At 70.7% G+C, this 50014-nt stretch carries 45 protein-coding genes; 28 read left to right on the forward strand and 17 right to left on the reverse strand.

The window, feature by feature from the left end:
* From BKE38_RS06035 to BKE38_RS06060, 6 genes are all read left to right on the forward strand, one after another.
* The coding region (locus BKE38_RS06035) for an ATP-binding cassette domain-containing protein (RefSeq protein WP_165694122.1) at positions 1 to 649 on the forward strand (649 nt) is incomplete at its 5' end.
* The gene (locus BKE38_RS06040) at positions 646 to 2325 is read left to right on the forward strand and encodes an amino acid ABC transporter ATP-binding/permease protein (RefSeq protein ID WP_076956461.1); all 1680 of its coding nucleotides are present in this window, start codon (positions 646 to 648) and stop codon (positions 2323 to 2325) included. The genes BKE38_RS06035 and BKE38_RS06040, both read left to right, overlap by 4 nt.
* 85 nt (positions 2326 to 2410) lie before the next feature.
* The gene (locus BKE38_RS06045) at positions 2411 to 3997 is read left to right on the forward strand and encodes a cytochrome ubiquinol oxidase subunit I (RefSeq protein ID WP_076956462.1); all 1587 of its coding nucleotides are present in this window, start codon (positions 2411 to 2413) and stop codon (positions 3995 to 3997) included.
* Between the two features lie 7 nt (positions 3998 to 4004).
* Entirely contained in the window at positions 4005 to 5156 is a 1152-nt protein-coding gene (gene cydB / locus BKE38_RS06050) for a cytochrome d ubiquinol oxidase subunit II (protein WP_076956463.1), read from the forward strand.
* A 14-nt stretch (positions 5157 to 5170) separates the two neighbouring features.
* A complete protein-coding gene (cydX, locus tag BKE38_RS06055; protein ID WP_076956464.1) occupies positions 5171 to 5281 on the forward strand; it encodes a cytochrome bd-I oxidase subunit CydX in 111 nt (36 codons plus the stop codon).
* Between the two features lie 6 nt (positions 5282 to 5287).
* A complete protein-coding gene (locus BKE38_RS06060) occupies positions 5288 to 5638 on the forward strand; it encodes an ArsR/SmtB family transcription factor (RefSeq protein ID WP_076956465.1) in 351 nt (116 codons plus the stop codon).
* 280 nt (positions 5639 to 5918) lie between these two features.
* On the opposite strand, the gene BKE38_RS06065 is transcribed toward BKE38_RS06060, so the two are convergent.
* Positions 5919 to 6656: a 3-oxoacyl-ACP reductase family protein gene (locus BKE38_RS06065; protein WP_076956466.1), complete on the reverse strand. Its 738-nt coding sequence runs from the start codon at positions 6654 to 6656 to the stop codon at positions 5919 to 5921.
* Positions 6657 to 6755: 99 nt separating this feature from the next.
* Here BKE38_RS06065 and BKE38_RS06070 point away from each other — a divergent pair, with 99 nt between their 5' ends.
* Positions 6756 to 7343 carry a TetR/AcrR family transcriptional regulator gene (locus BKE38_RS06070; RefSeq protein WP_076956467.1) on the forward strand — a complete coding sequence of 196 codons (588 nt, stop codon included), beginning with the start codon at positions 6756 to 6758 and terminating at the stop codon, positions 7341 to 7343.
* On the opposite strand, the gene BKE38_RS06075 is transcribed toward BKE38_RS06070, so the two are convergent.
* Positions 7340 to 8137 carry a hypothetical protein gene (locus BKE38_RS06075; protein WP_076956468.1) on the reverse strand — a complete coding sequence of 266 codons (798 nt, stop codon included), beginning with the start codon at positions 8135 to 8137 and terminating at the stop codon, positions 7340 to 7342. The two genes, BKE38_RS06070 and BKE38_RS06075, sit on opposite strands and share 4 nt — an antisense overlap.
* 131 nt (positions 8138 to 8268) lie before the next feature.
* On the opposite strand from BKE38_RS06075, the gene BKE38_RS06080 reads away from it, so the two are divergent.
* From BKE38_RS06080 to BKE38_RS06100, 5 genes are all read left to right on the forward strand, one after another.
* Positions 8269 to 9438, forward strand: a complete 1170-nt coding sequence (locus BKE38_RS06080) for an amidohydrolase/deacetylase family metallohydrolase (protein WP_076956469.1) — start codon at positions 8269 to 8271, stop codon at positions 9436 to 9438.
* Between the two features lie 196 nt (positions 9439 to 9634).
* Complete coding sequence (locus tag BKE38_RS06085) at positions 9635 to 10555, forward strand: metal ABC transporter substrate-binding protein (protein ID WP_076956470.1); 921 nt, start codon at positions 9635 to 9637, stop codon at positions 10553 to 10555.
* A gap of 2 nt (positions 10556 to 10557) precedes the next feature.
* The gene (locus tag BKE38_RS06090; protein WP_278247607.1) at positions 10558 to 11526 is read left to right on the forward strand and encodes a metal ABC transporter ATP-binding protein; all 969 of its coding nucleotides are present in this window, start codon (positions 10558 to 10560) and stop codon (positions 11524 to 11526) included.
* Positions 11523 to 12383: a metal ABC transporter permease gene (locus BKE38_RS06095; protein WP_076956471.1), complete on the forward strand. Its 861-nt coding sequence runs from the start codon at positions 11523 to 11525 to the stop codon at positions 12381 to 12383. The genes BKE38_RS06090 and BKE38_RS06095 overlap by 4 nt, the downstream gene beginning before the upstream one ends.
* Positions 12380 to 13228 (forward strand): metal ABC transporter permease, encoded by an 849-nt coding sequence (locus tag BKE38_RS06100; protein WP_242662234.1) that lies wholly within the window; start codon positions 12380 to 12382, stop codon positions 13226 to 13228. Before BKE38_RS06095 ends, BKE38_RS06100 begins: the two co-directional genes overlap by 4 nt.
* On the opposite strand, the gene BKE38_RS06105 is transcribed toward BKE38_RS06100, so the two are convergent.
* Positions 13229 to 14638 (reverse strand): amidase, encoded by a 1410-nt coding sequence (locus BKE38_RS06105; protein WP_076956472.1) that lies wholly within the window; start codon positions 14636 to 14638, stop codon positions 13229 to 13231.
* A 135-nt stretch (positions 14639 to 14773) separates the two neighbouring features.
* Here BKE38_RS06105 and otnK point away from each other — a divergent pair, with 135 nt between their 5' ends.
* Together otnK and BKE38_RS06115 are read left to right on the forward strand one after the other, a co-directional pair.
* Positions 14774 to 16051: a 3-oxo-tetronate kinase gene (otnK, locus tag BKE38_RS06110; protein ID WP_076956473.1), complete on the forward strand. Its 1278-nt coding sequence runs from the start codon at positions 14774 to 14776 to the stop codon at positions 16049 to 16051.
* Positions 16048 to 16689: a class II aldolase/adducin family protein gene (locus BKE38_RS06115; protein WP_076956474.1), complete on the forward strand. Its 642-nt coding sequence runs from the start codon at positions 16048 to 16050 to the stop codon at positions 16687 to 16689. Before otnK ends, BKE38_RS06115 begins: the two co-directional genes overlap by 4 nt.
* Here the strand turns inward: BKE38_RS06115 and BKE38_RS06120 are convergent.
* Entirely contained in the window at positions 16686 to 17891 is a 1206-nt protein-coding gene (locus BKE38_RS06120) for an MFS transporter (protein ID WP_076956475.1), read from the reverse strand. The genes BKE38_RS06115 and BKE38_RS06120 overlap by 4 nt on opposite strands.
* Positions 17892 to 18137: 246 nt before the next feature.
* Here BKE38_RS06120 and BKE38_RS06125 point away from each other — a divergent pair, with 246 nt between their 5' ends.
* The 3 genes from BKE38_RS06125 (at position 18138) to BKE38_RS06135 (ending at position 20388) form a co-directional block, all read left to right on the forward strand.
* Entirely contained in the window at positions 18138 to 18839 is a 702-nt protein-coding gene (locus BKE38_RS06125) for an ArsR/SmtB family transcription factor (protein WP_076956476.1), read from the forward strand.
* Positions 18840 to 19006: 167 nt separating this feature from the next.
* Positions 19007 to 19681 carry a ParA family protein gene (locus BKE38_RS06130; protein ID WP_076956477.1) on the forward strand — a complete coding sequence of 225 codons (675 nt, stop codon included), beginning with the start codon at positions 19007 to 19009 and terminating at the stop codon, positions 19679 to 19681.
* Positions 19678 to 20388, forward strand: a complete 711-nt coding sequence (locus BKE38_RS06135) for a hypothetical protein (protein WP_076956478.1) — start codon at positions 19678 to 19680, stop codon at positions 20386 to 20388. Before BKE38_RS06130 ends, BKE38_RS06135 begins: the two co-directional genes overlap by 4 nt.
* A 188-nt stretch (positions 20389 to 20576) precedes the next feature.
* Here the strand turns inward: BKE38_RS06135 and BKE38_RS06140 are convergent, their stop codons facing one another.
* The 8 genes from BKE38_RS06140 to BKE38_RS06175 form a co-directional block, all read right to left on the reverse strand.
* Positions 20577 to 21476 (reverse strand): replication protein RepA, encoded by a 900-nt coding sequence (locus BKE38_RS06140; RefSeq protein ID WP_076956479.1) that lies wholly within the window; start codon positions 21474 to 21476, stop codon positions 20577 to 20579.
* Positions 21477 to 21750: 274 nt separating this feature from the next.
* A complete protein-coding gene (locus tag BKE38_RS06145) occupies positions 21751 to 23130 on the reverse strand; it encodes an aldehyde dehydrogenase family protein (protein ID WP_076956480.1) in 1380 nt (459 codons plus the stop codon).
* Positions 23131 to 23168: 38 nt separating this feature from the next.
* A complete protein-coding gene (locus BKE38_RS06150; RefSeq protein ID WP_076956481.1) occupies positions 23169 to 24806 on the reverse strand; it encodes a hydantoinase B/oxoprolinase family protein in 1638 nt (545 codons plus the stop codon).
* Positions 24803 to 26878: a hydantoinase/oxoprolinase family protein gene (locus BKE38_RS06155; RefSeq protein WP_076956482.1), complete on the reverse strand. Its 2076-nt coding sequence runs from the start codon at positions 26876 to 26878 to the stop codon at positions 24803 to 24805. The genes BKE38_RS06150 and BKE38_RS06155 overlap by 4 nt, the downstream gene beginning before the upstream one ends.
* A gap of 51 nt (positions 26879 to 26929) precedes the next feature.
* A complete protein-coding gene (locus BKE38_RS06160) occupies positions 26930 to 28294 on the reverse strand; it encodes a TRAP transporter large permease (protein WP_083747328.1) in 1365 nt (454 codons plus the stop codon).
* Positions 28291 to 28926 (reverse strand): TRAP transporter small permease subunit, encoded by a 636-nt coding sequence (locus tag BKE38_RS06165; protein WP_076956483.1) that lies wholly within the window; start codon positions 28924 to 28926, stop codon positions 28291 to 28293. Before BKE38_RS06165 ends, BKE38_RS06160 begins: the two co-directional genes overlap by 4 nt.
* Complete coding sequence (locus tag BKE38_RS06170) at positions 28923 to 29999, reverse strand: TRAP transporter substrate-binding protein (protein WP_076956484.1); 1077 nt, start codon at positions 29997 to 29999, stop codon at positions 28923 to 28925. The genes BKE38_RS06165 and BKE38_RS06170 overlap by 4 nt, the downstream gene beginning before the upstream one ends.
* Before the next feature lie 264 nt (positions 30000 to 30263).
* Positions 30264 to 31151, reverse strand: a complete 888-nt coding sequence (locus BKE38_RS06175; RefSeq protein ID WP_076956485.1) for a LysR family transcriptional regulator — start codon at positions 31149 to 31151, stop codon at positions 30264 to 30266.
* A 192-nt stretch (positions 31152 to 31343) separates the two neighbouring features.
* On the opposite strand from BKE38_RS06175, the gene zwf reads away from it, so the two are divergent.
* Positions 31344 to 32819 carry a glucose-6-phosphate dehydrogenase gene (zwf, locus tag BKE38_RS06180; protein ID WP_076956486.1) on the forward strand — a complete coding sequence of 492 codons (1476 nt, stop codon included), beginning with the start codon at positions 31344 to 31346 and terminating at the stop codon, positions 32817 to 32819.
* A 50-nt stretch (positions 32820 to 32869) separates the two neighbouring features.
* Here the strand turns inward: zwf and olsC are convergent, their stop codons facing one another.
* A complete protein-coding gene (olsC, locus tag BKE38_RS06185; protein WP_076956487.1) occupies positions 32870 to 33697 on the reverse strand; it encodes an ornithine lipid ester-linked acyl 2-hydroxylase OlsC in 828 nt (275 codons plus the stop codon).
* Positions 33698 to 33966: 269 nt separating this feature from the next.
* On the opposite strand from olsC, the gene BKE38_RS06190 reads away from it, so the two are divergent.
* Positions 33967 to 34887 carry a dihydrodipicolinate synthase family protein gene (locus tag BKE38_RS06190; protein ID WP_076956488.1) on the forward strand — a complete coding sequence of 307 codons (921 nt, stop codon included), beginning with the start codon at positions 33967 to 33969 and terminating at the stop codon, positions 34885 to 34887.
* Positions 34888 to 34930: 43 nt separating this feature from the next.
* Here the strand turns inward: BKE38_RS06190 and BKE38_RS06195 are convergent, their stop codons facing one another.
* Both BKE38_RS06195 and BKE38_RS06200 read right to left on the reverse strand, forming a co-directional pair.
* A complete protein-coding gene (locus BKE38_RS06195) occupies positions 34931 to 36556 on the reverse strand; it encodes an FGGY-family carbohydrate kinase (protein WP_076956489.1) in 1626 nt (541 codons plus the stop codon).
* Between the two features lie 33 nt (positions 36557 to 36589).
* The gene (locus BKE38_RS06200) at positions 36590 to 37384 is read right to left on the reverse strand and encodes a DeoR/GlpR family DNA-binding transcription regulator (RefSeq protein WP_076956490.1); all 795 of its coding nucleotides are present in this window, start codon (positions 37382 to 37384) and stop codon (positions 36590 to 36592) included.
* A 151-nt stretch (positions 37385 to 37535) separates the two neighbouring features.
* Here BKE38_RS06200 and deoC point away from each other — a divergent pair, with 151 nt between their 5' ends.
* The 7 genes from deoC (at position 37536) to rbsK (ending at position 44930) form a co-directional block, all read left to right on the forward strand.
* Entirely contained in the window at positions 37536 to 38231 is a 696-nt protein-coding gene (gene deoC, locus BKE38_RS06205; RefSeq protein ID WP_083747329.1) for a deoxyribose-phosphate aldolase, read from the forward strand.
* Positions 38232 to 38292: 61 nt separating this feature from the next.
* Positions 38293 to 39360 carry an autoinducer 2 ABC transporter substrate-binding protein gene (locus BKE38_RS06210; RefSeq protein WP_242662235.1) on the forward strand — a complete coding sequence of 356 codons (1068 nt, stop codon included), beginning with the start codon at positions 38293 to 38295 and terminating at the stop codon, positions 39358 to 39360.
* Positions 39361 to 39433: 73 nt separating this feature from the next.
* Complete coding sequence (locus tag BKE38_RS06215) at positions 39434 to 40930, forward strand: sugar ABC transporter ATP-binding protein (protein ID WP_076956491.1); 1497 nt, start codon at positions 39434 to 39436, stop codon at positions 40928 to 40930.
* Positions 40927 to 41919, forward strand: coding sequence for an ABC transporter permease (locus tag BKE38_RS06220; protein ID WP_076956492.1), 993 nt, complete (start codon positions 40927 to 40929; stop codon positions 41917 to 41919). The genes BKE38_RS06215 and BKE38_RS06220 overlap by 4 nt, the downstream gene beginning before the upstream one ends.
* A gap of 13 nt (positions 41920 to 41932) precedes the next feature.
* Positions 41933 to 42925, forward strand: coding sequence for an ABC transporter permease (locus BKE38_RS06225; protein WP_076956493.1), 993 nt, complete (start codon positions 41933 to 41935; stop codon positions 42923 to 42925).
* Between the two features lie 4 nt (positions 42926 to 42929).
* Positions 42930 to 44012: an aldose 1-epimerase family protein gene (locus BKE38_RS06230; protein WP_076956494.1), complete on the forward strand. Its 1083-nt coding sequence runs from the start codon at positions 42930 to 42932 to the stop codon at positions 44010 to 44012.
* A gap of 9 nt (positions 44013 to 44021) precedes the next feature.
* Positions 44022 to 44930, forward strand: coding sequence for a ribokinase (gene rbsK, locus BKE38_RS06235; protein ID WP_076956495.1), 909 nt, complete (start codon positions 44022 to 44024; stop codon positions 44928 to 44930).
* Between the two features lie 162 nt (positions 44931 to 45092).
* On the opposite strand, the gene BKE38_RS06240 is transcribed toward rbsK, so the two are convergent.
* On the reverse strand, positions 45093 to 46271 hold the full coding sequence (locus BKE38_RS06240; protein WP_076956496.1) for an MFS transporter: 1179 nt from the start codon (positions 46269 to 46271) through the stop codon (positions 45093 to 45095).
* Between the two features lie 117 nt (positions 46272 to 46388).
* Here BKE38_RS06240 and BKE38_RS06245 point away from each other — a divergent pair, with 117 nt between their 5' ends.
* Entirely contained in the window at positions 46389 to 47258 is an 870-nt protein-coding gene (locus BKE38_RS06245) for a LysR family transcriptional regulator (RefSeq protein ID WP_076956497.1), read from the forward strand.
* Here BKE38_RS06245 and BKE38_RS06250 read toward each other — a convergent pair whose 3' ends face one another.
* The gene (locus BKE38_RS06250; RefSeq protein WP_076956498.1) at positions 47259 to 48758 is read right to left on the reverse strand and encodes an amidohydrolase family protein; all 1500 of its coding nucleotides are present in this window, start codon (positions 48756 to 48758) and stop codon (positions 47259 to 47261) included.
* A gap of 138 nt (positions 48759 to 48896) precedes the next feature.
* Here BKE38_RS06250 and BKE38_RS06255 point away from each other — a divergent pair, with 138 nt between their 5' ends.
* The gene (locus tag BKE38_RS06255; protein WP_076956499.1) at positions 48897 to 49976 is read left to right on the forward strand and encodes an alpha/beta hydrolase; all 1080 of its coding nucleotides are present in this window, start codon (positions 48897 to 48899) and stop codon (positions 49974 to 49976) included.
* Positions 49977 to 50014 lie beyond the last annotated feature (38 nt).

Here is a 50014-nt window from a genome sequence, read left to right on the forward strand (position 1 = left end):
CATCGCCACCCCCGGCCTGCCGCCGGCGGTGACCGTCGAAAAACTGCGCTTCCGCCATGCCGGCGCCTCGGCCGCCGTCTTCACCGATCTCAGCCTGGCGATCGCGCCCGGCGAGCATGTCGCGCTGCTCGGCCCCAGCGGCATCGGCAAGTCCAGCCTGCTGGCGGTGATCGCCGGCCTGGCCCGGCCCGAGGCCGGCCGCGTGCTGATCGACGGCCGCGACATGGCGGCGGCGCCCGCGGAGCTCCGCGCCCAGATCGCCTGGGTCGGCCAGAAGCCCTTCTTCTTCAATGCCTCGCTGTCCCGCAACGTGACACTGCAGCGCGCCGCCCTGGACGAGGCCGCCGCGCAACGCGCGCTGCGCCTGGCGGGGCTCGCCCATGTGGCACGGCGCCACGGCCCCCAAGGCATCGGCGAGGCCGGCCTCGGCCTGTCCGGCGGCGAGGCGCTGCGCCTGTCCCTGGCCCGCGCCTTGGTCGACCCGGCCGCGACCCTGGTCCTGGCCGACGAGCCCACCGCCCATCTGGACGCGGCCACCGCGGCCTTCACCACCGAGACGCTGCTGGCGCTGTGCCAGGGACGCAGCCTGCTGCTGGCGACGCACGACCCCGTGCTGGCCGCCCGCATGGACAGGATTGTCGTGCTGTGAACACGCTTCTCCCGGTTCTCTCGATCTTCTGGCAGGCGCAGCGGCGCGCGCTACTGGTGGGCGCTGCGCTGGCGGCGGCGACCATGCTGGCCGGCGTCGCCCTGCTCGGCCTGTCGGGCTGGTTTATTACCGCGACCGCGCTGGCCGGGCTATCGGCCAGCGCCGCCATCGGCTTCGACGTCTTCCGCCCCGGCGCCGGCATCCGCTTCCTAGCCATCGCCCGCACCGCCGGCCGCTATGGCGAGCGGCTGGTCACCCATGACGCGACCCTGGCCGTCCTGGCGGCCTTGCGGGAAAGGCTGTTTCGCGGCTGGGCGGCGCCGATGGCGGCGCGGCAGCTGATGGCGCGCCCGGCCCGGCTGCTGTTCCGCCTGACCGCCGATGTCGACGCGCTGGACGGGCTGTATCTGCGGCTGCTGATGCCGCTGGGCGCGGCGCTGAGCGTGGCGCTCGGCGCCGGGGTGTCGCTGGGCCTGCTGCATCCGGCGCTGGGGCTCGGGCTGGCGGCGCTGCTGCTGGCCGCGGGGCTCGGCCTGCCCGTCGCCGCGGCGCGCGCCGGCCGCCGCCCGGCCCGCCGCCGCGCCCATGCCGCCGAGGCGCTCCGCGCCCGCACCACCGACCTGCTGGGCGGCCAGGCGGAGCTGCTGCTGGCCGGCCGCCTGCCGGCCCAGCGCGACGCCGTGCTCGCCGCCGAAACCCGGCTGGCCGATGCCGAGGACGCGCTGCACCGCATCGAGACTGGCGCGGGGTTGGGCTTCGGCCTGGCCGGCAGCCTGGCCCTGGCCGGCACGCTGCTGGCGGTGGGCGCCCTGGTCGAGGACGGCGCCATCACCACCCCCCAGGCGGCGATGGCGCTGCTGGTCGCCTTCGCCGCGCTGGAGCCTTTCGGGCTGCTGCGCCGCGGCGCGGTGGAACTCGGCCGCATCCTGCTGGCCGCCCGCCGCCTGGCGCCGCGCCTGCAAGCCGCGCCGCCGCCGGCCGCCCTGCCCCTGCCGCCGATGGGCGAGGCGCTGCGGCTGGACGCCGTCACCGCCGGCCATCCCGGCGCCGCGGCCCCGGTCCTGCAGCGGATTTCCTTCAGCCTGCGCGCCGGCGAGCGGGTCGCGGTGATCGGCGCCAGCGGCGCCGGCAAGTCGAGCCTGCTGGCGCTGGCGGCCGGCGAGCTCGCCCCCTGGCAGGGCCGGGTCGCGGCGCTGCCGGCCTGCCTGATGACCCAGCGCAGCGAGCTGTTCCAGGACAGCCTGGCCGACAATCTGCGCCTGGCCGACCCGGCAGCACCCGACGCCGTGCTGTGGCAGGCGCTGGCCGATGCCGGGCTGGACACCGCCGTCGCCGCGCTGCCGGGCGGGCTGGCTGCCCGGCTGGGCGAGGGCGGCGCGGGGCTCTCCGCCGGCCAGTCGCGGCGGCTGGCGCTGGCCCGGCTGCTGCTGCGCGGCGCGCCGCTCTGGCTGCTGGACGAGCCGACCGAAGGCCTCGACCCGCTGCTGGCGCGCGAGGTGCTGGCACGGATTTCCGCGCGGGCCGAGGCAGCGACGCTGCTGCTGGCCACGCATATCCGGCGGGAGGCTGAGCTCGCCGACCGCCTGCTGCTGCTGGAGGACGGCCGCCTGGTCGCCGAGCATCGCCGCGGGGAGGCGGGCTACGCCGCCACCCTGGCGATGCTCCGCCCGGACTGAGGCCGCCCCTTGCTGAATCACCGGCGCCGTGCTCCCGCGGCGCCGCAACCGAGAGGACACCGGGGCCCTCCCCCGGCGGCATCGGATGGAACTGGACGTCGTATCCCTATCGCGGCTGCAATTCGCGCTGACCGCCCTCTACCACTTCCTCTTCGTGCCCCTGACGATCGGATTGTCGATCCTGCTGGCCATCATGGAAACGGTCTATGTGATGACCGGCCGCACCGTGTGGCGGGAGATGACCCGTTTCTGGGGCACGCTCTTCGGCATCAACTTCGTGCTCGGCGTGGCCACGGGGCTGACCATGGAATTCCAGTTCGGCATGAACTGGAGCTACTACAGCCATTATGTCGGCGACATCTTCGGCGCGCCGCTGGCGATCGAAGGGCTGATGGCCTTCTTCCTGGAAGCCACCTTCGTCGGGCTGTTCTTCTTCGGCTGGGACAAGCTGTCGCGGCTGGGGCATCTGGCGGCGACCTGGGCGGTGGCCATCGGCTCCAACTTCTCGGCGCTGTGGATCCTGATCGCCAATGGCTGGATGCAGAACCCGGTCGGCGCCGCCTTCAACCCGGCGACCATGCGGATGGAGGTCACCGACTTCTGGGCCGTGGTCTTCAACCCCGTGGCCCAGGCGAAGTTCGTCCACACCGTCTCGGCCGGCTATGTCACCGCCGCGCTCTTCGTGCTGGGCGTCTCCGCCTGGTACGTCCTGAAGGGCCGCCACCTGGCGTTGGCCCGCCGCTCGATGACGGTCGCCGCCTCCTTCGGCCTGGCGGCGTCGCTGTCGGTCGTCGTGCTCGGTGACGAGAGCGGCTATCTGGCGACCGAGCACCAGCAGATGAAGCTCGCCGCCGTCGAGGCCATGTGGGAGACCGAGCCGGCCCCCGCCGCCTTCACCGCCTTCGGCTTCCCCGACCAGCAGGCGCGCGAGACGCATTACGCCATCCATATCCCGGCGGTGATGGGGCTGATCGCGACTCGCTCGCTGACCACCGAGGTGCCGGGCATCAAGGACCTCGTGGTCCGCGCCGAATCCCGCATCCGCCAGGGTATTCTGGCATATGACGCCCTGCAGCAGATCCGGGCCGCGCGCGGCGCCGGCGTGCCATCGGAAGTGACCGCGTCGTTTGAAGAGAACGGCCGGCTGCTCGGCTACGCCTATCTGCTGCGCCGCTATGTCGACGACCCGCGCCAGGCGACGGAAGAACAAATTGCCAAGGCGGCCTGGGACACGGTGCCGCATGTGCCCTCGCTGTTCTGGGCCTTCCGCATCATGGTCGGCATCGGCATGTACATGATCCTGCTGACCGCGGTGTTCTTCTTCCTGTCCGCGCGCAGAAGGCTGGATCGGTATCGCTGGCTGCTCTGGGTCGCCGTCTGGTCGATCCCGCTGCCCTGGATCGCCGCCGAGATGGGCTGGATCGTCGCCGAGTTCGGCCGGCAGCCCTGGATCATCGAAGGCGTGCTGCCCACCGCCATGGCCGTCTCCCATGTCGGCATCACCGAGCTGCTGATCACCATCGCCGGCTTCACCCTGTTCTACAGCGTCCTCGCCGTCGTCGAGATGGGGCTGATGCTGAAGGCGATCCGCAAGGGCCCGCAGCCGGCCCCCGCCCCCGCTCCAATGCTGTCAGCCGGACAGGCGCCGCCGCGCGCCATCCCGGCGGAGTGACCGTGTCATGATCCTGCATGAGCTCCTCGACTACCCGACCCTCCGGCTGATTTGGTGGGTGCTGCTCGGCGTGCTGCTGATCGGCTTCGCCGCAACGGACGGCTTCGACCTCGGCGTCGGCGCGCTGCTGCCCTTCGTCGGCCGCACCGACCTCGAGCGCCGCGTCGCCATCAACACCATCGGCCCGGTCTGGGAAGGCAACCAGGTCTGGCTGATCCTCGGCGGCGGCGCCATCTTCGCCGCCTGGCCGCAGCTCTACGCCGTGTCCTTCTCGGGTTTCTATCTCGCGATGTTCGTGGTCCTCGCCGCCCTCATCCTGCGCCCCGTCGGCTTCAAGTATCGCGGCAAGCGCGACGACCCGCGCTGGCGCGCCGCCTGGGACTGGGCGCTGTTCACCGGCGGCTTCGTCCCCGCGCTGATCTTCGGCGTCGCCGTCGGCAACGTGCTGCAGGGCGTGCCCTTCCGGCTGACCGATGAATACGGCATCCGCTACGAAGGCTCGTTCTTCGGCCTGCTCAACCCCTTCGCCCTGCTTTGCGGGCTGCTGTCGCTGTCGATGATGGTGATGCATGGCGGCGCCTGGCTGTCGCTGAAGGCCACCGGCCCCGTCGCCGCGCGCGGCCGCCGCTACGGTAGCATCGCGGCCCTCGCGGCGCTCGGCCTCTTCGCCTTCTGCGGGCTGCTGACCTGGCTCTGGCTCGGCGGCTACCGCATCACCAGCCCGATCGACCCGGCCGGCCCCTCCGCGCCCCTGCTGAAGGAAGTGACCCGCGACGGCGCCAGCTGGCTCGCCAACTACGCGACGTACCCCTGGATGCTGATCGCCCCCGTCGCCGGCTTCCTCGGCATCCTCGGCGCCTTCCTCGGCCTGCGCGCCGGGCGGGAGGTGAGCACCTTGCTCTGCAGCAAGCTTGCCACCTTCGGCATCATCTCGACCGCCGGCCTGTCGATGTTCCCCTTCCTGCTGCCCTCCTCGCTCGACCCGCGCTCGAGCCTGACGGTCTGGGACAGCTCCTCCTCCCACCTCACCCTGTTCATCATGCTGGTCGCGACCGCCATCTTCCTGCCCCTGATCCTGGCCTACACCGCCTGGGTCTACCGGGTCCTCTGGGGGAAGGTCAGCGAGGCCAGCGTGCGCGACAGCTCCGACGCCTACTGAAAGGAACGACGACCATGTGGTACTTTGCCTGGCTGCTCGGCCTGCCCCTGGCCGCCGCCTTTGCGGTGCTGAACGCGATGTGGTTCGAACTGATGGAACAGGGCGAAATCGCCCCGCAGGAATGACGCGCCATGGACATGCTTGACTTCCACAACCCCCTCGCCGACGTCGAAACCCACGCCGCCGAGGCCGCCAACCTGCTGCGCATGCTGGCCAACGAACGCCGCCTGCTGCTGCTGTGCCACCTGATCGGCGAAGGCGAGGTCACCGTCGGCCGCCTGGCCGAGCTCGTCGGCCTGTCCCAGCCGGCGCTGTCCCAGCACCTGGCCCGCCTGCGCGAGGACGGCCTGGTCGCCACCCGCCGCGCCGGGACGACCATCCACTACCGCGTCGCCGATCCGCGGGTCGCACGGCTGCTGGGGGTGCTGCACGACATCTATCAAGATGAAGAAGAAAGCTCTGAAGCTGTCGTGGTGAACTGAAGAGAAGCATTTGGGCAGGCCAGGGGAATGAATTCCCCTGGACCCCTTCTTCTTTCTGTCAGATTGCCATGTCCACGTGACGACAGTACGTGGCCCGGCCCAGCCAAAGCGCGACCTGTAAGGGCGCGCTTTTTTTATGAAATGGCGTCCCGCCGTGACACCCGGGGGCGGGCGCCATCGAAGCGCAGGTCTGCAAAAGGCCGGTGATCAGAAAAAAGATGGGGGTTCGGGGGAATTCATTCCCCCGACCTGTCCCTGCCTTCTCTGCCCCTGTCTTCCCTTACGCGTTCAGCCCCCCATCCACGACGATCCCCGTCCCCGTCACCTGGGCGGCGCCCGGCCCGGCGAGGTAGGCCACGGCGCCGGCGATGTCTTCCGGCTTGCCGTAGTGGCCGAGGGCGATGCCCGCGCGCTGGGCTTCGGCCTGGGGGCCGGCGGCGGGGTTCATGTCGGTGTCGGTCGGGCCCGGGTGGACCAGGTTCACCGTGATGCCGCGGGGGCCCAGGTCGCGGGCCAGGCCGCGGGTCAGCGAGATCAGCGCCGACTTGCTCATCGAATAGACGCTGATGCCGGGCATGGCCACGCGCTCGGCCAGGCAGGAGCCGATGCTGATGATGCGGCCGCCTTGCGACAGGTGCGGGATGGCGGCCTGGATCGACAGGACCACGCCGCGGATGTTGACGTCGATGATGGCGTCGATGTCGTCCAGGCTCATCGACTCCAGCGGGCCGCCGCGGGCGACGCCGGCATTGTTCACCAGGATGTCGAGGCCGCCGAGGCCGGCCACCGCCTCCTCCACCGAGTGCTTGATAGCGGCGGGATCGGCGCTGTCCGCGGCGATGGCCAGGGCGCGGCGGCCGAGGCCTTCGATCTCCTTCGCCACGCCCGCGGCGCGCTCGGGGGAGCTGACATAGGTGATGGCGACGTCGGCGCCGCGGCGCGCCAGCTCGCGGGCGATGGCGGCGCCGATGCCGCGGGAGCCGCCGGTGACCAGGGCGCGCTTGCCGAGAAGATCCATGGTGAGCGTCTTTCTGTGGTGTTCGATACATAAATCCTGGCGCCGGTTGAAGCCCCGCGTCAAGTGAATTATATATCGATCGACAGAGAATTAGGTGCCATGGCGGAACGCGGACGTCCCCGGAGCTTCGATCGCGAGCGCGCGCTGGCCTCGGCCATGCTGCTGTTCTGGCGGCGCGGCTACAGCGCGACGTCGGTGGCCGAGCTGTGCCAGGCGATGGGGATTGGCTCGCCCAGCCTCTATGCCGCCTTCGGCAGCAAGGAGGCGCTCTATGCCGAGGCGCTGAAGCTCTATGGCGAGCGCTTCGGCCCGCGCATCTGGACCGGCTTCGACGCGGCGCCCACGGCGCGCGAGGCGATCCGGTCACTGCTGCTGGATTCGGCCGGGACCCTGGCCGAGGATTCCTGCGGCTGCATGGTGACGCTGGCCAATATCGGCGAGCCGGGGGCCTGCCAGGCCCAGGCGCTGCTGGCCGAGATGCGCGCCGCCATCCTGGAGAAGGTCACCGGCCGGCTGGCGGCGGCGCAGAGGTCGGGGGAATTGCCCGGAACGGTCGATGTCGCGGCGCTGGGGCGGTTCTATCTCGGCGTGCAGCAGGGCATGTCGGTGCAGGCGCGCGACGGCGCCGCGCAGCCGGCTTTGGCGGCGATGGCGGAGGTCGCCATGGCCGCCTGGCCCGCGGCCTAGTTGTCGCCGAGCTCGCGATAGGCGCCGCGCTCGGGGTCGTAGCCGTAGCGCTTCATCTCGGCGCCGGAGAGGGTGACGGGGCGGCCGTCGCGCTCCTCGCTGCGGTCGAGGGACATGACGATCACCGGCCAGCCGGGGCGCGCCATGGCGACGCGGGCGTCGAAGACGGGCGCACCTTCCAGCGTCACGCAGGGGCTTTGCGGCGGCATGCATGCAGCGCCGTTGTCGCTGCCGCCGGGGATGGTGCCGGCGTAGCGCCATTGGCTGCGCGCGGCCTCCAGCTTGAAGATCTCGAAGCCGTAGATCGAGCTGCCCTGGAAGCTGCTGATGGTGCGCAGCGCCAGGATCAGGTCGCCGCCCGGCAGGGCGTGCTGCCGCAGCGGCGCCTTCTCGTCGACCTGCGGCGCGTCGCCGCCGGCGCCGCCCGTGCCGATGCGCCCCATGCCGGCCTGCAGGCTGGCGGGGATCCAGCGGCTGCCCTCGCGGCGGAAACTCGCCTGGTAGAGCGGCAGGGTGGCGTCGGGGGCGGTGAAGACGACACCGCCCGTCGGCGCCGGCTGCGCCGTGGCCAGGCCCAGATACAGTTCGCCGCCGGCCGGCAGGGTCACCCGGCTGCCCCACCAGAAGGACAGCACCTGGCCATCCGCCAGCCGGCAGGCACCCTCGGCGTCGCGGCGGGCGCAGAAGGAATCCTCCACCTGCCGGGGCGAGGGGGGCGCGGGGTCGGCGGCCCAAGCGGCGAGCGGCAGGGTCAGGAAGGCGGCGGCGAGGGCAGCGGTTTTCATGCCGCGCAAGATAGGAAGCGGTTCCGCCAGGGTCGCATCATTCCCCCGTGACGGGGCCTGCGGCACCAGACTCCACGCATCTTGGAAGGCGGTCCGGGGGGTGGCAGGCTCCCGGCCAGCAAGCTTTGGGAGACGAGCGGATGGCCTATGACCTGATCCTGGCCGGCGGCCGGGTGGTCGACCCGTCGCAGAAGATCGACGCGGTGATGGATGTCGCCTTCGAGGGCGGCAAGGTGGCGAAGCTGGCGCCCTCGATCGAGGCGCCGCCGGGCTGCGAGCGGCGCGATGTCAGCGGGCTGATCGTTACCCCCGGCCTGATCGACCTGCACACCCATGTCTATGACGGCGGCACCTCGCTGGGCGTCAACGCGGAAGAGTTCGCGCGGATCTCGGCGGTGACCACGGCGGTCGATACCGGCAGCGCCGGCCCGGGCAATTTCGCCGGCTTCCGCAAGCACGTCATCGAGCGCAGCCAGGTCCGCATCCTGGCCTATCTGCACGTCTCCCATGCCGGCATCTTCGGCTTCTCCAAGCGCGTCATGGTGGGCGAGAGCGAGGAGCTGCGCCTGATGAACCCGATCGAGGCGGTGCAGGTGGCGGACGCCAACCGCGACGTCGTGGTCGGCATCAAGGTGCGGGTGGGGCGGCATTCCTCCGGCACCTCGGGGGCGGTGCCGCTGAACATCGCGCTGCAGGTGGCCGACGAGGTCGGCATGCCGCTGATGGTGCATATCGACCACCCGCCGCCCTCCTATGAGGAGGTGATCGCCCAGATGCGGCCGGGCGACGTGCTGACCCATGCCTTCCGCCCCTTCCCCAATTCGCCGGTGAACGCCCAGGGCAAGGTCAAGCAGGCGGTGCTGGCGGCGCGCGACCGCGGCGTGCTGTTCGACATCGGCCATGGCCAGGGGTCTTTCTCGTTCAAGACCGCCCGCGCCATGCTGGCCAACGGCTTCATGCCCGACACCATTTCGTCGGATGTTCATTCGCTCTGCATCACCGGGCCGGCCTTCGACCAGGTGACCACCCTGTCGAAGTTCCTGTGCCTCGGCGTGCCGCTGTCCGACGTCATCGCCGCCTCGACCAACCTGGCGGCGGCGGCGCTGCAGCGGCGGGAGCTGGGGACGCTGAAGCCGGGCAGCATCGGCGACGCCTCCATCCTGTCGCTGCGCGAGGGCCGCTTCGACTATGTCGACGTGGTCGGCGAGCGGCTGGAAGGCAGCCAGCGCCTGGTGGCCGAGGGCGTGGTGATCAATGGCCGCTGGTGGCATGGCCGGTCCGCCGACGAACCGATCCACGGCACCATCTGACCCTTCTTCCAGTGCCGAGCTTGGACGGGGCCCTTGCGGCCCCGTTTTCGTTTCAGCCCACCCGCCCCTCACCGCAAAATGTGGCGATCTGACGAAACCTCAACCAGGCCTCTTGATTGTAGCCTCGGCTACATGCTCAATGGCGGGCCTCAAATGCCTGCCGTGACCACAGCTCGACCTTCAAGAGGAAGCCTGGATGCGCCTGACGCGACGGATTGCCGCCAAGACCGCTGGCCTGGCCCTGCTGGCCGGGCTGCTGGCCCTGCCCTCCCTCGCCGAGGCGCGCGACCGCCCGCTGCGGGTGGTGACCACCTTCACGATCCTGCAGGACATGGCGCAGAACGTGGCCGGCGACGCCGCGGTGGTGGACTCCATCACCCGCCCCGGCGCCGAGATCCATGACTACGAGCCCACCCCCCAGGACATCGTGAAGGCCCAGGCCGCCGACCTGGTGCTGTGGAACGGCATGGGGCTGGAGCGCTGGTTCGAGCGCTTCTTCCAGCGCGTGAAGGACGTGCCTTCCGCCGTGCTGACCGACGGCATCACGGGCATCGCCATCACCGAGGGCCCCTACAAGGGCCGTGCCAACCCGCATGCCTGGATGTCGCCGGCCAATGCGGTGGTCTATGTCGAGAATATCCGCAAGGCGCTGGCCGCGGCCGACCCGGCCAATGCGGCGGTCTATGCCGCCAATGCGGCGCGCTACACCGCCGAGATCCGCGCCCTCGACGCGCCGATCCGCGCCCAGCTGTCGCGCATCCCCGAGGCGCAGCGCTGGCTGGTGACCTGCGAGGGCGCCTTCTCCTACCTGACCGCCAATTACGGCCTGCAGGAGCTGTATCTCTGGCCGATCAATGCCGAGGAAGAGGGCACGCCGCGGCAGATCCGGAAAGTGGTCGACACCGTCCGCCGCCAGAAGATTCCTGTTCTTTTCTGCGAAAGCACCGTCAGCGACCGGGCGATGCAGCAGGTGGCGCGGGAGGCGCGGTCGCGCTTCGCCGGCGTCCTCCATGTCGACAGCCTGACCGGGCCGGAAGGCGACGCGCCGAGCTTCCTGCGCCTGCTGGATTTCAACGCGAAGGCGATCCTGGCCGCCTTCCAGGACCGGAGGAGCTGAGCATGCTGATGGGCGCCGCCTCTGGCCCGCCTCCCCTGGTCTTCCCGCGCTCGCCCCTGCGCGGCTTCGGCGGCTGGCTGATCGAGCGCATCGCGCCCTTCGCTGAACGGACGGCAACCGAGACCCCCGCCGCGGCCGCCGCCCCCCGCATGGAGCTGCGGGTCGAGGGCGCGACCGTCGCCTATGCCAATGGCCATGTGGCGCTGCGCGATGCTTCTCTCGTCCTCGACCGGCCGACCATCTGCGGCCTGCTGGGCGTCAACGGCGCCGGCAAGTCGTCGCTGTTCAAGGCGGTGATGGGGCTGGTGACGCCCGCCGCCGGCACCGTCCGCATCGCCGGCGAAAGCGTGGCCACCGCCCAGCGCCGCAACTGGCTGGCCTATGTGCCCCAGGCCGAGGAGGTCGACTGGGCCTTCCCGGTCAGCGTGCGCGACGTGGTCATGATGGGCCGCTACGGCTACATGAACAGCCTGCGCATCCCCTCGGCCGCCGATCGCCGCGCGGTGGAGCAGGGGCTGGCGCGCGTCGGCATGCTCGACTTCGCCGACCGGCAGATCGGCCAGCTGTCGGGCGGGCAGAAGAAGCGCGTCTTCCTGGCCCGCGCGCTCGCCCAGGACGGCCGCATCATCCTTCTGGACGAGCCCTTCGGCGGCGTCGACGTCACCACCCAGGAGCAGATTGTCTCCCTGTTGCGGGAGCTGCGGGCCGAGGGGCGGATCATTCTCGTCTCCACCCATGACCTGGCCAGCGTCCCGGGCTTCTGCGACCAGGTCGCCCTGGTGAAGGGCACCGTGCTCGCCGCCGGCCCCACGGAGAAAGTCTTCACGCCCGCGAACCTGGCGCGCGCCTTCGGCGGCACCGCCGCCACCCAGGCCGCCGGCGCCAGCGTCACCCTGGTGCCCGGCCCGGACGGGGCGCAGCTGGTGATGGATGCCGAGGGCCGCCTGCTGGGGCAGCTGCGACCCGAATGATCGAGGCCCTGCTGATCCCCTTCGACTACGAGTATATGCGCAACGCCATGCTGGTCTCGGCGGCGATCGGCGCCATCTGCGGGCTGCTCTCCTGCTTCGTCGCGCTGAAGGGCTGGTCGCTGCTGGGCGACGCCCTGTCGCATGCAGTGGTGCCGGGGGTGGCGCTGGCCTGGATCCTGGGGCTGCCCTTCGCGCTGGGCGCCTTCGCCTCCGGCCTGCTGGCGGCCTGGGTCATGGGCTTCATCCGCCGCAACAGCCGCATCCGCGAGGATGCCGCCATCGGCGTGGTCTTCACCGCTTTCTTCGGCGCCGGCCTGGTGCTGCTGACCCTGTTCCCCAGCAATATCCGGCTGCAGACCATCATCTTCGGCAATGTGCTGGGCATCGCGCCGGAAGACACGCTGCAGCTGCTGATCGTCACGGGCGGCGTGCTGGCGGTGATGCTGCTGCGCGGGCGCGACCTGATGCTGTGGTGCTTCGATGCCGGCCATGCCCGGGCCATCGGCCTGAACACGTCTCTTCTCCAGATCCTGCTGTTGGGCAGCGTCGCCGCCGTCGCCGTCGCCGCCATGGTCGCCGTCGGCGCCGTGCTGGTCATCGCCATGCTGGTGGCGCCCGGGGCCACCGCCTACCTCCTGACCGACCGCTTCGGTCGCATGCTGCAGCTGGCGACGGCGATCGGCGCCGGCACCGCCTTGCTCGGCGCCTATGCCAGCTACTTCCTCGACGGCTCCACCGGCGGCGTCATCGTCAGCCTCCAGGCGCTGCTCTTCACCGTCGTGCTGGTCGTGGCGCCCCGGCACGGGCTGCTGGCCGGCCGCCGTGCCCGCCGCGCGGCGATGGAGGCCAGCCTGTGATCGAGGCCCTGCTCGCCCCCTTCGCCCATGACTTCATGCGCGAGGCCCTGCTGATCGGCAGCCTGGTGGCCACCGCCTGCGCCCTGCTGTCCTGCTACATCGTGCTGAAGGGCTGGTCGCTGCTGGGCGACGCCATCGCCCATGCGGTGCTGCCGGGGGTGGTGATCGCCTCGGCGCTGGGCTTTCCCATCGCCATCGGCGCCTTCGCTGCCGGCATGGCCTGCGCGCTCTCGGCCGGCTTCGTCCAGTCGCACAGCCGGGTGAAGGAGGATGCGGCGCTGGGCGTCGTCTTCACCGGCATGTTCGCCGCCGGGCTGGTGATGCTGGCCTTCCTGACCACCGAGGCCCACATCACCCATATCCTCTTCGGCAATATCCTGGGCATCGAGGCCGAAGACTTCTGGCAGACCCTGGCCGTTGGCGGCGCGGTTCTGGCGGTGCTGGCGGTGAAGGGCCGTGACCTGGTGCTGTTCTGCTTCGATGCCGGCCATGCCCGCAGCATCGGCCTGAATGTTTCTGCCCTGCGCTACCTTTTCCTGGCGCTGCTCTCCGCGGCGGTGGTCGCCGGGGTGCAGGCCGTGGGCGTGATCCTGGTCGTCGCCCTGCTGATCACCCCGGGCTGCATCGGCTATCTGCTGAGCGACCGCTTCGGCCGCATGGCCGCCATCGCCGCCGGCAGCGCCCTTCTGTCGAACGCCGCCGGCATCGTGCTGAGCTTCCATTTCAACGTCTCGCCGGCCGGCAGCATCGTGCTGGTGCTGTCCGGCCTCTTCGCCCTGGCCCTGGTCTTCGCGCCGCAGCACGGGCTGCTGGCGGCGCGTCGCCGGATTTCGTCCGCCGGCTGATCAGACGGGGGGGCGGTGCTGCGCCCAGGGCCGCACCGCCTCGAAGGCCGCGGCCATCTGCAGCACGCCCAGATCGTCGAAGCGCCGGCCGACGATCTGCATTCCGACCGGCAGCCCGTCGCTGGTGAAGCCGCAGGGAATGCTGGCCGCCGGGTTCTGCGACAGGTTGAACGGGTAGGAGAACTCCGCCCAGCTCATCCAGTCCCAGGGGTGCTGCGGCCAATGCGGCGGCTGCAGCAGTTCTGCGGGGAAGGCGGCGGTGGAGACCGCGGGGGTGATCAGGAAATCCCAATCCTCGAAGAAGCGGTGGATCTCGGCGCAATAGGCATACTTCACGATCCGCATCTTCTGGTAGTCGCTGAGGGAGATGTGCAGCCCGGCCTCCAGGCAGGCGACGAAGCCGGGGTCCATGCGGTCGCGGAATTCCTCCACCCGGTCGGCATGGCGGCTGAAATGCGCCGGCCAGAAGAAGCGCGCCAGCTCCGGCCCGCGCGGGCCCCAGGGGGTGGAGGCTGGTTCCACCGCCAAGCCGAGTTCGGATTCAAACGCCTTCGCCGCCTTTTCCACCAGCGCCGCGACCTCCGGATCGACCCGGGCATGGCCGAGGTCGGCGCTGAAGGCGATGCGCGGGCGGCGCGGGCGGTCGCCCAGGCGGCGCGGATAATCGGCCGGCTGCGCCTCCAGGCTGGACTGGTCCTCGGAATGCGGCCCGGCCATGACCTTCAGCATCAGCGCGGAATCGGCCACCGTCCGGGTCAGCGGCCCCAGATGCACGGTGTAGTCGCTGGCCGCCATCGGCGATTGCGGGATACGGCCATAGCTGGGCTTCAGCCCGAAGACGCCGCAGAAATGCGCCGGCATGCGGATCGATCCCGCCCCGTCGCTGCCCTGGTGCAGCGGGCCATAGCCGGCCGCCGCCCCCACCCCTGCCCCGGCCGAGGAGGCGCCGGCGTTGAAGCCCTGCTTCCAGGGATTGTGGGTGATGCCGGTCAGCGGCGAATGGCTGACGCCGGTCCAGCCGAATTCCGGCGTCGTCGTCTTGCCCAGGATGATGGCGCCGGCCGCGCGCAGCCGGGCGACCATGACGTTGTCGGCCGTGGCCACGTCGCCGCGGCGCAGATGCGTGCCGTATTCGACCGGCAGGCCGGCCACCGCCTCATGGTCCTTGATGGTCACCGGGATGCCGTGCAGCGGGCCCAGCGGCGCGCCCCTGGCGATCGCCGCGTCGGCGGCCTGGGCGGCCTCCATCGCCTGCTCGGCGGCCAGGTGGGCGAAGGCGTTCAGCTTCGGCTCCAGCGCCTCGATCCGCTTCAGCACGGCGGCGGTGACCTCGCTGGGCGCGACCTGCTTGGCGCGGATCGCATCGCCCAGCGCCGTCGCCGGGGTGAAGCACAGATCGGTCTCGTTCATGCCTGGAACCTCTTGCTGTCCGATGGCCGGAAGAGGGGGCGGAAGCAGACTCCACGCCCGGATCAACGGGCGGGCTTCCCTCGGGGCCATTTGGATATATCATATTTGATCTGAGCGTCGCGCAAGGAGCGATCCATGGCCCCTCCCCTGCTTCTCGGCGCCTTGGCCGATGACCTGACCGGCGCGGTGGAGCTGGCCGGCATGCTGGTCGCCGGCGGCGCCGCCACCCTGCTGGCCGTCGGGCCCGAGGCGGTGCCCGACACGGCGGAAGGACGTCACGCCATCGTCGTCGCCTTGAAAAGCCGTGTCGCGCCGCCGCGCGAGGCCGAGGCCCTGGCCGATGCCTGCGTCGCGCGTTTCTCTGGCCTGAACGCACGCCAGCTTTTCTTCAAATACTGCGCCACCTTCGACAGCACCGCCGAGGGCAATATCGGCAACATGGCCGAGCGGCTCTGCGCCGGCGCGCCGTCGGGCCCGGTGATCTTTTGCCCGGCCTATCCGGAAGCGAAGCGCACCGTGTTCCGCAGCCATCTGTTCGTGGCCGACCAGTTGCTGGCCGAATCGCCCAAGCGGCACGACCCGCTGACGCCGATGACGCAATCCGACCTGCGCCGGGTGCTGGCGCCGCAGACGCGCCTGGGCATCGGCAGCCTCTTCCTGGAAGGCATCACCGCCGGCCCCGACTCTATCCGCCGCCACGCGGAGGCCGAGTTCGCCGCCGGCCGCCCCTTCCTGATCGCCGACACCGTCGTCGAGACCGACCTGCAGGCCCTGGCCGCCGCCAGCCTGGATTGGAAGCTGGCGACCGGCGGCGCCTCGATCGCGGCCCATTACCCGCCGCTGTGGCGGCAGCGCGGCTGGCTGGAGGGTGCCACGCCCCCTGCCCTGCCCGCGGTGCACGGCCATGGCGCCGTCCTGGCCGGCAGCTGCGCCGAGCAGACCCGCGCCCAGTTTTTCGCGTTCCGCGACGCCGGCCATCCGGTGCGGCTGCTCGATCCCCTGGCGCCGCTGGATCAGACCGTGGCGGCGGCGCTGGACTGGGCGACGCCGCGGCTGAGCGCCGGGCCCGTGGCGCTGTCGCCCTCGATCGAGCCGGAGGCCGTCGCCCGCGCCCAGGCCGCCCTCGGGCCGATCGAAGCCGGGCGGCGGGCCGAGGCGCTGCTGGGCGCGCTGGCCCAGGGCCTTGTCGCGCGCGGCGTGCGGCGGCTGGTGGTGGCAGGCGGCGAGAGCTCCGGCGCCGTGGTGCAGGCGCTGGGCATCACCCGCCTGCAGGTGGCGCCGTTTGCCGCGCTCGGCGTCGGGCGGTGCCTGGCCGAACAGCCCGAACCCCTGGCGCTGGTGCTGAAATCCGGGAAGCTGGGCGCCATCGACCTCTTCGCCAGCAGCCTGGCCGCCCTGGAGACCGCAGCATGACCGACAGCCTCGCCGCCTCCCTGGTCGAGACCTACAAGGCGCTGGCCCGGCATGGGCTGAACCATGGCAGCAGCGGCAATGTCAGTGCCCGGGTCGGCGCCGAGATGCTGGTGACGCCCACCGGCGCCACGGCAGAAAGCCTGACGCCGGCGCAGATGGTGCGCATGCCGATCCTGGGCCCGGCCGCCGCCGGCAGCGCGCCTTCCAGCGAATGGCCGATGCATGCCGCAGTCTATGCCGCCTGTCCTGAAGCCGGCTGCGTCATCCACAGCCATGCCGATGCCTGCACCGCGCTGGCCTGCCTGGGCGAGCCGCTGCCCGCCTTCCACTACATGGTGGTGGGCTTCGGCGGCGCCACGGTGCCCATCGCCCGCTATGCCGCCTTCGGCACGCCGGCGCTGGCCGAAGCCGCCGGCCACGCCATCATCGGCCACAAGGCCTGCCTGCTGGAAAACCACGGCATGATCGTGCAGGGGCCGGATGCGGCGACGGCGCTGGCCACCGCGCTGCGCCTGGAAACCCTGGCGCGCCAATTCCTTCTCGCGCGCGGCGCCGGGACGCCCCGCATCCTGTCGGCCGAAGAAGTCGCCGCGGCGAAGGAGCGCTACAAGACCTACGGCAAGCCGGTTCCGCGCTAGCGCCGCGCCAGGATCAGGGCTGCAGCGACCAGCTGCAGCGCTCCCGCCGCCAGGAACAGCAGGGCAGAATCGAAGCGCAGCAGGCCGAAGGTCACCGGCGCGAAGGCATAGGCCGCCTGTCCGGTCGCGGTGACCAGGGCCACGGCGCGTGGCAGGTCCTCGGCGCGGAAGTCGCGCTGGGCGATCAGCGGCGGCAGCGAGGTGGCATTGCCGATGCCCAGGCCAAACAGCGCGCAGCCTGCCAGCATTACCGGCACCGAGCCGAAGGACCCGGCCAGCATCAGCGCCGAGCCCGCCGCCTGCACCACCCCGTTAAGCGCCGCCGCCTGCCGCCGGCTGGCCCCGGGCCGCAGCAACCGCCCCACCACCATCCGCCCCAGGATGGCGCAGCCCGTGGCACCCCCCATGGCCAGCCCGGCAGCGCCCGCGCCCAGCATTGGCACCAGGATGGAAAAGAGATGCGCCACCAGCCCGATCTGGGCGAAGAGCGCCAGGCTGGCCGCCGCCGTCAGCGTCGCGAAGCGCGCATCCCGCCAGGGATTCCCTGTCAGGGGCGCCGCCTCGATGGGCGGCGCGGCCGGACCCGCTGACAGTGCCTCGCCATCCGGCTGCTGGCCCATCGCAGCCGGCGTCGGCGCGAAGAACCGCCCGGCCATCCACCACAGCAGCACAGCGAAGATGGCGCCGACCAGCCCGGCGGCGGCGGAAAAGCCCAGCGCACCGATCAGCGCCACCCAGAGCGGCGACATGATCAGCCCGCCGAAGCTGGCGCCGTTGTAGGCCATGCCCAGCGCCATCGGCCGGCGGTGGATGAACCAGGGCGCGACGGCCGCGTTCAGCGCTGCGCCGCTGGTCACCGCCCAGCCGGCGGCGCTGAGCGGCACCGCCAGGAACAGCTGCCAAGGCTGCTGCGCCGTCGCCCAGCCGAGCAGCCCGATGGCCGTCAGCGCAGCACCGGCCCGCAGCACCGCAACCTGGCCGAAACGCCGGTGCAGCCCGGCAAGCTGCGACACGACCGCCGCCCCGGTCAGAAACTGCACGGTGATCGCCGCCGAGAGCAGCCCGATCGGCCAGCCATGCTGCTGCGACAGGCTCTGCAGGAAGATGGGCGGGCCGTAGAAGCCGATGCCCCAGGCGAAGAAGGCGGTGACAAAGCCCGCCTGCACCACCTTCCAGCCAAAGAACCTCGTTTCGGTCTTCATCGCGTCAGGCCCGTCCGGTGGGATGGCGGCAGCATGGCAAGGCCGTGCGGTGACGTCTGCCCCCCGGCGCGTGGATTCTGGTTCCGCCCGGGCGGAGGAAGATCCTGAATTGTCGGTGAAGGCCATGGCGCGGCTCCTTCTGCAGCCGACCTTGTCGCGACTGCGGGGCGCGGGATGCTACGGCGCCGGTCGAAGCATGACGCAGCCCGCCGTGATAGAAAGAAGGCCGCACTGGGAAGGAAGCGCATGCTGAGCACCGCAGGCTTCGCCGGCATCGCCGCGCTGATCGGCGACCCGGCCCGCGCGACCATGCTGGCCTTGCTGCTGGACGGCCGGGCGCTGACGGCCAGCGAGCTCGCCGCCGCGGCCGGCATCACGCCGCAGACCGCCAGCGCCCATCTGGCCCGCCTGACCGAGGCCGGACTGCTGGCGATGGAGCGGCAGGGGCGGCATCGCTACCACCGACTGGCCTCGGCGGCGGTCGCGCAGATGCTGGAGAGCATCATGGCCGTCGCCGCAGGACAGGTGGCAGTTGCCCCGGTCCGGCCGCGCACCGGCCCGCGGGATGCGGCGATGCGGCTGCTGCGCAGCTGCTACGATCATCTGGCCGGCCAGGTCGCCGTCGCCCTGGCCGACCGGCTGGCGGCGCGTGGCCAGATCGAGCTGTCGCCCGATGGTGGCGCGCTGACCGAGGCCGGGCGGGGCTTCTTCGCCGAGATGGGCTTGGCCCTGCCGGAGGCGCGCGGCGGCCGCCTCATCTGCCGGCCTTGCCTGGATTGGAGCGAGCGGCGCCCGCATCTGGCCGGCCGGCTGGGCACGGCGCTCTGCGGCTTCTGCCTGGAGCAGGGCTGGATGCGCCGGGTGGGCGACAGCCGGGCCATCACGGTGACGCCGCTCGGCTGGCAGGCGCTGCATCAACGTTTCGCCCTGTCGCCGCAGGACTTCTGAAGCGCCGCGGTTTTCCCTTGTAAAACTGCCGGGGTGAGACGCCGTGGCGCCGCCATCTAGCAGCGCCACGACGAAGAGAAATTTTCCCTTGTAGAACTGGTGAGGGAAACTGGTCGGGCAGGGGAGGGACGTGTAGAGGATTCCTCGACAGCTACGACGAGGTCGCCATGCCAGCCCGCACCGTCAAGAAACCCGAGCGATGCCGGACCATCCTGGTCTCGAGCCCCAAGGGCGGCGTGGGGAAATCGTCTCTGGTCCGCAACATTTTGGTCGCGGCCGCCAAGCGCGGGCTGCGGGCCGAGGGCGTCGACTTTGACCCCCAGGGCACGCTGCACAAATGGGCGATCCGCCGCGAGCGGGTGCGCGAAAGCTTTCCCGAATGCCCCGAGGTGCCGGTGCGCGAGGCCGAGCTTGGCAATTGGCGCAATGCGCTGAAGCCGGGGGAGGGGACGCAGCTGCTGGTGTTGGACACGCCGCCCAGCATCGAGGTGCATTACAGCGCTGCCATCAGCCTCTGCACCTCGGCGGATTTCGTGCTGGTGCCGACGGGGGCGACGCAGGACGATGTCGACAGCGTCATGCCCTGGATGGCGACCCTGGCCTCGGCCGAGGTCAAGGCGGCCTTCATCCTGAACAAGGCCAATCGCCGCACCAAGAGCTATGAAAGCATCCGCGCCAAGCTGCTGCAGGGCGGCGCGCTGTGCCCGATCGAGATCCCGCTGCTGGAGGATATCCATGTCAGCGCCGGCAAGGGGCTTGGCGTGCTGGACTTCAACCGTGGGCGCGCCAACGACACCTTCGAGGCGCTCTGGTCCTATGTCGCGCGGGAGGTCGGCCTGTGAAGCGCCCTGGATTGTCGCGCAACGCGCTGAAGTCGCTGGATGTCGACCAGAGCGCCGCGGGCGCACCGCCGGATCGCCGCGCCAAGGACATCGCCGAGCTGATCACGGTGGACGAGGAGGCGATGCGCACCATCGCCAAGGTCTTCGCCGGCACCAGCCTGCCGAAGGACCCTCGCAAGGTGCGCTCGCTGCTGAAGCTGCGCGGCGAGGTGAACGAGGCCTGGAGTCAGGCGCGCAACGCCTTCGTGCAGATCGGCCGGGCGTTGAACGACCTGGACAGCGAGCTGACGCGGGATGAGCGTGACCGGCTGCGGCTGGGCTTCCAGCAGCTGTTCCCCTTCAGCGAGACGGTGGCCAGCCAGTTCCGCCAGATCGCACTCGCCGTCGATGAGGGGCGGCTGCCGCTCGAGGTGCTGCCGGGCTCCTACGGCACGGCCTACCAGCTTGCGCTGCTGAAGCCGGCCGAGCTGGAGGAGGCACAACTGCGCGGGCTGCTGCGCGCCGATGTCACCCGCAACGCCGTCATCCAGTTCCGCCGAGAGGTCCTGGCTGTCGCCCGGCATCGCCCGGCGGGCCTGGACCGCAACCGCCTGCTGGCCGAGCTGCGCCGCATCGAGGCCGACCGCCGTCGCCTGGTGGAGCAGCTGGCCAGGCTGCGGGTCCGCCGCCGGCAGATCAGCGCCATCCTGTCCGGCGAGGAAGGATAGCTGCGTGGAGTCTGCTGCCGGGCTTGGAGTCTGGTGCCGGCCGCTCCCTTGACGCTCCGGCCGTGGAGTCTGGTTCCGCCCTGTGGAGTCTGGTTCCGCGTGGAGTCTGGTGCCCGCCGGGGCTGAGTCCATGAAAAAAGGCGCCCGGCGAGGGGCGCCTTCCGGCAGGGTAGGGCAGGGAGAACCCCTTAGAGCTTGGCGATCGCCGGCCGGGAAGGGGACAGCGTGATGCCCCGCTCGGTGACCGAGACACGGGCATCCGGATAGGCGGCCAGCGCCAGTTCCAGGCATTCGATGAAATGCGCGCGGAACTTGCGGATCAGCTTGAAGCCGCCGCCGAACTGCGCGTGCAGCGCCATCCAGCTGACCTCGACATCCCGCGTCAGCACGTGCAGGCGATAGGCCAGCCAGATATAGACGTCGATCACCATGGAGCGCGGCCCGATGGCGCGCAGCGCGTTCTCCGAAACGGGGACGGGATGGTCCTTCAGTGCGCGGTAGAATTCCTCGTTCAGCAGCACCCGGTCCTGCCACAGCGCCGGCTGGTCGGAGACCATGTTGGACATGCTGATGCTGCCATCGACGAAGCCGCCATGGCGCATCACCTCCTTGCCGGCGCGGTCGGTGAAGAACTGCAGGCGGCAGTTGGAGATGCGCTTCGCCTGCTCGTTCACCAGCTTGTAGGTGGTGCCGCCGATGGACAGCCCCATGCTGCCCAGCCAGACCCGCATGCTGCGGCCGAGCTCGATCTCGCGCGAGCCGGCGCGCACCGCCTCGCTCTGCAGGAACAGCAGGATGAAGCGGGCATAGGAGCCGTAAGGAATGCCGGTCGGCTTGCCCGAGCGGTCATAGCCGGATTCCAGCAGCAGGGTCAGGTTGTGCCCCTCGCGACGCCAGACCACGTCGGTTTGCGGCTTGTGCGGCAGCGAGGTCAGGGCGAAGCCGCTATAGGTGAAGCCGATCTTCTCGGCATCTTCCGACAGGACCTGGTAGGCAGCTTCCACCAGCAGCCGTTCATGCTTGCTGTCGGCCTGCTGGCGGGCGTGGTCGATGCCATGCCGGATGATGAGCTGATGAACCTCGGCCATGGCGCAAAATGGTCGCCAAGCCTGTCTCTCGTCAATTTGGAGTCTGCTTCCAGAAGCAATTCGAAGGCTATTTGATTCTTCTATTAGTCTGTGGACCCAGGCTCCACGGGACAAGCGCGAGTCGCGGCGCCAGACTCCATAGAAGGCGGAAACTGACTCCTGGGGATCTTCGTCTCCCGCTGTGGATATCCTGCGATGGCCGTGTGGAGTCTGGTTCCGGGCAGGTCCCATTCGCAGCATTCCCAGCGGGTTGGCGGGCGATGCCGCGACTCGGTCACAGGCCGGTGCGGCGGAACAGGCGGCGCAGCCAGGGCAGCTGGTTGCCATAGGGCGGGTAGCGGGTCGGCAGGTCGATGCGCGGGCTCTGCTGGTAGAGGCTGCGCGGGTTGCTGAAGTCGCGGAAGCCGGCCTCGCCATGCGCGCGGCCCTGGCCGCTGGCGCCGACGCCGCCGAAGGGCAGGCCGGGCACCGCTGCCTGCAGCACATTGTCGTTGCGGACGAAGGCGCCGGAGCGCGTCGCGGCCTGCAGCCGCCCGGCCAGCGCCTCGTCGCGACCATGCAGATAGGTGGCCAGCGGCGAGGGCCCGGCCCGCAGCGTCGCGACCAGCCCGCGCTCGTCATGCCAGGGCACCACCGGCAGGATCGGCCCGAAGATCTCCTCGCGCAGCAGGGGCGAGTCCGGCGCGACATCGACCATCAGGGTCGGCGCCACATGCAGCCGGCCGGCGGCCATGCTGCCGCCCTGCAGGATCTGGCCCTGGCCCAGCAGCCCGGCGATGCGGTCGAACTGGCCGCGATGCGCCAGGCGCTGCGCCGCCGCGCCATCGGCCCCGTAGAAGTCGATCATCGCCTGGCGCAGGGCGTCGAGCAGGCGGTCGCGGAGATCCTCATGCACCAGCACGTGGTTCGGCGCGATGCAGGTCTGGCCGGCGTTCAGGAACTTGCCCCAGACGATGCGGCGCGCGGCGATGCGCGGATCGGCGGTCGGCTCGACGATGGCCGGATTGCAGCCGCCGAGCTCCAGGGTGCAGCTCGCCAGGTTTGCCGCCGCGGCCAGCGCCACCTTCCGCCCGGTGGCCACCGAACCGGTGAAGAAGATGTGGTCCCAGGGCTGCGCGGTCAGCCGCGCCGCGAGGCCGGCATCGCCCTGCAGCAGCCGGACGTGACCCGGGTCGAAACTCTCCTCCACCAGTCGTTGCAGCAGCGCGGCGGTCGCCGGCGCGAATTCCGAAGGCTTCAGCAGCACGGTGTTGCCGGCGGCCAGCGCGCTGACCAGCGGCATCAGCGCCAGCTGCAGCGGGTAGTTCCAGGGGCTGAGGATCAGCACCGCGCCGCGCGGCTCCGGCTGCAGCGCGGCGCGGGCTGGCCAGTGCAGCGGGCCCATGGCAACGCGGCGCGGCCGCATCCAGCGCGCCAGGTGCTTCTGCACATGCGCCAGCTCCTGCCGCAGCGGCAGGACTTCCGAGGTCCAGGCCTCGAAGGCGGGCTTGCCGAGGTCACTGTGCAGCGCTTCGAGGAACGCGTCTTCGAGGCGCGCCAGGCCCTGCGCCAGCCGGCGCAGCGCGGCCCGCCGGGCTTCCAGCGGACGCGTCGCGCCGGTGTGGAAGAAGGCTTGCAGCGCCGTCAGCGCAGCCGTGTCGGGGCAGGGATGCATCCCTGCCCAGATAAGCCCGCGCCGCGGCGCCGCAAGGGTCAGGCGGCCAGGTAGCCCAGCTGCCGGTCCATCGCCTGGGCCGCCGCGCTGCGCTCGGCCGCCGGGCCGAAGCCGCCGCCGCCCGAGGTCTCCAGCCGGATGGTGTCGCCCCGCATCAGCCGCAGGTTGTTCACCTTGGAGCCCAGCGCCTGCCGCGCGCCGCCACGGATCAGGAAGAGCGCGCCGGCGCTGCCCGGCTCGCCGCCTTCGAGCCCATAGGGGCGGTGCTTGAAGCGTTCGAGGTTGGCGGTGAAGACGGCCTCGGCGCTGTCGATGCGCCATTCGCGGAACAGGCCGAGCCCGCCGCGCTGCCGCCCCGCGCCGCCGGAGCCCGGCAGCAGCCCGTAGCCGGTCAGGGTGATCGGCAGCTCGCTCTCGATCATCTCCACCGGGATGTTCGAGTTGTTGTGCATGCCGTAGGTGTAGCCGTTCAGCCCATCGGTGTCGTCATGCGCGCCGCTGCCGCCGACCTCGATCTCAACCAGCACGCCGCGCTCGCCCTGCTCGCCGATGGTCTGGAAGGAGCAGACATAGCTGACGCCGTAATAGGCCGCCGGCACCCGCCCCGGCACCGCCTTGTGCAGCGCGCCGAGCAGCGTCGTCGCCAGGCGGTGGCCGGTCGCGATGCGGTTGGCGACCGGCGCCGGATGGCGGGCGTTGACGATGCTGCCCTCCGGCGCGATCACCGTGACCGGGCGGTAGCAGCCGGCATTGGGCGGGATCTCCGCATCCGCGATGGCCATCACCGCATAGGAGACCGCGGAGCCCGAGGAGGCCAGCGTCGCATTCACCGGCCCCACCGCCTGCGGGCCGCAGCCGGACAGGTCGATCACCATCTCCTCGCCGCGCACTTCGACCTCGGCATGGATGCGGATCGGCCTGGCGTCGATGCCGTCGTCGTCGAGGAAGTCCTCGAAGTCGTACTTGCCGTCGGGAATGCGGCCGATCATCGCGCGCATGGCGCGTTCCGACCCGTCCAGGATGCGGGCGCAGGCCTCGGTCAGCGTGGTCGCGCCGACGCGGTCGGCGAGCTTGCGGATATTCGCCTCGCCCACCGCCAGCGAGGCCAGCTGCGCCTGCAGGTCACCCCAGAGCATGTCGGGGCGGCGGACATTCTGGCGCATCATGGCCAGCAGGTCGTCGTTGATGACGCCGGCCTTGACCAGCTTCAGCGGCGGGATGCGCAGCCCTTCCTGGAAGACCTCCGTCGCCGTCGCGGCATAGGAACCGGCGGCCATGCCGCCCATGTCGAGATGGTGGCAGAGCGTGCCGACGATGGCGACGCGCTGGCCCTCGGCGAAGACCGGGCGGAAGGCCAGGATGTCGGGAATGTGCTGGCCGCCGCAATAGGGATCGTTGGTGATGACGACATCGCCGTCTTCCCAGCGCTCCAGCGGCAGGTGGTCGCGCAGCACGGTGCGCAGCCCGGTGCTCATCGAGTTCAGGTGCTGCGGGATGCGCGCCGACTGCGCGACATTGTCGCCATGCGCGTCGAAGATCGCCGTCGAATAGTCCAGCAGCTCGCGTACGATGGTGGAGCGGCTGGTGCGCCAGACGGTGACATCCATCTCGGCGGCGGCGGCGGTCAGGGCGTTGCGCAGGATTTCCAGCGCGATGGCGTCGAGGGGGGTGCTCATGCCGCGAGGGCCTCCGTCTGGCCTGCGCTCTGGCGCCGGGCGATCAGCGTGTGGTCGGGGCCGGGGGCGCAGCGCCAGCCTTCGGCGAGAAAGATGGTGGTGTATTCCTCCTCGATCAGCGCCGGGCCGCTGACCGGCGCGGTCAGCTGCTCGCGCTGGTGCACCGGCACCTCGCGCCAGGCATCGCCCAGCCAGATGCGGCGGGCCTCCGGCTTGCGGTCGGCGCCGAGGCCGGGGGCGCGGCGGGTGCGGGCGCGCGCCAGCAGGCCGGTGGCGGAAAGCCGCAGCGCCACCAGCTCCACGGGGGCGGCCGTGTTGCTGTAGGAGAAGCGGCGGGCGTGCTCGGCATGGAAGGCCGCCAGCAGGGTGGAGAGCGCGGCGGGCTCGGCGGCCGGGGCCTCCCAGGGGATCACCAGCTCGAAGGCCTGGCCGCGATAGCGCAGGTCGGCGGAGACGTTGAAGCGGCGCTCGCTGGCGGGCACGCCATCGGCGGCCAGCAGCGCGTCGCCCTGCTCGCGCAGCTCCTGCAGGAAGGCGGCGATGCGCGGCAGGTTGTCTTCGATCGCCGGCATGACGCGGCTGCGCGTCAGGTCGTGCATGATGTCGGAATGCAGGATGCCGAAGGCGGAGAAGGTGCTGGCATCCGCCGGGAAGATCACCTCCGGCACGCCGAGCTCCTCCGCGACCGGGATGGCATGCAGCCCGCCGGCACCGCCGAAGGACAACAGGGAAAACTCGCGCGGGTCGAGGCCTTTCTCGAACAGCGAGAGCCGCGCGGCGGCGGCCAGGTTGGTGTCGGTCACCGCCAGCATTCCGGCGGCCGCCTGCTGCGCGCCGAGGCCGAGCGGCGCGCCGATCCGCGAGACGATGGCGGCCTCCGCGGCCGGCGCGTCCAGCGGCATGGCGCCGCCGAGGAAGAAGCGCGGGTCGAGCCGGCCGAGGGCGATATTGGCATCGGTCACCGCGGGCTCGGTGCCGCCGCGGCCGTAACAGACGGGACCCGGGCGGGAGCCGGCGCTGCGCGGGCCGACACGCAGCCGCCCGGCATCGTCGACCGAGGCCAGCGAGCCGCCGCCGGAGCCGATGGTGCGGATCTCGATCATCGGCAGGCGCACCGGAAGCCCGTCGATCTCGCCCTGGGTCATGCGGGTGACGCTGCCCTCATGCACGACGCAGATGTCGAAGCTGGTGCCGCCCATGTCGACGCCCAGCAGGTTCGGCCGCTGCAGCGATTCCGCCATGCGCAAGGTCGCCAGCGCGCCGCCGGAGGGGCCGGAGAGCAGCAGCCGCGCCGGCTGGCGCGATGCGACCTCCGCCGAGCAGACGCCGCTGTTCGACTGCACCAGCAGCAGCCGGCCGGTGATGCCGGCTTCCGCCAGGCGCCCGGTCAGCCTGGCGAGATAGGCGCCGACGACGGGCATCAGCAGCGTGTTCAGCGCTGTGGTCGAGCTGCGCTCGTATTCGCGGATCTCCGGGCTGAGCTCGCTGGAGAGACAGAGCGGCAGTTCCGGACACGCGGCGCGAATGGCCTGCGCCAGGGCCTGCTCATGCGCCGGGTTCACATGGGCGTTGAGCAGGCAGATGGCGACGGCCTCGGCGCCCAGCGCGTCGAGCGTCTCCAGCAGCGGCGCGATCGAAGTGGGATCGATCGCGCGCTCGACGCTGCCGTCGCCGCGGATGCGTTCGGCGACGCCCAGGCGGCGGTCGCGCGGGATCAGCGGCGCATCGTGATGCGGCTTCAGCCCGTAGATGTCCTTCCGGCTATGGCGGCCAATTTCAAGAATATCCTCGAAGCCTGCGGTGGTGAGAAGGACACCCTTGGCCAGGCGGCGCTCCAGCACGGCATTGGTCGCGATGGTGGTGCCGTGCAGCAGCAGGCGGATGTCGGTCAGCGCGAAGCCATAGCGCGTGGCGGCCTCGTTCAGCCCGGTGATCAGGCCGATCGAGGGGTCTTCCGGGGTCGTCGGCGTCTTCAGGCTGCGCAGCGCGCCGCTGCGCTCGTCCAGGATCTGCAGATCGGTGAAGGTGCCGCCGATATCGATGCCGATTCGGATGAAGGGATCAGGGGACACGGGAACTCCGCTCGCAGCGTGCTGCGCTGGGGATGGAGGGATGCATGGCGGTCAGCCCAGGACCTGCGGCAGCCAGGTGGCGAGCTCCGGCCAGGCCAGCAGGGCCGCGACCGCCACGAGATAGGCTGCGAGGAAAGGCATGACGCCGGCGAAGACATCGGTGATCGGCCCGCCCTTGGGGCGCATGCCCTGCAGCACGTACATCACCGTGCCGTCGGGCGGGCTGATCTGCGCGATCTCCACCAGCATGGTGACGATCACGCCGAACCAGATCGGGTCGTAGCCGAGGCCGACGACGATCGGGAAGACCACGGGCACCGTGGTGATGATCATGGAGAAGCCCTCCATGAAGGTGCCGAGCGCGAAATACATGCCGATGATGGCCAGCATGATGGCCCAAGGGGGGACCGGCAGGCCGCCGATCATCGTCGCCACCGTCTGCGGCACGTCGAGCCCGGTCAGCACGTAGTTCAGCAGATAGGCGCCGAGGATGATCAGCCCGAGCAGCGCGGTGTTGCGCGCCGTCGCCTCGGCCGAGGCGTTCAGCATGCGGAAGCTGAGCTTGCCTTCCAGTGCCGCGAAGCCGGCGGCGCCGACGACGCCCAGCGCCGCGGCCTCGGTCGGCGTCGCATAGCCGCCATAGATCGAGCCGAGCACCAGCAGCATCAGCAGCAGCGTCGGCACCAGCCCGCCAAGCGCGCGCAGCTTCTCGGCCAGCGGCACGGGGGGCGGCTTCGGCAGCGGCGAGCGCAGCCCATGCGCGGTGATCACCGCGACGAAGAGGGCGGTGACCAGCACGCTCGGGATCAGCGCCGCGATATAGAGCGCGCCGACCGAGGTCTCGGTGATCAGCCCATAGACGATGAAGGTGATGCCGGGCGGGATCAGGTTGCCCATGGCGCCGCCGGCGGCCAGCGAGCCCAGCACCATGCGCTGGCTGTAGCGGGTGCCCTCGAAATAGGGCAGCGCGACCGACCCCATGGTCGCCGCCGTCGCGACCGAGGAGCCCGAGACGGCGGAGAACAGCGCGCAGGAGGCGATGTTGGTGTGCAGCAGCCCGCCCGGCAGCCGGTTCAGCCAGACGTTCAGCGCGCGGTAGAGCCGGTCCGACAGCCCCGCGCGCAGCAGGATCTCGCCCATCAGCAGGAACAGCGGCACCGCGATCAGGACGAAGTTGCTGGACGGGCCCCAGAAGGTCTGGCCGGCAAACAGCCAGAAGGGCCGGTCAGAGAACAGAAAACCGGCGAGCAGCGCCAGCAGGCCGAGCACGGCGGCGATATGCACGCCGGCGCCGAAGAACACCATGAAGACCGCGACCAGGCCCAGGATTTCTGCCAGTGGCAGGGCTGGGCCGCCGCCCGCGGCGGCGAAGAACAAGGCTGCCAGGAGTGCGACGAGGAACAGAAGAGCGATCATGCGGCGCGCTCCCGCGCCATGGCGACGGCTTCCAGCGCCTCTTCCGCCTCGTCGTCGATGGTCCGCGCGCCGAGCAGCGCATCGGCCTCGGCGAAGCGGCCCAGCGCCAGCTCCAGCAGCGATTCCAGCAGCAGCGCCAGGATCATCGCCACGAAGGCGAAGAGGCCGAAGGTCCAGACCCCCTGCGGGATCGCCATCGGGATGCGCAGCTTGCTGTTGTCATGCGCGTCGAACATCAGCGACTCATCCAGCAGCGACCACGCCGCCCAGGCGGCGAAGACGGCGAAGCCGGCGAGCAGCACGAGGGCCAGCACATGCAGCACGGCGCGGATGCGCAGCGGCATGCGGTTGACCAGCACGTCGACGCGGATATGGGCGCGCGCCGCCAGCGTATGCGCCAGCGACCAGGAGATGCCACCGGCCAGCATGTAGCTGGTGATCTCCACCGTCGCCGCGCTGGAGACGTGGAAGACCGAGCGCCCGACGATGTCGGCGGTGATGAACAGCGCGCAGAGGATGTAGTTCCAGCCGGCCAGATAGGCCATCACGGCGGACAGCTTCGCGATCCCCTGGCGCAGCGCCTGCGCCGCGCGCAGCGGCGCCGGGGCGGCAGCCCCGGCAGCGCGCCTCACGGGCGGTACTCCACGCCGGAGATCGGCGCGATCACCTGGTTGTAGATCTCGCCGCAGCGCGCGCCGCAGCGCTTGACGAAGCCGGGCAGCACGGTGCTGCGCAGCGTGGCGCGCACCAGCTCGCGGTCGGCCTCCGTCGCCGCCACTTCGGTCATCGGCCGCGCCGCGAGCTGGTGCAGCCTGCAGCCTTCGGGCTTGCCGGTGTTGCAGTCGAGCCCGTCGCGGGTCGCGGCGGCGCCGAGATCCCAGAGCTTCTCATGCATCTCGGCGAAGGTCGCCTCCAGCAGGCCGCGCACCTGCGGGTCCAGCCGGTTCCACCAGGCCAGGTTGACCATGTAGCCGGCGACCGACCAGGAGAGCGGGAGGTCGGAGATATGCGAGGTCACCTCCGGCCAGCGCGCCGAGGCGCCGCTGCCGGTCCCGGTCACCGCGCAATCCACCACCCCGCGCTCCAAGGCGCTGTAGACCTCGGGAAAGCCGACGCTGACCGGCAGGCCGCCGATCTTGTCGATCAGGTCGACCAGCGAATTGCCGAAGGTGCGGATCTTGCGCTCGCGCAGCTCGGCCAGCGAGCGGAAGGGCTGGCGGCAGAACAGCACCTGCGCCGGGAAGGGGTAGAGCACGACGAGGCGGGTGTTGAACCGCTCGAGCTCCTTGTTGGCCACCGGCAGCACGGCTTCGGCGATGCGCTTGGCGGTCGCGATGTCGGCGCTCAGCCCGGCCAGGTCGATGCCGTCCAGGAAGGGCACGTCGCCCGACAGCGTCGACAGCGTGCCCGCGCCGATATCCGCCTGGCCGGAGCGCACCAGCCGGACGATCTCGTTGCCGCCCAGGTTGCGCTCGGCATGCGAGCTCAGCTGCACGGTGATGCGGCCGTTGGAGCGCGCCTGCAGCTGCTCGCGCAGCAGCGGCGTGTCGACGCGGGTGAATTGCGGCATGGTCGGCAGCGGCTGCGTCACCGCGACGATGCGCAGCTTCGGCCCGTCGGGAAGCATGGCCGGCGCCTGTGCCTGCGCGGCGAAGGATGTCAGCCCGAGCCAGGCGGCCAGGCCGCCCGCGATCCATTTGTTCATTCTCGTGAAGCCCCTGTTGCTCTGCTGGCGGCTTCCGTTTGAGTGGCTCTCCCGGCGCCGCGCTTGATCGCAGCTGCATTGCCGGCCATCGGATCGCAGGGCCGGATCGCTGTCGAATCCTTAATTTGGATCGAACCGATAAAAGGAATTTATCAGGCGAGACAAAACCGAATGAAAACAAGAGCAGGGGTAATGACGTCCCCCTGCACCCCCTTCTTCTTTCTGTCAGGCTGCCGCGCCAGGGCAGCAGCGCGGGACGCCGCCCTACAAGTGCTCCGCCAGACGGCGGGCCTCGCCGGCGACCGCAGCCGCCAGGTGACTTTTGGGGCTGCGCAGGTAGCTCAGATGGAAGGCGTTGCGCGGCAGCGTGACATCGGCCACCTCCAGCTGGCGCAGACGGCCGGCGGACAAGTCCTGCTGCGCCATCAGCAAAGGCAGGATCGACAGGCCGACGCCATCCAGCACCAGCCGCGTCATCGCCGTCAGCGAGGTGCTGCCCCAGAGCCGCAGCCCGGGCGTGCCGCTGGCCTCCAGCGCCCGGCGGATCTCGGCCGACAGGGGCGAGCTGTGCGAGAAGCTGACCACCGGCCAGGGCAGCAGCTCCGCCATCCGCAAGGGGCGTTGCGGCAGGTCGATATCGGCCCGCGCCACCCAGCCCAGCTCGACCTGGCACAACGCCGCATTCACCGCCCGTGGATCCTCGACCGGCCCGACCAGCATCACCACGTCGAGCGCCCCGTCCAGCAGCTGGTCGCGCAGGTTCGGCGTGATGTCGACGACGATATCCAGCACCAGCGCGGGATAGCGGCGGTGGATGCTCTCCATCAGCTGCGGCAGCAGCGTGTGCACCAGCGTCTCCGCCAGCCCCAGGCGCAGCACGCCGTCCATCGTCGCCGGGGCGGCCACGGCCTGCAGCATCTCGCCGCGCAGCTCCAGCATGCTCTCGGCATAGCGCAGCGCGGCCACCCCCTCCGGCGTCAGCGCAGTGCGCCGCAGCCGGTGCTCGAACAGCGTGACGCCCAGATCCTGCTCCAGCTGGCGGATCCGCGCCGACAGCGCCGGCTGCGTGGTGTTCAGCCGCTGCGCCGCGGCGCGGAAGCCGCCCAGCCGCGCGATCCAGACGAAGGTCTCGAGCGACTTCAGGTCGCGCATCGGCAACAGGGCGGCATGGCAGGTCCGGGCAGGGGCGGGTGCCAGGATAGGAACCGCCGCGCCGCCCGGGCAAGGATGGTTATCCACAGATTCGGTGGACCGCTTTGTGGATAACGCTGTGGACGGCGCGGTCCGGCGCAGCGGGCGCCGCCCCCGCTAGGCTTCCGCGCTGCGCTGCGGCAGGATGCGGCCATGGCCCGCATCCTCCCCGTCGCCTCCTTCGACTGCACGGTCTTCGGCGCCACCGGCGACCTGACCATGCGCAAGCTGCTGCCCGCGCTCTACCACCGGCACCGCGACCGGCAGTTCCCCGACACCAGCCGCATCATCGGCGCGGCGCGGGGGCAGCTGGACGATGACGGCTTCCGCCGCCAGGCCGAGGCGGCGCTGCGCCAGCACCTGCCGGCCGATGCGCTGGAGGCCGCGACGCTGCAGGAGTTCCTGGCCCAGCTGCACTACCGCCCGATCGAGGGCAGCGGCGAGGGCGGCTGGGAAACCCTGGCCGCGACGCTCGCCGAGCGGCCGGGCCAGGTGCGGCCCTTCTACCTGGCGACCTCGCCGGAGCTCTATGGCCCGATCTGCCAGCGCCTGGCCCGCCACGGCGCGCTGTCGCCCCAGGCGCGGGTGGTGCTGGAGAAGCCGATCGGCCACGACCTGACCAGCGCCCGCGACATCAACCGCGCCGTCGGCGAGGTGCTGCCGGAGGCGCAGACCTTCCGCATCGACCATTACCTTGGCAAGGAGACGGTGCAGAACCTGATGGCGCTGCGCTTCGCCAACCCGATCTTCGAGCGGCTCTGGCATGCCGACATGATCGACCACGTCCAGATCACGGTCGCGGAGGAGGTCGGCATCGGCGGCCGCGGCGGCTATTACGACCGGGCCGGGGCGCTGCGCGACATGGTGCAGAACCACATGCTGCAGCTGCTCTGCCTGCTGGCCATGGAGAGCCCGATCTCGCTCGACCCCGACGCGGTGCGCGACGAGAAGGTCAAGGTGCTGCGGGCGCTGAAGCCGATCGCCCCGCACGAGGCGCATCTGGCCACCGTCCGCGGGCAGTATACCGCCGGCGCCATCGCCGGGCAGCCGGTGCCGGGCTATCGGCAGGACCTGGGCGGCGAAGCCAGCCTGACGGAATCCTTCGTGGCGCTGAAGCTGCAGATCAATTCCTGGCGCTGGGCCGGCGTGCCCTTCTATCTCCGCACCGGCAAGCGGCTGCCGCGCAAGGTGTCGGAGATCATCATCGAGTTCCGCACGCCGCCCTTCAGCATCTTCCCGCGCGAGGCGGTCGGCATGCAGCCCAACCGGCTGCTGATCCGGCTGCAGCCGGAGGAAGGCATGCGGCTGGAGATGATGACCAAGGAGCCGGGGCCGGGCGGTCTCCACCTGCGGCCGACCGGGCTCGACATCTCCTTCGAGAAAACCTTCGGCCAGCGCTACCCGGATGCCTATGAACGGCTGCTCATGGACGTGGTGCGCGGCAACACCACGCTGTTCATGCGCCGTGACGAGGTCGAGATGGCCTGGCAATGGGTCGAGCCCATCCTGCAGGGCTGGACCGACCGGCCGGAAACGCCGCGTCCCTATGCAGCGGGCAGCTGGGGGCCGACGGCGGCCATCGCCATGATCGAGCGCGATGGGCGGACGTGGTACGAATCACTCGAATAAAAAAAAAGGCCGGGGGAAAGAATTCCCCCGGACCCCCATCTTCTTTCTGGTTAGATAGGGCGGTTACGCAGGGCTTCCGCTTCCGCGTAGAATTTCTTCTCCCACTCCTTGTGGTTGTCCAAGCCCTCGCGGATGAAGGGGGTGAACACCGCCAGGTTCAGCAGCAGCCAATTGGTCAGGCGCGCCGGGAAGCTCAGCGGCTTCACGAAGTCGACGAACAGCACCACGCGGGTCTGGTCGGTGTGGTTCCAGGCCTCGTGCTCATAGGCGTCGTCGAAGATGAGGGCCTGGCCCTCGTGCCAATGGCAGACCTGCTTGTCGACGCGGATCGCCAGGCGCTCGCTCTGCTCCGGCACGATCAGGCCCAGATGCAGCCGCAGCACGCCGTTATAGGGGCCGCGATGCGCGGGCAGGTGCTTGCCGGGCTCGAAGATCGAGAACATCGCCGTCTTCAGCCCCGGGATCTTCTGCACGATCCGCCAGGTTTCCGGGCAGCGCTTGATGTTCTCGTCCGAGGACAGGCCGTAGCCCGCCAGGAAGAAGGTCTTCCAGGCGCTGTCCTTGCTGATCGTCTGCACGTCGGTCGAGATGTCGTGGAAGCTCGGCAGCTCGGACTGGCGCAGCAGGACGCGCTCCAGCTCCTTGCGGATCAGCGGCCATTCGCGCTCGACCTCGGCGGCCCAGGGGAAGGTGGCATTGTTGAAGACCGGCGGATTGCCGACCTTGCTGTAGCGCAGGTTGAGCCGCTCGGCACCGGAGACCAGGCTCATGAAGAAGCGGGTCATCAGGCTGGGACGCGCCATCGGCGCGATGTTCGCGGTGCCGAAGATTTGCTGCGGCTCAGCCGGCTCGGCCGTGCGGGGCGTGCCCTGTTGCAAGCTGATCTCCTGATCCTTTGTCTGCGGCCGCGGAGCTTCTGCCCGCTTTCACCGGCCTCCCGCGATGCCGCGGATGGGGTGGCCCTTGCACGTGATTATACGCGCTTGCGAGTCATTGTCATGGTCCGGTCATGCGCGGCCCTCCTCACGGGCGCGGGAGCGATGCCGGCCAGGGCTTGACAGAAGGTTGGAGCCGAGGGTGGCGCAGGGCAGGATGGCCGGCAGCGGCCCGCCCGAGGCCGCGCGCAGCAGGAGAGGACAGGCGGACCATGGCCCAGGCAGCCTATCGCGGCGTGTTTCCGGTGGTGCCCACCATTTTCGACGCCAAGGGCGCGCTGGACCTGGAGGGGCAGCGTCGCGCGGTGGATTGCATGATCGATGCGGGATCGCAGGGATTGTGCATCCTGGCCAATTTCTCCGAGCAGTTCGTGCTGTCGGATGCCGAGCGCGAGCTGCTGCAGGACGAGATCCTCGGCCATGTCGCCGGCCGCGTCCCGGTGATCGTGACGACCACGCATTTCTCCAGCCGTCTCTGCGCCGAGCGCAGCCGCCGCGCCCAGCAGGCCGGCGCGGCGATGGTGATGATCATGCCGCCCTATCACGGCGCGACGATCCGGGTCGGCGAGGCGGGCGTGTACGAGTTCTATCGCCAGGTGTCGGAGGCGATCTCGATCCCGATCATGATCCAGGACGCGCCGGTGGCGGGGACGCCGCTGCCGGTGCCGCTGCTGGCGCGGATGGCGCAGGAAATCCCCAATGTCGCCTATTTCAAGATCGAGGTGCCGCAGGCCGCGTCGAAGCTTCGCGCCTTGATCGAGGCGGGGGGCGCTGCCATCGAGGGGCCGTGGGACGGGGAGGAGGCGATCACGCTGCTGGCCGACCTGGATGCCGGCGCCACCGGGGCGATGACGGGCGGCGGCTATCCGGACGGGATCCGGCAGATCACCGATCCCTATTTCGCGGGCGACCGCGCGGCGGCCGTGGCGGCCTATCAGCGCTGGCTGCCGCTGATCAATTACGAGAACCGTCAGGCGGGGCTGCTGGCGGCCAAGGCGCTGATGCTCGAGGGCGGGGTGATTCGCTGCGATGCCGGCCGGCATCCGCTGGCGCCGATGCATGAGGCGGTGCGGGCCGGTCTGCTGGAGATCGCGCGAGGCCTGGACCCGGTGGTGCTGCGCTGGGGCCGCTAGCGCGCGGCAGCACGGACAGAAAAAAGAAGGGGTCCAGGGGAATTCATTCCCCTGGCCTGTTCATCATCATCTTTCTGTACTTCATCTGATCCTCGTACATCTCCTTGAAGATCGCGTATTTTCTGTCGTGATATCGCTGGGCGGCGGGGTCCGGCCGGATCGTCTCGCCCGCCCCGCTCATGCTGTCCATCGCCTGATCGAGGTCGCCGAAGGCCTGTCCGGCCACTGCCCCCAGCATGGCCGCGCCGAGCAGGATGGCTTCGGGCTCGCGCGGCAGCACCAGCGTGCAGCCGGTGGCGTCGGCGTGCTCGCGCAGGAAGACCGGGTTCTTGGTGCCGCCGCCGCAGGCCAGCACGGTGTCGATGGCGTAGCCCTGGCGGTTCATGGTCTCGATGATGTGGCGGGTGCCGTAGGCCACGGCCTGCAGGGTGGCCAGGTAGAGCCGCGCCAGGTCGTCGGCGGTGGCCGACAGCGTCAGGCCGGAGATCATGCCGGAGAGCGAGGCGTCGCCGCGCGGCGAGCGGTTGCCGTGGAAGTCGGGCATGACATGCAGGCCGGCGGTCAGGCGGGCAGGGTGGTCGAGGCCCTCGGCCAGCCGCTCCAGCCGGGCGTTGAGGGCCTGGTAGATGGTCTGGCCGGCGGCCTCGGCGCGGGCGCGCTCTTCCGGATAGGCGGCGTGGGTGGTGATGACGTGGTCGATCAGGGCGCCGGTCGCCGACTGGCCGCCTTCGTTCAGCCAGAGGCCCGGCAGCATGGCCGAATGGTAGGGGCCCCAGACGCCGGGCACGAAGCGCGGCTCGGGCGCCACCGCCATGTGGCAGGAGGAGGTGCCGCCGACCAGGGCCAGCCGCCGGTTCAGCGCCGGGTCGCCAGGGAGCGCGGCGCCGATGACGCCGAGGCCGCCGGCATGGGCGTCGATCGCCGAGGCGCCGACCGGGATGCCGGCGGGCAGGCCGAGCTCGGCCGCGGCCTGCGGCTGCAGGGTGCCGACCCGTGCGCCGGGCGGCAGGATCGTCGTGCCCAGCCGGGCGAAGCCTTCGTCGGCCAGGACACCGAGGCCGATCGACCGGAAGAAGCCCTCGTCCCAGCGGTTCTCATGCCCGAGATAGGTCCATTTGCAGACCGTCGAGCAGAGCGAGCGCGTGGTGCTGCCGGTGGCGCGCCAGGTCAGGTAGTCGGGCAGGTCGAAGAAATGGGCGGCGCGGTCGAAGCTTTCGGGCAGGTGCTCGCGGAGCCAGAGCAGCTTGGGCATCTGCATCTCCAGCGAGACGCGGCCGCCGACATAGCGCAGCACATCGTGCTCGCCGGCATTGATGCGGGCCGCCTGGTCGGCGGCGCGATGGTCCATCCAGACGATGATGTCCTGCCCGGGCGCGCCGTCGGGGCTGACGGTGACCGGGCGGAACGCGCTGTCGAGCACCACCAGCGAGCAGGTGGCGTCGAAGCCCAGGCCGCGGATGGCGACCTCGCCGAGCCCGGACAGCGCGCCGCGGATGGCGGCGGCGATGGCGGACCAGATGTCGTCGGAGCTCTGCTGGACATGGTCCGGCGCCGGGCGCCAGGCGCGGATCGCCTGGGACGCCTGGCCAAGCATGCGGCCGTCGAGCGTGAAGGCGCCGGCCCGGGCGCTGCCGGTGCCCACGTCGATGCCGATGACGATGTCCTGCATGCGGGGCGCCTCCTGGTCTGACGAGCCGGCGGGTTACGGAGCGGGGGGGGCCACGTCAAGCCGGCAGCCGGCGGCGGTGAGCGCCGCGGCCGGCGCCTTGGGCAGGCTGACATCGGTCAGGATGCGGGCGAAGGCGGAGACGGGGGCGAAATAGGCCGGCTTCAGCTGGCCGAGCTTGGAGCCGTCGACCACCAGCAGGGCCTCGGCGGCGCTGGCCAGCGCCATCTGCTTCACCGGCACCTCGTTGAAATTGGTGCAGGTGACGCCCTGGACCGCGTCGACGCCGCCGGCCGAGATGAAGGCCTTGTTCAGGCGCAGGCGGCGCAGGCTGGCCAGGCCTTCATCGGAAGAGAACGTATGGGCGGTGGCGTGGAACAGCCCGCCCAGCAGGATCAGCCGGGTGTTCGGCCGGCGCGCCGCCAGGTTGGCGATGTTCAGCGCGTAGCAGACGATGGTCAGCTGCGGCCCTGGCGGCAGGCTTTCGACGAAATGCGGCATGGTGGTGCCGCAGTCGACGAAGATGGCGTCGCCGTCGCCCACCAGCCGCGCCGCATGGGCGGTGGCCTGCCGCTTGGCGGCGGCATGCTGGTCCTGCTCGAATTCCAGGGCGTAGTGGCCGTTGCGCTGCAGGCTGCCGACCGGGACGACATGGCCGCCCAGCAGGGTCAGCCGCAGCCCGGGTTGGGCCAGGTCGCGCCGCAAGGTCATCGAGGAAACGCCGAGGTGCTGCGCCGCATTCTCCAGGCGCAGGGTGCCGCTCTGGCGCAGCAGCTCTTCCAGCTGGGCCAGGCGGCTGGCGCTGCGGCGGGTCCTGGCGGCGTTGGCCAAGCTGTCCTCCTCCCGATCCTTCCTGATGGGGTCGCCGCTTGACGACGGCGGACCGTGATGTGAGGATTATAACAACTGTTACTAATCTGACAAACGCGCGGTGGCGGTTTTCCGAGGGAAAAGCGGCTGCCGCGGCGACGAGGATGCTGCCGTGACCCTGTCCGAAGCCCAGCTGGCCAACGCCGATCTCGCCAAGCTGATCGACCACACCCTGCTGAAGCCCGAGGCCTCGGCGGCGGAGCTCGGGCGCTGGGCAGCGGAAGCGCGCGAGCACGGCTTCTGCTCGGTCTGCGTCAACCCGGTGCATGTGAAGCGGGTTTCCGACCTCCTGGCCGGCAGCGGCGTGAAGACCTGCTCGGTGGTGGGCTTCCCGCTGGGCGCCAGCACGGCCGCGGCCAAGGCGCATGAGACGGCCGGGGCCGTCGCCGATGGCGCCGACGAGATCGACATGGTGATCAATATCGGCGCGCTGCGCGACGGGCGCCTCGACGAGGTGCAGGCCGATATCGCCGCGGTGCGCGCCGCCTGCGTCGGACGCGTGCTGAAGGTCATCATCGAGACCTGCCTGCTGACCGACGACCAGAAGCGCACCGCCTGCGCGCTGTCGGTCGCGGCGGGTGCCGACTTCGTGAAGACCTCGACGGGCTTTTCCAGCGGCGGCGCCACCGAGGCCGATATCGCCTTGATGCGCGGCGTGGTTGGTGCTGCCCTGGGCGTCAAGGCCTCGGGCGGCGTGCGGACGCGCGCCCAGGCGGAGGCGATGATCGCGGCCGGTGCCTCGCGCATCGGCGCCAGCTCGGGCGTCGCGCTGATCGGCGCGGCGCCGGCGACGTCCGGATCCTACTGAACCACCGGCTACCGGCCATCGCGCCCGCAGCCGGGCGCGCCCAAGGGAAGGAAACAGCATCATGGTCATGATCAACCGGCGCGGTCTCGGCGCCCTGGCGGCGGGCGGCATGCTGGCGGGGGGCCTCGGCGCCCGCCCGGCCTTCGCCCAGGCGGCGAAGGCCGTCGACGCCAGCAAGGTCTCGGCGGAGATCAACGCCCGCACTGCGCGCAAGAAGGTCATCGCGACCGTCGTCAAGGTCGACGGCATCGCCTGGTTCGACCGCATGCGCGCCGGCGTCAAGCAGTTCGGCGAGGACCAGGGCCACGACACCTGGATGGTCGGCCCCAGCCAGGCCGATGCCGCCGCCCAGGTGCAGCTGGTCGAAAGCCTGATCGCCCAAGGGGTGGACGCCATCTGCATCGTCCCCTTCTCGGTCGAGGCGGTGGAGCCGGTGCTGCAGAAGGCGCGGCGCCAGGGCATCGTGGTGATCTCGCACGAGGCCTCGGGGCTGAAGAACATCGACTACGACATCGAGGCCTTCGACAACCACGCCTATGGCGCCAAGCTGATGGAAGTCCTCGCCCGCGACATGGGCGGGGAGGGCAAGTATGTGGCCACCGTCGGCAGCCTGACCTCGCAGTCGCAGATGGAATGGATCGACGGCGCCGTCGCCTACCAGAAGCAGCATTTCCCGCGCATGCAGGAGGTGACCCGCCGCATCGAGACCTATGACGATGCGACCACCGACTACAACAAGCTGAAGGAAGTGCTGACCGCCTATCCCGACCTGAAGGGGATCGTCGGCGCGCCGATGCCGACCTCGGCCGGCGCGGGCCGCCTGATCGCCGAGCGCAAGCTGGCCGGCAAGCTCTTCTTCAGCGGCACCGGCCTGGTGTCGGTGGCGGGCCAGTATCTGCGCAACGGCGACATCAACTACATCCAGTTCTGGGATCCGGCGGTGGCCGGCTATGCCATGAACGTCATGGCGGTGATGGCGCTGGCCAAGAAGTCGATCGGCGCCGGGCTCGACCTGGGTCTCGCCGGCTACGGCAAGCTCGAGGCGCCGGATGCGGCGCGGCCGAACATCCTGGTCGGCCAGGGCTGGGTCGGCGTCACCAAGGACAACATGGCGCAGTACAACTTCTGATCTTCTGTCGGTTCCGGCGCGCGGGGTGGAAGCCTCGCGCGCCGGCTGCGTCTTTCAAGGGTGACGGGGTTCCATGACCGCTCCGCTGATCGAACTGCGCCACCTGGGCAAGAGCTTCGGGGCCGTGCATGCGCTGAAGGATGTCTCGCTGACCATCGGGCGGGGCGAGATCCATTGCCTGGCCGGCGAGAACGGCTCCGGCAAGTCGACGCTGATCAAGGTGATCTCCGGCGTGAACCAGCCGGATCGCGGCGAGATCCTGATCGACGGCGAAAAGATAGAGAACATGTCGCCGCGCCAGGCCATCGCCCGTGGCGTGCAGGTCATCTACCAGGATTTCTCGCTGTTTCCGAACCTCAGCGTCGCCGAGAACCTGGCGCTGTCGACCGAGCTGCAGGCCGGGAAGAAGCTGGTCTCCTGGCGGCGCGTCCGCCAGATCGCCGAGGAGGCGACGCGCAAGCTGGGTGTCGCGCTCGAGCTCGACGCGCTGGTCGAGACGCTGCCCACCGCCGGCAAGCAGCTGGTCGCCATCGCCCGCGCGCTGATGTCCGACCCGCGCCTGCTGATCATGGACGAGCCCACCACCGCGCTGACCGGACGCGAGGTCGAGGCGCTGTTCCGCGTGGTGCGCGACATCCAGAGCCGCGGCATCGCCGTGCTTTTCGTCAGCCACAAGATGCGCGAGATGCTGGAGATCAGCGAGCGCATCACCGTCATCCGCAGCGGCGAGGTGGTGGCCTCCGGCGACATCGGTGATTTCGACGAGGCCCGCATCACCCGCGCCATGACCGGGCAGGAGCTGGCCTCGGAAGGCTATCGCTGGGAAGGCGATCCGACCGCGCCGGCGCTGCTGGATGTGCAGGGCCTGACCGTCCCGGGCCAGCTGGACGATATTACCTTCGCCCTCAAGCCCGGCGAGATCGTCGGCGTCTCCGGCCTGCTCGGTTCGGGCCGCACGGAGCTGGCGCTGGCGCTGTTCGGCATGAAGCGTGGCTATGCCGGGGAAATCCGGCTGTCGGGCCGGCCGCTGCGCCTCGACGGCGTCCAGGCCGCCATCGCCGAAGGCATCGCCTACGTTCCCGAGGACCGGTTGACCGAGGGCCTGTTCCTGGCCGCGACCATCGACCGCAACATGCTGGCCACCTCGCATGATCGCCTCAGCCGCTTCGGCGTCATGCAGAACGGCCAGGCGGCGCGGGAATCCGAAGAGATGATCCGCGAGATGGCCATCGCCACGCCCACCGGCAACCGGCCGGTGACGCAGCTCTCGGGCGGCAATGCCCAGCGCGTGGTGATCGGCCGCTGGCTGATGAACGACCCGAAGCTGCTGATCCTGAATGGCCCGACGGTCGGCGTCGATGTCGGCTCCAAGGCCGGCATCCATCGCAAGATCCGCGAACTTGCCCGCGCCCGCGGGCTGGGAGTGCTCATGATCTCCGACGACCTGCCGGAGCTGGTGGACAACTGCAACCGCATCCTGGTGCTGCATCGCGGCCGCCTGGTCGCCGAGCTGGAGGCCGAGGCCACCAGCGAGGCCGATCTCTCCACCCGCCTGGGGGCGCTGCAATGAGCGGCCTGGCGAATGCGCTGCGCCGCCATCCGGAGCTGATGGTCGCCGCCGTCCTGGTGATCGCCGTGCTGGCGATCGGCACCATCAACCCGGTCTTCTGGCAGCCCTCCAACCTGTTCAGCCTGCTGCGCGCCAGCGTCATCACCGGCATCCTGGCGCTGGCCGTGCTGCTGGTCATGCTGTCGGGCGGCATCGACGTCTCCTTCCCGGCCTTCGCCATCGCGGCCATGTATCTGACCGTCAAGGCGATGATCGCCTGGCAGTTCGACGGCGTGCTGCTGCCCTTCCTGATGGCAAGCTCCATCGGCCTGGCGCTCGGCCTGGTCAACGCGGTCTTCGTCCATTACCTGCGGATGATCCCGCTGATCGTGACGCTGGGCACCGGCACCGCGGTGCGCGGCTTCATCCTGGGCGTGGTCGGCACCAGCCAGATCAACATCGACCAGATGCCGCCGCTGCTGATCGCCTTCGCCCGCGGCGAGTTCTTCTCGGTCACCCAGGCGGATGGCAGCCAGGCCGGGCTGTCCTCGATGGTGCTGGTCTATGCCGGGCTCGCGATCGCGGTGCATCTGATCCTGCGCCACACCATGCTCGGCCGCGGCATCTATGCCCTCGGCGGCGGCGAGGAGGCGGCGCGGCGCGTCGGCTTCAACACCCGCCGCATCACCTTCGTCATCTATGGTCTGGCCGGGGCGCTCGCGGGCTTCGCCGGGCTGCTGCACGGCGCCATGATCTGGACCGCCAATCCGCGCGACATGGTGGGGCTTGAGCTCGATGTCATCGCGGCGGTGGTGCTCGGCGGCGCCAGCATCTTCGGCGGCCGCGGCACGGTGATCGGCACCATGCTCGGCGTGCTGACGCTCGTCGTCATCACCAACAGCCTGATCATCCTGGGCGTCGACACCACCTGGCAGCGGGTCGTGGTGGGCGCCATCGTCATCGCGGCGACCGCGGTCACCGCCTGGCGCGACCGCAAGCGCATCGCCTGAGGGAATGGCACCGATGAGCACCCTGCTCCAGCGGCTGCGCGGCAGCGACACCAACCTGCTGCAGCTCGTCATCCTGACGGTGCTGATCTTCGCCGGCATGGCGGCGCTGAACCCCGAGCGGTTCCTGCGCCCCTATGTCTTCGAGAGCATCACCTTCATCGCCCCCGAGCTCGGCCTGCTCGCCATCGCCATGATGGTCGCCATGCTGACCGGCGGCATTGATCTGTCCGTTATCGGCATCGCGAATCTCTCCTGCATTCTCGCGGGCCTGTTCTTTCACTCCGTCGGCGCGCCGCGCGGGCCGGAGCTGGTGAACATGCCGCTGCCGCTGGTCCTGGCGGGCATCGGCATCGCACTGGCGACCGGGGTGATCGCCGGGGCGATCAACGGGCTGCTGGTGGCGAAGATGCGGGTGACCCCGATCCTCGCCACCATCGGCACCGGCCAGATTTTCACCGGTATCTGCCTGGTGCTGACCGGCGGGCCGGCGGTGGTCGGCTTCCCGGCGATCTGGGGGCAGTTCGGCAACGGCACCGTCTTCGGCATCGCCGCCCCGCTGGTGGTCTTCGTCGTGGTGGCCGGGCTGGTCTGGTTCGTGCTCTCCCGCACCGCCTTCGGCATCAACCTGACGCTGATCGGCACCAACCCGCGCGCCGCCGTCTTCGCTGGCCTGCGCACCCAGCGCACGGTCTTCCTGTCCTATGTGATGACGGGCGCGCTGGCTTCGGTGGCGGGCATCCTGCTCTCGGGCCGGACCAATGCGGCCAAGTCCGACTACGGCGTCTCCTACCTGCTGCAGGCGGTGCTGATCGCCGTGCTGGCGGGGACCAACCCGGCCGGCGGCCGCGGCTCGGTGCCCGGGATCGCGCTGGCGCTGGTGGCGCTGATGCTGCTCTCCTCCGGCCTGCAGATCATGCGCTTCAGCAATTTTCTTGTGGATCTGATCTGGGGCGGTTTTCTGCTGCTGTCCATCGCCTTGGCCGCCCTCCGGATGCGGAGCCGCTGACGCCATGACCGCCCATGTCCCGCTGCACGAGGCCCTCGCCGGCGCAGCCCCCGTCGAAATCCTGCGCCAGGGCGAGCTGTCGGCCACCCTGTTCCGCTTCCCCACCGGCGTCCCGGCGCTGCGCCTGGCCAATGCCCGCGGCGCGGTGGTGGTGCTGCCCTGGATGGGCGGCATGGTCTGGTCGGCGCGCTTCGACGGCGTGGACCTCGCCATGCAGAGCGGCTTCGACGCGCCGCAGCCGGCCACCACCATCGCCGGAACCTATGGCTGCTTCGCCTTCCACAGCGGGCTGCTGCGCAACGGGGTGCCCGGGCCGGAGGACGATCACCCCGCCCATGGCGAATTCCCCTGCGCGCCGATGCAGCGGGCCTGGCTGGAACTCGGCCAGGACAAGCGCGGCAGCTTCCTGCGCGTGGTCAGCGAGCGGCACTATGTCATGGGCTTCGGCGCGCATTACCGCGCCTGGCCCTCGGTGACGCTGCGCCCCGGCGAGACGCTGTTCGACATCGGGCTCGGCGTGAAGAACGCCGGCGGCAAGCCGATGGAACTGATGTATATGTGCCACGTCAACTTCGCCTTCGTCGCCGACGGCGTGATCGAGCAGCCGGCCCCCTTCACCCCCGACCGCACCCAGGTCCGCCGCGCCGTGCCCGCCCATGTCACGCCGAACCCGGCCTATCTGGCGCTGATCGAGGCGCTGGCGCAGGACCCGGGCCGGATGCGGCGCCTGTCGGAACCCCAGGCCTACGACCCCGAGCAGGTCTTCTACCTGTTCGGCCTGGGCACCGACGCCAGCGGCGACACGCATCTGATGCTGCGCCGGCCGCAGGGCGACGGCTTCGGCCTGTCCTATTCGCCGGAACGCTTCCCGCAGACGGTGCGCTGGATCATGGCCGATCCGGACCAGCAGGTGGCGGCCTTCGCGCTGCCCTCGACCTGCCAGCCGGAGGGCCATGCCGCCGAGACGCGGAAGGGCCATGTGCAATGGCTGCCCCCGGGCGGCCGGGCCGACTTCACCGTCCGCGCCGGCTATCTCGACCCCGCCGCGGCCGAGGCCTGCGGCGCCCTCATCTCTTCTTTGACGTAGGAGCGGGCCATGGGCGCGCGCATCGGCGTGGTCGGCAGCAATATGGTCGACCTGATCACCTATATCGACCGCATGCCGGCGGCCGGCGAGACGCTGGCGGCGCCGCGCTTCGCCATGGGCCATGGCGGCAAGGGCGCCAACCAGGCGGTGGCGGCGGCCAAGCTCGGCGCCGAGGTCATGCTGGTCAGCCGCGTCGGCGATGATCTTTTTGGTGGCGGCACCATCAAGAACTTCCAGGACCTGGGCATCGATACGAAGCATGTCCGCGCCGTCCCCGGCACCCAGAGCGGCGTGGCGCCGATCTTCGTCGAGGCCTCGGGCGAGAACCGCATCCTGATCGTCAAGGGCGCCAACGAGCACCTGCTGCCCGCCGATGTCGACGCCGCGGCCGATGACCTGAAGGGCTGCGCGCTGATCCTGCTGCAGCTCGAGGTGCCGCTGGAAACCGTCTACCACACCATCGCCTGGGCGGCGGGGCAGGGCATCCCGGTGCTGCTGAACCCGGCGCCGGCGGTGCCGGAGCTCGATGTCGGGCGCATCCTGGGCGCCAGCTTCCTGGTGCCGAACCAGACCGAGCTGACCATCCTGACCGGCCTGCCCGCCGAGACCCGCGACCAGGCCGAGGCCGCCGCGAGGACCCTGGTCGCCCGCGGCATCCGCCAGGTGCTGGTGACGCTGGGCGCCGAGGGCGCGCTGCTGGTGACCGCGGATGCGGCGCAGCACGTCCCCTCGGTCCGCGTGACGCCGGTCGACACCAGCGGCGCCGGCGACGCCTTCATCGGCGCCTTCGCCCAGCATTACGTGGCGCATGGCGACACGCTGGAGGCGATGCGCTGGGGCGCGCGCTATGCCGCGGATTCCATCACCCGCCCGGGCACGCAGATGGCCTTCGCCACCCGCGCGCAATTCGCAGGCTAGAGCGTGATGGCTTGAGGTGGAATCACCGAAAAGCCTGAATCACGCGATCAAACAAAAGGCTAGAGCGTGATGGCTTGAGGTGGAATCACCGAAAAGCCTGAATCACGCGATCAAGCAAAAGGCTAGAGCGGGTTGCCTGCGTCCTTCAGCAGGCAACCCGCTCTAGCGCTGCCGCAGGGCCAGCGCCGCGATCGCGGCGAAGCCCAGCATGCTGCCGGGCAGGCCGATCTGCACCGGCAGCGGCAGGGCGCCGATCATGCCCGCGCCCAGCGCGCCCACCGCCATGTGCAGCGCCCCCAGCACGGCGCTGGCGGTGCCGGCGGCACCCTCCACCGCCATCAGGGCCAGCGCGATGGCCGGCGGCGCCATGAAGCCCACCCCCATCTGCGACAGCACCGTCAGCCCGATCGCCAGCCCCGGCGACAGCAGCCCGGCGACCGACAGTGCCAGGAAGGTCGCGGCCGAGCCCAGCATCATCAGCGTGCCGATCTGCACCAGCTGGGCCGGGCTGCGGCGCAGCCGCGGCGCCAGCAGGCCACCCGCCAGGAAGCCCAGCGCATAGCTCGCCGGCACCAGGCTGACCGCCAGCGCGCCCCAGCCGAACAGCCCCTCATAGATCCGCTGGGTCGCCGCCACCTCGGCATAGGCGCCGCCGATCGAGGCCGCCGTGCCCAAGGCGAAGGCCAGGAAGACGCGGTTGCGCAGAACCTTGCGGTAGCTGCCCAGCGTCGCCGCCAGCCCGCCTTCGCGGGTGCGGCTGTGATGGCTCTCGGGCAGGGCCAGCAGCACCGCCAGCATCACCAGCGCGCCGCAGAGCGCCGTCACCGCCAGCGAGGCGCGCCAGCCGAATTGCGCCGCGATGCCGCTGCCCAGCACCGGGGCCAGGCCGGGCATGATCGCCATGGCCAGCGTCAGCAGCGACATCACCCGCAGGAAGACCGGCCCGGCGAAGCGGTCGCGGGCGATGGCGCGCGGCAGGGCCAAGCCGGCGCTGGCGCCCAGCCCCTGCAGCAGCCGCGCCAGCAGCAGCATCGGCCCGCTGCTGGCGAAGGTCGCCAGCACGCCCGCCAGGATGAACAGCGTCAGCCCGCCCAGCAGCACCGGCCGCCGCCCGTGCCGGTCCGACAGCGGCCCGACCACCAGCTGCCCGAGCCCGATGCCGACCAGCACGGCGGAGAGGATCAGCCCGGCCTGCTCGAGCTCGAGCGCCAGGTCGGCGGTGATGCGGCCAAGCGAGGGCACCACCAGGTTGGTCGCCATCTGGCCCAGCGCGGTCAGCGCCATCAGCAACAACAGGGTGCCGGCCGGCAGCGCTGTGCTGCCGGTGGTGGAACTGCTCATTCTGCGTTGATCCCGGGGAGTCTGGTGCCGCGTGCGGAGAGGGCGTCGGCGCACAGGATTCTCGACGCGGCAGGCCTCGTCCAATAATGCTTGGCGGCATGACGATAAGGCGGACTTATGCAAGGGATTGAGCTGCGGCATCTGCGCTGCCTGGTGGCGTTGGCCGAGGAAGGCAGCTTTTCGCGCGCCGCCGCCCGGCTGGGCACGACCCAGCCGGCGGTCAGCCAGCTGCTGAAGCGGCTGGAGGACATGGTCGGCCAGCGGCTGGTGCATCGCGACCGGCTGTCGCTGTCGCTGACCGCGCTGGGCGAGGAGGTGCTGCTGCAGGCGCGCGAGGCGCTGGCCGCGGTCGACGGCGCGCTGGAGGCGACGCGGCGCAGCCTGCGCGGCGAGGCCGGGCGGCTGCGCGTCGGCCTCAGCGTGCCCTCGCTCTATGGCGGGGTGCCGGCGCTGATCCGCCGCCTCCGCGCCGCCCGCCCCGGCGTCGCCGTGGAGATGACCGTGCTGCCCAGCACCGAGCAGCCGGCAGCCCTGCTGGAGCGCCGCGTCGATCTGGCCTTCGGCTGCGCCGATTTGCGGGCCGACGGGCTGGCACGGCGGGTGCTGGCGGACGAGGCCATGCAGGTGGTGCTGCCCGCCTGGCACCGGCTGGCGGGCAGACCGTCCCTGCCGCTGGCGGCGCTGCGCGAGGAAGGCTGGATCATGCCCCCGGCGCCGGTGCCCCTGCGCGACGAGATCCTGGGCGCCTTCCGCGCCGCCGGCTACGCGCCGCGGATCGTGGCGGAAAGCACCGACTTCCTGACCACCTTCGGCCTGGTCATGGCCGATGCCGGGCTGGCGCTCGCCGCCGAAAGCTTCGCCGACTTCGCCGGCCCGGACCTGGTTCTGGTGCCGCTGACCGGGCCGGCGCCGCGGCTGGTGCATGCCCTGGCCCATCGCCAGGACGACCGCTCGCCGGTGCTGCGCGCGCTGCTGGAGATGCTGTGATCAGTCGCAGACATAGCGGTTGAGGGGGTAGGGCTGCCGGGCGAAGGCCGGGCAGAAGGCGCCGACCACCGGCTCGAGCTGCTCGAACAGGATCTTTCCGGATGCGTTCAGCGCTTCCAGCCGCTCGCGGGCGGCTTCGGCCTCGCGCGCCAGCTTCGCCAGGTCCAGCGTCAGCAGGGTCCGGTCCTGCACCACCATCCGCCCGGCGATCATGACATGGCGGACCGAGGTGGCGTCCTCGGCATGCACCAGCTGGTTGACCGTCCAGTTGTGCGGGATCCAGCTGATGGCGGCGAGGTCGAGGAAGACGATATCCGCCTTCATCCCCGGCGCGATGCGGCCGATCCCCTCGAGCCCCAGGGCCCGCGCCGATCCGACGGTCGCGGCGCGGTAGATCTCGTCGGCGCTGGCCCAGCCACGCGGATCCGGCCCCTGGCCCTTGGAGACCATCGAGGCGCCACGCATCGCCTCATACATGTTCTGGTTGTCCGAGCAGCTGGCGCCATCGGTGCCGAGCCCGACATTGACGCCCGCATCCAGCGCCTGGCGCAGCCGGAACAGCCCGTTGCCCAGCCGCATGTTGCTGCCCGGGTTGTGCACCAGCGAGGCGCCGCGATCGGCCATGCGGCGCAGGTCGTCATCGTCCAGCCAGACGGCATGCGCCGCGGTGAAGTCGGGACCGAGCAGGCCTTGCGCATCCAGCTCGGCGACCAGGGTGCGGCCGTAGCGCTGCATCCCGGCCAGCGCCTGCACCTTGCTCTCGCCGACATGGCTGTGCAGCGGCACGCCATGCTCCCGCGCCAGCCGGCCGCAGCCGCAGAGGAATTCGGTCGAGCAATGCAGCGGGATGGTCGGCGCGACCGCGGCACGGATGTCCTGGCCATTCCAGCGCCAGTGGCGCAGCACCTCGGCAATGCCGGCGAGCGTCGCCTCGCCGGCGGGCAGGCGCATCCTGTCGACCGCCGCCTGCAGGGCAGGCGGCAGGCTGTCGCGCAGCCCCGGGATGGCATCGTAGAACGTCGTGTCGGCGACCATCGGGGCCAGCACGGCGCGCATGCCAACCCCGGCATAGGCCTCGGCGGCTGCATCCATGCCGTCGCGGCTCGGGCCAGGGAACTCGTAATAGAGGTCATAGGCCGCGGTGCAGCCCTTCAGCACCATCTCGGCGGCGCAGATCTGCGCCGTCAGCTTCTTGTCGGACAGCGCCCGGTTGCCGCCGATCCAGGGGGCGGCGGCCAGCAGCAGCTCCAGCGTCCAGCGGTCGCCCTGGCCGCGCGCCAGCCCGCCATGGCCATGGGTATGCGCGTTCACCAGGCCGGGATGCAGCAGCAGCCCCGCCGCCTCGATGCGGCGCGCGCCCTCGGGCGCGGCAAGGTCCGGCCCGACCGCGCGGATGATGCCGTCCTCGACCAGGATATCGGCGGGCTCGGCGCGGCGCAGCGCGGGGTCGGTCAGCCGGCCGCCGGCGATCAGGGTGATGCCGGGTTGGATCTCTGCCATGCGAATTCTCCTTCAGGCGGCCGCGGCAGGATAGCCAGGATGGCGGCGCGGGCCATCCGCTGAGGCGGTCGGTTTCTCGCAGGCGGCCATGCTGCGGCGCGAGCATTATGAATCGACATCGCAACAGCCATCTGCATCATGGCCGCCACGAGCAACCGCCGCGCGGGGGTCCCGATGGCGCAGCGCCTGGTGCATTTCGCCTCCAACCGGCTGTGGGACGAGGCGGGCGCCGCTTTCGGCGCCAGCTGCGGCGCGCCGCCGGAACGGCTCTGGCTCGGCGCCGTGCCGGTCGAGGTCCAGCCCGATCCTGAAGGCGACGCCGGCGCGGTGGGCGCGCCGCTGGTCAGCGGCATCGATGATTTCGGCGCGCCCGGCGGCACGGCTGAGGCGGTGCTGGCCGACTGGCTGGACCGGGCCGAAGCGGCCGACGCCGTGCCGCTGCTGACCGTGCATGGCTTCAACTACAGCTTCGCGGAATCCTGCGCGCGCGCCGGCAATTTCTGCGACGTGGTCGAGGCGGTGGCCGGGCAGCGCCTGGCGCCGCTGGCCTTCTGCTGGCCGAGCAACGGCGTGGGCAGCATCGACGAATACCGCCGCGACCAGCAGGATTGCGACAGCTCCGGCCCGGCGCTCGCCCGGCTGATCCGGCAGATCGCGCTGGCCGCCGCCGGCCGGGCGCGCAAGCCGGCCTATCTGGCGCATTCCATGGGCGCGCGCGCCACGCGCTGCGCCATGCAGGCGCTGGCGGCCGCCGGCCCGCTGCCGGCGGCGCCCGTCTTCGCCCAGGCCGTCATCATCGCCGGCGACGAGGCGGTGACGGCGCTGGAGCCCGGCGGCCCGCTCTGGCCGCTGGCGGATATCGCCGACTGGGTGACCATCGGCGTCTTCGCCGACGACGCCACCCTGACGAAGATCAGCGGACATCTGAACGGGGTGGCGAGGCTGGGCGCCGCCGGGCCGCTGACCCCGCCGCCACCGGAAAGCCGGGTCTTCGTGGTCGATTACGGCATGGCGGTTGCCTGGAAGGAGGCGCCGGGCGCCACCAGCTGGAACTTCGTCGGCCACCAGTACTACCGCAACGACCCCCTGGTGATCCGCGACCTGGCTGCGGCCCTGGGCGGCACCGCCTCGCCCGAGCGCATCGCCCGCCGCCGCTGGGCCCGCGTCGAGCCGGGCTATGCCATCCGGGAGATCGCCGGGCGGCTCTACCTGGTCTGACCCGCTTCCCCCGGCCACTTCCCCCCGGCCCCTTCCCC

This window comes from Teichococcus deserti, from assembly GCF_001982615.1.
Taxonomy (GTDB): domain Bacteria; phylum Pseudomonadota; class Alphaproteobacteria; order Acetobacterales; family Acetobacteraceae; genus Pseudoroseomonas; species Pseudoroseomonas deserti.

Excerpts from the sequence above, each read along its gene's own strand:
- BKE38_RS06045 (WP_076956462.1), top strand. The coding sequence starts at position 2,411 with ATGGAACTGGACGTCGTATCCCTATCGCGGCTGCAATTCGCGCTGACC.
- cydB (WP_076956463.1), top strand. The coding sequence starts at position 4,005 with ATGATCCTGCATGAGCTCCTCGACTACCCGACCCTCCGGCTGATTTGG.
- cydX (WP_076956464.1), top strand. The coding sequence starts at position 5,171 with ATGTGGTACTTTGCCTGGCTGCTCGGCCTGCCCCTGGCCGCCGCCTTT.
- BKE38_RS06060 (WP_076956465.1), top strand. The coding sequence starts at position 5,288 with ATGGACATGCTTGACTTCCACAACCCCCTCGCCGACGTCGAAACCCAC.
- BKE38_RS06065 (WP_076956466.1), bottom strand. The coding sequence starts at position 6,656 with ATGGATCTTCTCGGCAAGCGCGCCCTGGTCACCGGCGGCTCCCGCGGC.
- BKE38_RS06070 (WP_076956467.1), top strand. The coding sequence starts at position 6,756 with ATGGCGGAACGCGGACGTCCCCGGAGCTTCGATCGCGAGCGCGCGCTG.
- BKE38_RS06080 (WP_076956469.1), top strand. The coding sequence starts at position 8,269 with ATGGCCTATGACCTGATCCTGGCCGGCGGCCGGGTGGTCGACCCGTCG.
- BKE38_RS06085 (WP_076956470.1), top strand. The coding sequence starts at position 9,635 with ATGCGCCTGACGCGACGGATTGCCGCCAAGACCGCTGGCCTGGCCCTG.
- BKE38_RS06090 (WP_278247607.1), top strand. The coding sequence starts at position 10,558 with ATGCTGATGGGCGCCGCCTCTGGCCCGCCTCCCCTGGTCTTCCCGCGC.
- BKE38_RS06095 (WP_076956471.1), top strand. The coding sequence starts at position 11,523 with ATGATCGAGGCCCTGCTGATCCCCTTCGACTACGAGTATATGCGCAAC.
- BKE38_RS06105 (WP_076956472.1), bottom strand. The coding sequence starts at position 14,638 with ATGAACGAGACCGATCTGTGCTTCACCCCGGCGACGGCGCTGGGCGAT.
- otnK (WP_076956473.1), top strand. The coding sequence starts at position 14,774 with ATGGCCCCTCCCCTGCTTCTCGGCGCCTTGGCCGATGACCTGACCGGC.
- BKE38_RS06115 (WP_076956474.1), top strand. The coding sequence starts at position 16,048 with ATGACCGACAGCCTCGCCGCCTCCCTGGTCGAGACCTACAAGGCGCTG.
- BKE38_RS06120 (WP_076956475.1), bottom strand. The coding sequence starts at position 17,891 with ATGAAGACCGAAACGAGGTTCTTTGGCTGGAAGGTGGTGCAGGCGGGC.
- BKE38_RS06125 (WP_076956476.1), top strand. The coding sequence starts at position 18,138 with ATGCTGAGCACCGCAGGCTTCGCCGGCATCGCCGCGCTGATCGGCGAC.
- BKE38_RS06130 (WP_076956477.1), top strand. The coding sequence starts at position 19,007 with ATGCCAGCCCGCACCGTCAAGAAACCCGAGCGATGCCGGACCATCCTG.
- BKE38_RS06140 (WP_076956479.1), bottom strand. The coding sequence starts at position 21,476 with ATGGCCGAGGTTCATCAGCTCATCATCCGGCATGGCATCGACCACGCC.
- BKE38_RS06145 (WP_076956480.1), bottom strand. The coding sequence starts at position 23,130 with ATGCATCCCTGCCCCGACACGGCTGCGCTGACGGCGCTGCAAGCCTTC.
- BKE38_RS06150 (WP_076956481.1), bottom strand. The coding sequence starts at position 24,806 with ATGAGCACCCCCCTCGACGCCATCGCGCTGGAAATCCTGCGCAACGCC.
- BKE38_RS06160 (WP_083747328.1), bottom strand. The coding sequence starts at position 28,294 with ATGATCGCTCTTCTGTTCCTCGTCGCACTCCTGGCAGCCTTGTTCTTC.
- BKE38_RS06170 (WP_076956484.1), bottom strand. The coding sequence starts at position 29,999 with ATGAACAAATGGATCGCGGGCGGCCTGGCCGCCTGGCTCGGGCTGACA.
- BKE38_RS06175 (WP_076956485.1), bottom strand. The coding sequence starts at position 31,151 with ATGCGCGACCTGAAGTCGCTCGAGACCTTCGTCTGGATCGCGCGGCTG.
- zwf (WP_076956486.1), top strand. The coding sequence starts at position 31,344 with ATGGCCCGCATCCTCCCCGTCGCCTCCTTCGACTGCACGGTCTTCGGC.
- BKE38_RS06190 (WP_076956488.1), top strand. The coding sequence starts at position 33,967 with ATGGCCCAGGCAGCCTATCGCGGCGTGTTTCCGGTGGTGCCCACCATT.
- BKE38_RS06195 (WP_076956489.1), bottom strand. The coding sequence starts at position 36,556 with ATGCAGGACATCGTCATCGGCATCGACGTGGGCACCGGCAGCGCCCGG.
- BKE38_RS06210 (WP_242662235.1), top strand. The coding sequence starts at position 38,293 with ATGGTCATGATCAACCGGCGCGGTCTCGGCGCCCTGGCGGCGGGCGGC.
- BKE38_RS06215 (WP_076956491.1), top strand. The coding sequence starts at position 39,434 with ATGACCGCTCCGCTGATCGAACTGCGCCACCTGGGCAAGAGCTTCGGG.
- BKE38_RS06220 (WP_076956492.1), top strand. The coding sequence starts at position 40,927 with ATGAGCGGCCTGGCGAATGCGCTGCGCCGCCATCCGGAGCTGATGGTC.
- BKE38_RS06225 (WP_076956493.1), top strand. The coding sequence starts at position 41,933 with ATGAGCACCCTGCTCCAGCGGCTGCGCGGCAGCGACACCAACCTGCTG.
- BKE38_RS06230 (WP_076956494.1), top strand. The coding sequence starts at position 42,930 with ATGACCGCCCATGTCCCGCTGCACGAGGCCCTCGCCGGCGCAGCCCCC.
- rbsK (WP_076956495.1), top strand. The coding sequence starts at position 44,022 with ATGGGCGCGCGCATCGGCGTGGTCGGCAGCAATATGGTCGACCTGATC.
- BKE38_RS06240 (WP_076956496.1), bottom strand. The coding sequence starts at position 46,271 with ATGAGCAGTTCCACCACCGGCAGCACAGCGCTGCCGGCCGGCACCCTG.
- BKE38_RS06245 (WP_076956497.1), top strand. The coding sequence starts at position 46,389 with ATGCAAGGGATTGAGCTGCGGCATCTGCGCTGCCTGGTGGCGTTGGCC.
- BKE38_RS06250 (WP_076956498.1), bottom strand. The coding sequence starts at position 48,758 with ATGGCAGAGATCCAACCCGGCATCACCCTGATCGCCGGCGGCCGGCTG.
- BKE38_RS06255 (WP_076956499.1), top strand. The coding sequence starts at position 48,897 with ATGGCCGCCACGAGCAACCGCCGCGCGGGGGTCCCGATGGCGCAGCGC.